The sequence below is a fragment of the Zunongwangia sp. genome (assembly GCF_048269745.1).
Classification (GTDB): Bacteria; Bacteroidota; Bacteroidia; order Flavobacteriales; family Flavobacteriaceae; genus Zunongwangia.
In genome coordinates this window covers 576,717-633,355 of record NZ_JBLXIB010000001.1, presented here as the reverse complement: position 1 = coordinate 633,355, position 56,639 = coordinate 576,717, and the positions used below count along the sequence as shown (strand labels likewise).

Annotated in this window: 48 protein-coding genes and 5 pseudogenes (1 of these 53 only partly in view); 19 read left to right on the top strand and 34 right to left on the bottom strand. The window is 34.2% G+C overall.

What is annotated here, in order from left to right; genetic code table 11:
• Positions 1–255: 255 nt before the first annotated feature.
• Entirely contained in the window at positions 256–924 is a 669-nt protein-coding gene (locus ACN0WI_RS02820; protein ID WP_417885086.1) for an ATP-binding cassette domain-containing protein, read from the bottom strand.
• A gap of 465 nt (positions 925–1,389) precedes the next feature.
• Entirely contained in the window at positions 1,390–1,752 is a 363-nt protein-coding gene (locus ACN0WI_RS02815) for a hypothetical protein (protein ID WP_417885085.1), read from the bottom strand.
• A 384-nt stretch (positions 1,753–2,136) separates the two neighbouring features.
• Here ACN0WI_RS02815 and ACN0WI_RS02810 point away from each other — a divergent pair.
• Positions 2,137–3,104: pseudogene (locus tag ACN0WI_RS02810) on the top strand (IS110 family transposase).
• A gap of 472 nt (positions 3,105–3,576) precedes the next feature.
• Here the strand turns inward: ACN0WI_RS02810 and ACN0WI_RS02805 are convergent.
• The 6 genes from ACN0WI_RS02805 to ACN0WI_RS02780 form a co-directional block, all read right to left on the bottom strand.
• Complete coding sequence (locus tag ACN0WI_RS02805; protein ID WP_417885084.1) at positions 3,577–3,990, bottom strand: sulfite exporter TauE/SafE family protein; 414 nt, start codon at positions 3,988–3,990, stop codon at positions 3,577–3,579.
• Complete coding sequence (locus tag ACN0WI_RS02800; RefSeq protein ID WP_417885083.1) at positions 3,991–4,311, bottom strand: nitrophenyl compound nitroreductase subunit ArsF family protein; 321 nt, start codon at positions 4,309–4,311, stop codon at positions 3,991–3,993. It lies immediately after the preceding gene.
• A 145-nt stretch (positions 4,312–4,456) separates the two neighbouring features.
• On the bottom strand, positions 4,457–5,434 hold the full coding sequence (locus ACN0WI_RS02795; protein ID WP_417885082.1) for a permease: 978 nt from the start codon (positions 5,432–5,434) through the stop codon (positions 4,457–4,459).
• Positions 5,427–5,834 (bottom strand): OsmC family protein, encoded by a 408-nt coding sequence (locus ACN0WI_RS02790; protein WP_417885081.1) that lies wholly within the window; start codon positions 5,832–5,834, stop codon positions 5,427–5,429. Before ACN0WI_RS02790 ends, ACN0WI_RS02795 begins: the two co-directional genes overlap by 8 nt.
• 12 nt (positions 5,835–5,846) lie before the next feature.
• A complete protein-coding gene (locus ACN0WI_RS02785; protein WP_417885080.1) occupies positions 5,847–6,083 on the bottom strand; it encodes a thioredoxin family protein in 237 nt (78 codons plus the stop codon).
• A gap of 51 nt (positions 6,084–6,134) precedes the next feature.
• Complete coding sequence (locus ACN0WI_RS02780; RefSeq protein WP_417885079.1) at positions 6,135–6,440, bottom strand: ArsR/SmtB family transcription factor; 306 nt, start codon at positions 6,438–6,440, stop codon at positions 6,135–6,137.
• A gap of 486 nt (positions 6,441–6,926) precedes the next feature.
• Here ACN0WI_RS02780 and ACN0WI_RS02775 point away from each other — a divergent pair, with 486 nt between their 5' ends.
• The gene (locus ACN0WI_RS02775; protein WP_417885078.1) at positions 6,927–7,898 is read left to right on the top strand and encodes an IS110 family transposase; all 972 of its coding nucleotides are present in this window, start codon (positions 6,927–6,929) and stop codon (positions 7,896–7,898) included.
• A 144-nt stretch (positions 7,899–8,042) separates the two neighbouring features.
• Here the strand turns inward: ACN0WI_RS02775 and ACN0WI_RS02770 are convergent, their stop codons facing one another.
• The 5 genes from ACN0WI_RS02770 to ACN0WI_RS02750 form a co-directional block, all read right to left on the bottom strand.
• Positions 8,043–8,513, bottom strand: a complete 471-nt coding sequence (locus ACN0WI_RS02770; RefSeq protein WP_417885077.1) for a nucleoside 2-deoxyribosyltransferase — start codon at positions 8,511–8,513, stop codon at positions 8,043–8,045.
• 148 nt (positions 8,514–8,661) lie between these two features.
• Positions 8,662–9,153 carry a hypothetical protein gene (locus ACN0WI_RS02765; protein ID WP_417885076.1) on the bottom strand — a complete coding sequence of 164 codons (492 nt, stop codon included), beginning with the start codon at positions 9,151–9,153 and terminating at the stop codon, positions 8,662–8,664.
• Positions 9,154–9,560: 407 nt separating this feature from the next.
• Positions 9,561–10,082, bottom strand: coding sequence for a hypothetical protein (locus tag ACN0WI_RS02760; protein ID WP_417885075.1), 522 nt, complete (start codon positions 10,080–10,082; stop codon positions 9,561–9,563).
• 143 nt (positions 10,083–10,225) lie between these two features.
• Positions 10,226–10,897, bottom strand: coding sequence for a hypothetical protein (locus tag ACN0WI_RS02755; RefSeq protein ID WP_417885074.1), 672 nt, complete (start codon positions 10,895–10,897; stop codon positions 10,226–10,228).
• Between the two features lie 163 nt (positions 10,898–11,060).
• A complete protein-coding gene (locus tag ACN0WI_RS02750; RefSeq protein WP_417885073.1) occupies positions 11,061–11,321 on the bottom strand; it encodes a hypothetical protein in 261 nt (86 codons plus the stop codon).
• A 66-nt stretch (positions 11,322–11,387) separates the two neighbouring features.
• On the opposite strand from ACN0WI_RS02750, the pseudogene ACN0WI_RS02745 reads away from it, so the two are divergent.
• Positions 11,388–12,029: pseudogene (locus ACN0WI_RS02745) on the top strand (DUF4138 domain-containing protein); the annotation flags it as partial.
• Between the two features lie 55 nt (positions 12,030–12,084).
• Here ACN0WI_RS02745 and ACN0WI_RS02740 read toward each other — a convergent pair.
• The 9 genes and pseudogenes from ACN0WI_RS02740 to ACN0WI_RS02700 form a co-directional block, all read right to left on the bottom strand.
• Positions 12,085–14,490 carry a phosphocholine-specific phospholipase C gene (locus ACN0WI_RS02740; RefSeq protein ID WP_417885072.1) on the bottom strand — a complete coding sequence of 802 codons (2,406 nt, stop codon included), beginning with the start codon at positions 14,488–14,490 and terminating at the stop codon, positions 12,085–12,087.
• 67 nt (positions 14,491–14,557) lie between these two features.
• Entirely contained in the window at positions 14,558–15,034 is a 477-nt protein-coding gene (locus tag ACN0WI_RS02735) for a carboxypeptidase-like regulatory domain-containing protein (protein ID WP_417885071.1), read from the bottom strand.
• A 262-nt stretch (positions 15,035–15,296) separates the two neighbouring features.
• Positions 15,297–16,863 (bottom strand): annotated as a pseudogene (locus ACN0WI_RS02730) (type IV secretory system conjugative DNA transfer family protein).
• A gap of 10 nt (positions 16,864–16,873) precedes the next feature.
• The gene (mobB, locus tag ACN0WI_RS02725) at positions 16,874–17,905 is read right to left on the bottom strand and encodes a MobB family relaxase (protein ID WP_417885070.1); all 1,032 of its coding nucleotides are present in this window, start codon (positions 17,903–17,905) and stop codon (positions 16,874–16,876) included.
• Between the two features lie 11 nt (positions 17,906–17,916).
• The gene (locus ACN0WI_RS02720) at positions 17,917–18,297 is read right to left on the bottom strand and encodes a BfmA/BtgA family mobilization protein (protein WP_417885069.1); all 381 of its coding nucleotides are present in this window, start codon (positions 18,295–18,297) and stop codon (positions 17,917–17,919) included.
• 429 nt (positions 18,298–18,726) lie between these two features.
• Positions 18,727–18,924 (bottom strand): hypothetical protein, encoded by a 198-nt coding sequence (locus ACN0WI_RS02715; RefSeq protein ID WP_417885068.1) that lies wholly within the window; start codon positions 18,922–18,924, stop codon positions 18,727–18,729.
• Between the two features lie 12 nt (positions 18,925–18,936).
• The gene (locus ACN0WI_RS02710; protein ID WP_417885067.1) at positions 18,937–19,317 is read right to left on the bottom strand and encodes a DUF6876 family protein; all 381 of its coding nucleotides are present in this window, start codon (positions 19,315–19,317) and stop codon (positions 18,937–18,939) included.
• Between the two features lie 79 nt (positions 19,318–19,396).
• Positions 19,397–19,741: a single-stranded DNA-binding protein gene (locus ACN0WI_RS02705; protein ID WP_417885066.1), complete on the bottom strand. Its 345-nt coding sequence runs from the start codon at positions 19,739–19,741 to the stop codon at positions 19,397–19,399.
• Between the two features lie 983 nt (positions 19,742–20,724).
• Positions 20,725–21,561, bottom strand: a complete 837-nt coding sequence (locus ACN0WI_RS02700; protein ID WP_417885064.1) for a DUF932 domain-containing protein — start codon at positions 21,559–21,561, stop codon at positions 20,725–20,727.
• A gap of 575 nt (positions 21,562–22,136) precedes the next feature.
• On the opposite strand from ACN0WI_RS02700, the gene ACN0WI_RS02695 reads away from it, so the two are divergent.
• Entirely contained in the window at positions 22,137–23,471 is a 1,335-nt protein-coding gene (locus ACN0WI_RS02695; RefSeq protein ID WP_417885063.1) for a tyrosine-type recombinase/integrase, read from the top strand.
• Between the two features lie 104 nt (positions 23,472–23,575).
• On the opposite strand, the gene ACN0WI_RS02690 is transcribed toward ACN0WI_RS02695, so the two are convergent.
• Together ACN0WI_RS02690 and ACN0WI_RS02685 are read right to left on the bottom strand one after the other, a co-directional pair.
• A complete protein-coding gene (locus ACN0WI_RS02690) occupies positions 23,576–23,815 on the bottom strand; it encodes a hypothetical protein (RefSeq protein WP_417885062.1) in 240 nt (79 codons plus the stop codon).
• 240 nt (positions 23,816–24,055) lie between these two features.
• Positions 24,056–24,201: pseudogene (locus tag ACN0WI_RS02685) on the bottom strand (IS3 family transposase); the annotation flags it as partial.
• A gap of 236 nt (positions 24,202–24,437) precedes the next feature.
• On the opposite strand from ACN0WI_RS02685, the gene ACN0WI_RS02680 reads away from it, so the two are divergent.
• From ACN0WI_RS02680 to ACN0WI_RS02670, 3 genes are all read left to right on the top strand, one after another.
• Entirely contained in the window at positions 24,438–24,998 is a 561-nt protein-coding gene (locus tag ACN0WI_RS02680) for a helix-turn-helix domain-containing protein (RefSeq protein ID WP_417885105.1), read from the top strand.
• A 240-nt stretch (positions 24,999–25,238) separates the two neighbouring features.
• Positions 25,239–26,381 carry a glycosyltransferase family 4 protein gene (locus tag ACN0WI_RS02675; RefSeq protein WP_417885061.1) on the top strand — a complete coding sequence of 381 codons (1,143 nt, stop codon included), beginning with the start codon at positions 25,239–25,241 and terminating at the stop codon, positions 26,379–26,381.
• Positions 26,382–26,386: 5 nt separating this feature from the next.
• Positions 26,387–27,541: a glycoside hydrolase 100 family protein gene (locus tag ACN0WI_RS02670; protein WP_417885060.1), complete on the top strand. Its 1,155-nt coding sequence runs from the start codon at positions 26,387–26,389 to the stop codon at positions 27,539–27,541.
• Positions 27,542–27,592: 51 nt separating this feature from the next.
• On the opposite strand, the gene ACN0WI_RS02665 is transcribed toward ACN0WI_RS02670, so the two are convergent.
• Positions 27,593–28,249 (bottom strand): PIG-L family deacetylase, encoded by a 657-nt coding sequence (locus ACN0WI_RS02665; RefSeq protein ID WP_417885059.1) that lies wholly within the window; start codon positions 28,247–28,249, stop codon positions 27,593–27,595.
• Between the two features lie 373 nt (positions 28,250–28,622).
• On the opposite strand from ACN0WI_RS02665, the gene ACN0WI_RS02660 reads away from it, so the two are divergent.
• Positions 28,623–29,051 (top strand): hypothetical protein, encoded by a 429-nt coding sequence (locus ACN0WI_RS02660; protein WP_417885058.1) that lies wholly within the window; start codon positions 28,623–28,625, stop codon positions 29,049–29,051.
• Positions 29,052–29,337: 286 nt separating this feature from the next.
• Positions 29,338–30,798, top strand: coding sequence for a glycoside hydrolase family 130 protein (locus ACN0WI_RS02655; RefSeq protein ID WP_270058290.1), 1,461 nt, complete (start codon positions 29,338–29,340; stop codon positions 30,796–30,798).
• Here the strand turns inward: ACN0WI_RS02655 and ACN0WI_RS02650 are convergent.
• The 3 genes from ACN0WI_RS02650 to ACN0WI_RS02640 are packed head-to-tail and all read right to left on the bottom strand — an operon-like array spanning position 30,795 to position 34,220.
• Positions 30,795–31,814, bottom strand: coding sequence for a glycosyltransferase family 4 protein (locus ACN0WI_RS02650; RefSeq protein ID WP_417885057.1), 1,020 nt, complete (start codon positions 31,812–31,814; stop codon positions 30,795–30,797). The two genes, ACN0WI_RS02655 and ACN0WI_RS02650, sit on opposite strands and share 4 nt — an antisense overlap.
• Positions 31,815–31,819: 5 nt before the next feature.
• Positions 31,820–34,087 carry a glycosyltransferase family 4 protein gene (locus ACN0WI_RS02645; protein ID WP_417885056.1) on the bottom strand — a complete coding sequence of 756 codons (2,268 nt, stop codon included), beginning with the start codon at positions 34,085–34,087 and terminating at the stop codon, positions 31,820–31,822.
• A 1-nt stretch (position 34,088) separates the two neighbouring features.
• Positions 34,089–34,220 carry a hypothetical protein gene (locus tag ACN0WI_RS02640; protein WP_270058293.1) on the bottom strand — a complete coding sequence of 44 codons (132 nt, stop codon included), beginning with the start codon at positions 34,218–34,220 and terminating at the stop codon, positions 34,089–34,091.
• Positions 34,221–34,478: 258 nt separating this feature from the next.
• Here ACN0WI_RS02640 and ACN0WI_RS02635 point away from each other — a divergent pair.
• Positions 34,479–35,671: pseudogene (locus ACN0WI_RS02635) on the top strand (IS3 family transposase).
• Between the two features lie 129 nt (positions 35,672–35,800).
• On the opposite strand, the gene ACN0WI_RS02630 reads toward ACN0WI_RS02635, so the two are convergent.
• Together ACN0WI_RS02630 and ACN0WI_RS02625 are read right to left on the bottom strand one after the other, a co-directional pair.
• Positions 35,801–37,627: an ATP-dependent helicase gene (locus tag ACN0WI_RS02630; RefSeq protein WP_417885055.1), complete on the bottom strand. Its 1,827-nt coding sequence runs from the start codon at positions 37,625–37,627 to the stop codon at positions 35,801–35,803.
• On the bottom strand, positions 37,620–39,365 hold the full coding sequence (locus ACN0WI_RS02625) for an AAA family ATPase (RefSeq protein ID WP_417885054.1): 1,746 nt from the start codon (positions 39,363–39,365) through the stop codon (positions 37,620–37,622). Before ACN0WI_RS02625 ends, ACN0WI_RS02630 begins: the two co-directional genes overlap by 8 nt.
• Positions 39,366–39,694: 329 nt before the next feature.
• Here ACN0WI_RS02625 and ACN0WI_RS02620 point away from each other — a divergent pair, with 329 nt between their 5' ends.
• A complete protein-coding gene (locus ACN0WI_RS02620) occupies positions 39,695–39,919 on the top strand; it encodes a hypothetical protein (RefSeq protein WP_417885053.1) in 225 nt (74 codons plus the stop codon).
• Positions 39,920–39,926: 7 nt separating this feature from the next.
• On the opposite strand, the gene ACN0WI_RS02615 is transcribed toward ACN0WI_RS02620, so the two are convergent.
• Entirely contained in the window at positions 39,927–40,364 is a 438-nt protein-coding gene (locus tag ACN0WI_RS02615) for a helix-turn-helix domain-containing protein (RefSeq protein ID WP_417885052.1), read from the bottom strand.
• 675 nt (positions 40,365–41,039) lie between these two features.
• Here ACN0WI_RS02615 and ACN0WI_RS02610 point away from each other — a divergent pair.
• The 3 genes from ACN0WI_RS02610 to ACN0WI_RS02600 are packed head-to-tail and all read left to right on the top strand — an operon-like array spanning position 41,040 to position 48,305.
• Complete coding sequence (locus tag ACN0WI_RS02610; protein WP_417885051.1) at positions 41,040–44,024, top strand: SusC/RagA family TonB-linked outer membrane protein; 2,985 nt, start codon at positions 41,040–41,042, stop codon at positions 44,022–44,024.
• A gap of 11 nt (positions 44,025–44,035) precedes the next feature.
• Complete coding sequence (locus ACN0WI_RS02605) at positions 44,036–45,442, top strand: RagB/SusD family nutrient uptake outer membrane protein (RefSeq protein ID WP_417885050.1); 1,407 nt, start codon at positions 44,036–44,038, stop codon at positions 45,440–45,442.
• Positions 45,429–48,305 carry an insulinase family protein gene (locus tag ACN0WI_RS02600; protein WP_417885049.1) on the top strand — a complete coding sequence of 959 codons (2,877 nt, stop codon included), beginning with the start codon at positions 45,429–45,431 and terminating at the stop codon, positions 48,303–48,305. Before ACN0WI_RS02605 ends, ACN0WI_RS02600 begins: the two co-directional genes overlap by 14 nt.
• A gap of 59 nt (positions 48,306–48,364) precedes the next feature.
• Here ACN0WI_RS02600 and ACN0WI_RS02595 read toward each other — a convergent pair whose 3' ends face one another.
• The 3 genes from ACN0WI_RS02595 to ACN0WI_RS02585 form a co-directional block, all read right to left on the bottom strand.
• A complete protein-coding gene (locus tag ACN0WI_RS02595; RefSeq protein ID WP_417885048.1) occupies positions 48,365–48,646 on the bottom strand; it encodes a DUF6520 family protein in 282 nt (93 codons plus the stop codon).
• Positions 48,647–48,903: 257 nt separating this feature from the next.
• Positions 48,904–49,815 (bottom strand): helix-turn-helix domain-containing protein, encoded by a 912-nt coding sequence (locus tag ACN0WI_RS02590; RefSeq protein WP_417885047.1) that lies wholly within the window; start codon positions 49,813–49,815, stop codon positions 48,904–48,906.
• A 23-nt stretch (positions 49,816–49,838) separates the two neighbouring features.
• Positions 49,839–50,207 (bottom strand): STAS/SEC14 domain-containing protein, encoded by a 369-nt coding sequence (locus tag ACN0WI_RS02585; protein WP_417885046.1) that lies wholly within the window; start codon positions 50,205–50,207, stop codon positions 49,839–49,841.
• Positions 50,208–50,495: 288 nt separating this feature from the next.
• Between ACN0WI_RS02585 and ACN0WI_RS02580 the strand changes: the two genes are divergently transcribed.
• The 5 genes from ACN0WI_RS02580 to ACN0WI_RS02560 all read left to right on the top strand — a co-directional run.
• A complete protein-coding gene (locus ACN0WI_RS02580) occupies positions 50,496–51,329 on the top strand; it encodes an RteC domain-containing protein (protein WP_417885104.1) in 834 nt (277 codons plus the stop codon).
• Between the two features lie 251 nt (positions 51,330–51,580).
• Positions 51,581–51,865 carry a helix-turn-helix domain-containing protein gene (locus tag ACN0WI_RS02575; RefSeq protein ID WP_417885045.1) on the top strand — a complete coding sequence of 95 codons (285 nt, stop codon included), beginning with the start codon at positions 51,581–51,583 and terminating at the stop codon, positions 51,863–51,865.
• 3 nt (positions 51,866–51,868) lie between these two features.
• Positions 51,869–52,588 carry a hypothetical protein gene (locus ACN0WI_RS02570; protein WP_417885044.1) on the top strand — a complete coding sequence of 240 codons (720 nt, stop codon included), beginning with the start codon at positions 51,869–51,871 and terminating at the stop codon, positions 52,586–52,588.
• Positions 52,572–53,234 (top strand): ATPase, encoded by a 663-nt coding sequence (locus ACN0WI_RS02565; protein WP_417885043.1) that lies wholly within the window; start codon positions 52,572–52,574, stop codon positions 53,232–53,234. Before ACN0WI_RS02570 ends, ACN0WI_RS02565 begins: the two co-directional genes overlap by 17 nt.
• Before the next feature lie 50 nt (positions 53,235–53,284).
• Positions 53,285–56,639, top strand: the 5' portion of a protein-coding gene (locus tag ACN0WI_RS02560; RefSeq protein ID WP_417885042.1) for a hypothetical protein. It continues 398 nt past the right edge of the window; 3,355 of the gene's 3,753 nt are visible here — the first part of the coding sequence; it begins with the start codon at positions 53,285–53,287; its stop codon lies beyond the right edge, outside the window.

Below are 56,639 nucleotides of genomic sequence, written 5' to 3'. Positions count from 1 at the left end.
TGCATCTCCAATTGGTGAGCTAAATGTCGGAAGTAAATATCTTGGTGAATTAATTTTTTTGGCCAGTTGCTTTACAACTTTTTCTATTTCAGTTATAGTTTTTGTCATATGTTGCACAACGGTTTGTATAAGAATAGTGCGGTTTTGTGTCCGAGGATTTTCCGTAGGAAAATCAGAGTGACCAAATACGCACTTACTTTTGGTTTTGTACTAAATTACGCATTATTTTTATACGGTGTTAGGCAAAGTATTTTATTATTCATTTGAGTTCAAATATTCATATTTAACTAAATCGCTTTTGTCCTTTATTTCAATTTTTTTAGAATCTTTTATAACAAAATTTTTATCTGTTATTTCAAGAACGTCATTATAATAATGGTCAGTCAAGATTATACCTTTTGATTTTTTAAGTTTGAGTAATAATCCTTTTATCACATCTTTATAAATAGGCTCAATCATTGAAAACGGTTCGTCCAACATTAAGAATGAATGATTTAGATTTCCAATAATCAATAGTTCAAGATAGCGTAATTGTCCTAATGATAGTTTTCCAACTTTTATTCTTTCAAAACTTGATACCTGTGGCGAGTAAAATATTTTGTCTTGGTCATCTCCATTTGGATAAAACAATGGAATTATATCTCGTACTTTCCGTTCTTTGGGCAAAAAAGTATCTTGGGGTAAATAACCTATTTTTTTAGATGAAATTATTGCTTTTTGACGAATAATTTCAGAATTTATATCTATTGAAATTGAATCAGCTTTGACTGTGCCAAATATTAGTTTTAATAAAGTCGATTTTCCAGTTCCATTTCGACCAAATATTCCAATTATTTCTCCTGTTTTACAATCAAGGTCAATATTCTTTAAAATTGTTTTATTTCCGTAAGATTTATTAAGGTCAGTTACTTTTAAAAAATCCATTTACCTAAATATTAAATAGATTAGAGATAATAAAATTGAAATAGAAGTATTAAGTAACCACACTCTTTTTAAAAGGTCAGTTTTTGTAAATCCGAGGTTATAAAATCCATAATATTCATTTTTTTTGAAAGTCTGATAGCCCAGATAGCCAATCAAAATCCCAAATGATGAAAAAATAACGACACTCCATAAAATGCCAGAAGTAAAGGCGAAAATCAATGAAAAAGGGACATTAAAAGTATTAATATCCAAAAAATATTTTGAGATAGCTTTACTGTGCATTTTTTGTAATAAATTTTATTTTAGAGACGGATTCTATATTTTTCCTAACGGTCTCGTATAACCGTCAGTTACGGGTTAAAGTACACAAATTTTTCGGTTTAGCACAGACGTTAGCAATTCCGAGTGGATTCGTACGTAGTCGAATCCGCCGTAATTGCGGTTATACATTGTTGTAACACGTTTTTATTCTATTTTAAATCTTGATAACACCTCAAATACTTCACTTGCTTTTTTCTGTGCGTGATAATTGAAGTGAATATGGTCAAACTCAACGAAACCTCTCATTCCGTGATAAGGATAATCAGGAAGGCAAATCAGCAACGGTTCTTTTGGGTTTTCTTGTGTCAAAACAGCTATTGGTTCATTAATGGCTACACTCCAAGTTGCTCTTCCTCCACTTATTTTCGGTAAATAATTAATATTGGAAATATATTTTAAAATTTCAGTTATTGTCCAGTTTGGTTCTATATTAATTTCCAAAAAATGTGGCGCATCAATATCATCTCCCATTGCAACGCTTTCACGTGTTAATTTAATTTTTTTCATATTTAGATTGCGAATTTGTTCAGATTTATGGTTGTTTTTCCGTTTCAAATGTGTAACAACGGCTTCGAGTATGGACAGTTGCGGGCTGGTTTGCCAGATTTTATCCGCTTAAAATAAATATAACTAAAAACATTGAATATCGGATAAATATTTAGCCGCAATTGGCTATACGCGTCTTAAGTTTAAATTCTCTTAATTTTGATAGTTAACCAGAAAGAACAAAAGAGAGGAGTAAGGTTATAATACGCGTGGGAACTTGAGATTCCGTCAACATTGATAATCCCCTCTCTTTTCTACTTTAATTTCGTTTAGTTCTATGAGACGTAGATCTCGTTTTTAAGTCGATGAAAACCAAAGTAGGTATCCTTTCTCAATAATTTTTCTATGAATAAAAATAATGAAATTTATGGAGTGGCCATCAGTAAAGGAGTATTTGATGTGGCCAACTCAAAAGGGAATCATTTTCAGTATAAAAATAATGGTTCTGGCTTTAAATGCTTTTTAAAGACTTTAAGTGAAGAAGACTTGGTGGTCATGGAAGCTACAGGGTATTATCACTATAGACTGTCACAGTTTCTTTATGAACAAGGAATAAAAGTTTCAGTAGTAAATCCCTTTATCAGTGAAGCGTTTTATCCAGATGAAGCTCTCCAAGGTGAAAACGGATAAGTCTGATGCCAAAGCTATCTGTGAGTATGCATGTATCAACGAGGTACCTTTGTATACCGCAAGAGACAAGAGCCAGGCGGAAGCCCTTCAGTTACTTCGTTTAATAGATATTTATACTAAGCAGAGTACAGCATTAAAGAATAAGCTTCACGGAGAAAAGGTACTAGGAAAACCATCAAAAGTCGTTTATCATTCCTTAAAAAGATCACTTAAAGTGCTACAAAAGGAGCTAATAACTCTTGAGAATCGATTAAGTGATATTGTTAAAGATGAGCAACAAAAGCAACTTACGCTTCTTAAAAGTATTCCAGGAATAGGTAACAAAACTGGTATTATGTTATTGATACTAACAAATGGTTTCGCCAATTTTGAAAGCGGTAATCAACTATGTAGTTATGCAGGAATTACCCCAATTATCCGTCAATCGGGATCTAGTGTTAGAGGGAAGAGTCGAATAAGTAAAATGGGAAATCCTAAACTCAGGAACCTGCTATTTATGTGTAGCTTTACAGCTTGTAAATATAACAAAGCTTGCAAGGGATATCTATGAACGAATAATAGCCAAAGGTAAAAGTAAGAAGCTTGCGTTAATTGCTGTTTGTAATAAACTACTAAGGCAGGCTTTTGCAGTAGCTACATCAGGTTTACCATACGATGAAAATTATGCATCAAAATTAGGATAAAATGCTTGGAATTTAGCTTAGTTATTTGTTGTGCATAGTGCTTTTTCCGTTCAGCTTGTTTTCCGATTATTGTTATTTAGTTCAAATGTGAGCGTTGGCAAGACATACTCTTTTGCAATTTTTGGCGTAGCGTTGGCTGATGCGAATTGCAAATGTGTATGGCTTTTAGCGTTGGCTAATACAATATTCCCGTGAAAATTGAAACATAATACAATCCAGTCAAAATAAAAACAACACCTGCAACTGTCCGCATTACTTTTTCGATTTTCGTAATTCTGTTGTAGAATATACCGACTTTTCCTGCTGTAAAAGCTAATAAATAAGTAAAAAGAATTACAGGTAATCCTGTTCCAAATGCGAATACAATGGGTAAATAAAGTCCGTCTACTGATGCAATTGAGATTGGAATCAACATCCCAAAAAACAATGCACCGCTATAAGGACAAAATGCTAAAGCAAAAACTGCACCTATCTAAAAAGAGCCTAAAATTCCTTTGTCCTTAAATTTTTCAGACAGTTTTTCTTGATAATTTAATTTTCCTAAAAAATTGAGCTTAATAATATTTAGCATAATCAATCCAATTATTATTAATAAAGATCCTAAATATTTCTCTCCATTCTGATTGAAAAATCGAGCAATATGGAATTTACTTGCTCCAAAATATAATATCAAGCCAATTGCAGTATAACTAAAACCTCTACCCAAAGAATAAAGCAATCCGCTTAAAAACACTTTTTGTTTACTTGAAATGTTTTTAGAAATAAAAGCTGTTGCGGTTATGTTGGTCGCCAAAGGACACGGACTAATGGCTCTCATTAGTCCGAGTATCAATGCCGATAAAATAGGAATATTATAATTCTCTAAAAGCGATTGCAGAAAATCCATTTAAAGCGTTTTTAATTCCGTATCTATTTTAGCTTTCAGCTCTTTAGAAAAAGCCTCTTGGTCATTTCCATTCATAAAAGCAAAATCCGTTAGATTTATTTGGGTTTCTTTTCCGTTTTTAATCACGTTTAAGATTAAAGAAGTTCCTGATGCCTCAAATTTTTCAGCAATCTTTTCATTTTCCTTTACATCTACATTGATAACATGAAACGTTATTTTATCTTCTTTAAGTTCCTTTGCAAAGTAAGTGTTCAAAGTGTATTTCGTATTTGCTTCAATTGCATTGCACGTCATACATCTGTGTGTATAATGAAAGTTCAAAACTTCAATTTTTGAAACGGATTTATCTAAAGAAGTTGTTTTGTTTTTACCTTGACCGTTGCAAGATGTAAGTAATAGTCCGATTGCTAAAACTGCAAAAAGAATTGATTGTCTTATTCATTTTTATTTTATTTGATTTTATGATTTATAATATGATGTTAAATAAATATCCTGAAATGATGATGCAAAGTGTAATGACTCCAAAAAAGATAGCAATTAGTTTTAAGGTCATTACTTTTTTTAATAGCATAGCTTCTGGCAATGAAAGTCCAACAACTCCCATCATAAAAGCAATTGCAGTTCCTAACGGAATTCCTTTAGCAACTAATACCTGAACTACAGGAAGTATGCCTGATGCGTTTGAATACATTGGTACAGCTAAAATCGTAGCAATAGGAACAGCAAAAAGATTGTCCTTGTCCATATATTTTTCAAAAAAACCTTCAGGAATATAGCCGTGCATTAGTCCGCCAATTGCAATTCCTATAATTACATAAGGAATGATACCTTTAAGAATTTTTATTACTTCTGCCCAAATAATTGGCAAGCGTTGTTTAAAGGTTTGTTTTTCTGCTTGAAAGATATCTTGTTCTCTTTGAGCGTTTTCTAAAACTTCTTTAACCCAAGGTGTTAAATAGGATTCCAATTTTAATTTTTGAAGTATTACACCAGAAATAGTTCCTAACAAAACACCGCTAACCACATAAATTATGGTTGTTTTAATTCCAAATAAGCCAACAAAAAGTCCGATTGCAACTTCATTAACCAACGGTGAAGTAATCAAAAATGAAAAGGTTACACCTAACGGAATTCCTTCTCTTACAAAACCAATAAATAACGGAACTGAAGAACAAGAGCAAAAAGGTGTTACCACACCAAAAAAACTTGCCATAAGGTATTCCAATCCGTATAATTTATTTCTTGACAGATAGTTTTTAACCTTGTCAATTGGAAAGTAGCTATTGACGATTCCCATAAAAAAGATGACTATAAAGAGAAGTATTAAAATCTTTGTGGTATCATAAATAAAGAAATTTAAGGCTTCTGCAAGATGTTGTCCTTGTTTCATATTTAAGACATCATAAACGAACCAATCTGCTATATTTTGTATCCAATCAAACATTTTCAATCGTGCTAATAGTGCCTGAAATTGAACAAGATAATTTTACAGTATTGTAGATAGTACCGAACTTTTCAATATTCTTTTTAAGTAAATCTAAATTCAATTTTTCATCGTTGCCGTATATAGTCAAACTGTATATGATGTTTTCCATTCGTGGCGGATTTTCAAGTCGTGTAGCATTAACTTCAATGCTAGCTTTTGAATAAGTGAATTTCATCATAGCCGAAAAACGTTCCACATTTTTCAATATGCAAGAAGCAAAAGAACTCAAGAATAATTCGGTAGGATTGGGCAACGTTTCGGCAGTTTTTGAAGTCGTTCCGAAATCTATATTCGATTGCTTTATATGAATAACTGCATCTTGATTTGAAATGGATGAAGCCTTGATATGATAATTCATAGTTGGGTTGAATTAGTTTAAAAGAGCCAAAACTTCATCTTTAGAAGGCACTCTACCTTTTATTGCAATCACGTCATCTATTACCAACGCAGGTGTTGTCATTACGTTGAATTTCATAATTTCCATAATGTCTTCAACTTTTTCAATGGTAGCGTCAATATTGTTTTCTGATACCACATCTTTAACTACACCAGTCATTGATTGGCATTTTGGACAACCTGTCCCTAAAATTTTAATTACTTTAGTCATAATATTTGTATTTGTTTATCGCCAATAGGCGATAGGTTTATTAAAAAAATATCAATCAAAAAATTGTTGGAATAAGTTTTTTGCTATCTTCCAATTTTCTTGATTGATACAGTATTTTATCTTTGGTGGTTTTAATTCGCCTTGAATTAAACCTGCATTTTTTAATTCCTTTAAATGTTGTGAAACCGTTGATTGGGAAACCGGTAATATATCGACCAAATCTCCAGTAAAACAGCAAGATTGACTTTCAAGATGCTTTAAAATAGCAATACGAGTAGGATGTCCTAAAGCTTTAGCAAATTTTGCCAATGCTTCGGTGTCTTCCTTATATTCTATATGCTCTAAACTTCTTTTCATATTGCTTATCGCAAATGTACGATAGATATTTAAAGTAAAATGTGATTATTATCATATTCTGTTTTTTTTGTGCGTTGGTAAAAAATAAATGTGCTGTTTGTGCGGTGGATTTTTTAGTTCAAATATTGATGTTCTGCTCGATTTTCTGCATTATGCACAACGAGTTTGTATATAAAAAGTAGCGGATTTTACTCACTAACTTTTCGGATTATAATTAATCTCTAATTTATTAATTTTCTTCTGTTTAAGCACTTAAACCGCTATTTTTTATATACGTCTTAAGTTTGATTCTCATTAATTTTATAGTATAAATCAGAAAGAACAAAGAGAGGATTAAGGTTAAGGTATACGTGGAAGCGTTAGACTTCGTCAACAATGATAATCCCCTCTCTTTAACTACTTCAAACACGTTCAGTTCTATGAGGCCAGACCTCGTTTTCAAGTTGTTGTGCAAAAGGTAGTATGCTCTTTCATAAATTATTTCTTATGAATAAATATAAAGAAACTTTTGGAGTTGACATCAGTAAGGATGTCTTTGATGTTTATGGTAGTGTGTGTGGTTATTCTCAATTTAAGAATGACACTTCCGGCTTTAATTTATTTCTAAAGTCATTATCTCAAGATAGCCTTGTAGTGATGGAAGCCACAGGTTATTACCACTATCGACTTGCACAGTTTCTTTACAAAAGCGGTATACCGGTATCGGTAGTAAACCCTTTGTCAGTCAAGCGTTTTCTCCAAATGAAACTGGCCAAAGTAAAGACAGATAAAAGCGATGCCAAAGCTATTTGTCATTATAGCCTGTCTAATGAAGTGCCGCTTTATAATGCACTTAATGAAGTACAGGCAGAATGCCTTCAGCTTTTTCGACTTCTGGATAGTTATCTAAAGAAGCGTACGGCCACTAAGAATAAACTTCACGGCGAGGAAGTTCTAGGTATTCCCTCTAAGTATGTTTATAGCTCTTTACAGCGTGATCTCAAGCATCTTGACAAAGAGGTCAAGGGAATTGAAGCCCGCTTACTGGAGCTTGTCAAACAAGAACAGCAACAGCAACTAACCTTGCTAACGAGTATCCCTGGTATTGGTATCAAAACGGCCTTGTTTTTAGTTGTCATTACAGATGGGTTTACCAAGTTTGAGAAGGCTTCGCAGCTGTGCAGTTATGTAGGAATTACCCCAACGATCCGTGAATCAGGGAGTAGTGTAAGAGGCAAAAGTAGGATTAGTAAAGTAGGTAACCAGAAGCTTCGGAACCTTCTATTTTTGTGTGCCTTCAATGCTTGCAAGTACAACAGAGCGTGTAAGGGCCTTTATGACCGTATTGTAGCCAAGGGCAAGAGCAAGAAACTTGCTTTGATCGCCGTGGCCAATAAGCTTTTAAAACAAGCCTTTGCTATCGCTAAATCTGGGTTGCCCTACGATGAAAACTATGTGTCTGTTTTAGCAAAAGGATAGCTTAAGAAAAAACAAAAAATGAAACAGTTAAGATCTGATTACAGGTTTTAGCATGGATCATTTATGTCTCAAATTTAATGTAAAAAAAAGTTGGTTTTTACCTCAGTTCTTTGTTGTAGTGCGTTTTACGTAAAATCTCTCGTATTAATATTGATTAGAACAATGTTCAGTTTCATTTTCTTGTAACTCGATAATATGATTTAATAATTCTTTTTCTGAAGTAAAGATTTTATAAAAAGCACCTTCTATCATTGCATTTAATTTTGAGTCTATAAAGGAGGCTCTCATATCTGTATGAAGACCAATTATTTTTTTATTTTGATTATAAGCAATTCCCAATTCAAAACAAGCACCTTCATCTGGAACTCTACCATCTAATATGAACAGGAAAATTTCACATTCTGATACTTCTTTTATATCGAGTTCAAAAATTTTATTATTTCTTTCATTCTGAGTCATGTTTATAAATGGAGGCTTATCTAACTCCGCACCATCTCTTTGAGGCAGAAATATTTCGAAATTAAATTTTTCAATTTTTTTAGTAAGTTCAATATTAAAATTTCTTTCTGCTTGACTAAAAAGTGGTCCGGCAAAATATATTTTCTTTTTCTTCATTATTATTCTTTCTTCAATTTTTTATAATGCACTACAACGGTCTGGTATAACCGTCAGTTACAGGATTAAAGTTAATGATTTTCGGTTAATAACTGACGTTAGCAATTCCGAGTGGATTCGGACGTAGTCGAATCCGCCGTAATTGCGGTTATACATTGTTGTAACACGTTTTTTTGTTTTCTTTTAAGGTGTTAGATTTTCTCTCTATTGATATTATTCGACCATTTTTAATTTCGGTTCTAATTCCAATATTTTTCTTGAATATCCCGAAATATTTATATTCCTTTTCACAAGTTATAATAGTGTCAAAGTCCTTATTATAATCTATAATCTCAACTACACTTAATCTCAATTTTATTTCATTCAGGTTATCGGCTTTTTTTAATTCAAAATTTGAGTAAGTCGTTTTAATGTATTCACTAATTTTAGTCAAGTGTCGATTCAAGTTTTCAATTAGTTCATTGTAAGCTTCTATTTGCTTTTCTGTAATGCCAATTCTATTTTTTGGAAAATACAAGTCAAAAAAACTACCTTCTTCGTCATAATTGATTTCTGAAAAGTAGAACGAATTAATTAATTGAAATTCTCTCTCAACTTTTCCACGATTCAGTTTTTCAGATATGTCAATTCTTTTTCTCAATTGTGCTTAAATGTGTTACAACGGTTTGGGTTATGATTATGTTGCGTTGAAAATCCGCTAGGATTTTCATTTGTGGAATTAAATTTAGCAAAAAAGCTTGAATTTTCGTTAGAAAATTACGCAAGCAATGAATTATAACCGTTGTTACTTGCTGTAATTTTTTCCTAATATCACCCTCATAGTTGTTCCATTTACAAAATATTCATAGTGGTAATCAGGAGAGTTGTTTTTGTAAGATTTGATTCTTCCTTTTTTATCTTTTTTCAAAGTATATGCTCGGTTAAAAACGCCAATAACTTTTCCGCTTTTATTTATTATTGGAGAGCCAATAAAATTCGAATCATTTAAATATTCCTTAGTTCTAATTCTTATTTCGGATTTAGCATATTTTGAATTATCATAAGTTTCTACAATACCTTCAATAAGTCGTAGATTATTTTCATTATCGTAACCAGAAATGTAGAAGATTTATTTTCTATTAGGCTTACATCAGGTATTAATGGTTGAATTGCATCAGTATTTTGTTCTATTGTAAAGGTTAAAAAAGGATATGAAAATGAGAGTATAAAAAATGTCTTTTCAATTCTTTTTTCGTTATAAATAGCTCTTACTGTGACATAATCGGATATAGAATTTAATATTGACATTTTCCAAGAAATTAATTCTTTAGGAAAATCTTTTAAACTCATTTCATCATTTGTATAATGTGTTCCAATAAAATCTCTTGCTGTACAAGCAATTATTGTTGTGTCTAATCTTATTAAAAATGAAGATCCATAATTTACATTTTCTCTATTCTTAAATTCGGCTTTATTTCGAAGAATAATTTTATCCCACTTAGTAGAATCAACTTCTTTAAAATCGCTGTTTTGAGCTTTAAGCATATTTATACTTAATACTATTAAAATAATTATAAAGTTTAATTTCATTTTATTATTGCAAGTAACGGTTTGTGTATGGCTCGTTGCGGTTTGGTTTGCCAGGTTTTGTCTCTTTAAATTAATATAGCTAAAAGCATTGAATATTGATTAAGTATTTAGCCGTAATTGGCTATACGCATTGTTGGCAATAGTTATTTTCTCTCATAAAAATAGCCTTCAAATAATGAGTTCAATTGTTTTTTAATTATTTCTGGATCAGTCGGACTTTTTTCTTGAGGTAAAACTCTTTTATAAAAAGCAACATTATGATTTTTGGAATCAAATATAAAACCGTGCAAAAATAGATTGGATTTTATTGGAGTTGGAACAGCCATTCCTAATGTTAATATTCCTATTGCAGCACCCTTAGCAACTTGCCCTCCATAATTTCCTTTTCTGCGTCTAAAACCAGCTGCTACTATAATTAAAGAAAATCGTTGATCATTATTCTGAATAATTGAGTCAATAGTCGGAGTTAGTTTTATATCATTAAGATTTTTTGTACGGTTAATTATTTGGGCTAAATAATTTATTTCACTTTCAATTTTAGCGTTTATAGTATCATTGTCGATCGTAATTTTATCGGATAATCTATATTGAGATTTGTTCTTAATTAATATAGAATCAATTTTATTTTGTGTGATATTCGATAAAGAATCATTGCGTTCTAATTTATTACCTTTTTTTATATATTGGATATATGATAAAGGCTTAAAATAATTCATATTTTCAACTTCTGTAGCCTGAACTGAAGACGTTAAATATTTATTTGTGCCACAGGAAAATAAAGTCAACAGCAAAAATATAATTAATAAATTTTTCATAGGTTTCATAATTATTGCTAACGGTTTTGTATAACAATCAGTTGCGGATTGGTTAAAAACTAAGATAGCTAAAATTACCGACTTTTATGCTTGCGCTATTGTGTCCGCAGGACGCAAAGCCGCAATTGTTGTTATACGGTGTTAACCACTGGCTTTTTTCGATTTATTCTGTTTCTTTTTCCTCTTGTTTTCTAATTATATTCTCCACATCAAAAATGAAAAAGTTGGTTTTATGACTTTCCATTTTAATTCCTAAATCATATTTAAGCAACTCATATTTTTCAATTATTCGTTCTGTTAAATATTGAATATCAGATTCAATTGATTCTCTGTCTTTTTTTCTTTTAGCTCTTTTCTTTTCAAAAGTTTTTACCTTGATAGACGAAAGATCATTTTTCAAATTTTCCAAAGTTTCTTTTTTCATAATATTTTATTTAGTTTTTAAAAATATAGCAGATTCACCATCTAGAAATTAAATTTTAAAATTTAATTTTTCGGCTTGCTTCAGGCAAAACCCGGAAAAGAAAGCAATCTTCTGGTAGTGGGCAAAAACGGGACTGTTTTTTCGTATATCGTAACCTATAGGAAAAAATTGGATCAGCTGAATTATTTTATACCAACGTCTCAAGGCATCGGTAATGAAAAGCCTACTGGTCTTGATTCAACTACTATTGTTAAACGTGAAGACACAATTGATAACAGGACCTATTATTACAATAAATTTTGTTCTTATCTAATTGACCGAAAGCAACACATTGGCCGGATAAAAAAACGAAACGATGGCATCATATTGAGTATTGAGAATATTGTTTTTGACAAGGAGGAACTTTATTTCGTGATTCAAATTAAAAATAAATCTTCGTTAGATTATGACCTCAACTTTCTGAAATTATCGATTGAGACCAGAAAAAAGGGTAAAAAGAAGTCTTTACAACGGCTTTATCAAGAACCGGTTTTTAAATATAATTTGCCGTCAAAGGTAAAAGAAAACGAAACAATGAGACTGATTTATATACTACCCAAGTTTTCATTATCGAATGATCGCAGAGCGATTGTCGATCTCAATGAGAAGAACAGGGAAAGGAATTTAAAATTAAAGGTCTCTCATCGGTTTATTAATCATCCAAATTAATATACAATCCCCAAGTTAGAAATATCAATCAATCCTAGCCATATCAATTTTCAAGTTATAAGGAGTTTCCCATAAAAGGATCTGTAAGGCTGGTTTTTCCATCCTCTATATGACCTGCAAATCGTTGTTCAAAATCCGGGTATCCCTCTAGAAGGATACTATAATCGTACCAGCCAAAAGAATCTTTAGCAGTTAATAACTGCTCATGAATTCCTTTTCTTAAGATAAGATTTACCGGCTCCCTGTTATAGGCATTATCCACAATTTTTACCTTAACTTTTTCTGTTCCCTTTTGCAAAATTGTATATTTTAACTCTTTAGATTCTTTTAAAAGTTCTAAAGCAATGATATATTTGGAAAAATTTTGTCCAGTCCCACGAAATTCCCTGTAAAAACCATTGGGTCCATAAGCTCTAATATGGAAACTACCCGAAGTAACGGGGAGCTTGTAGATGAGTTGTTTTCCTTCGTTGACCGCAAAATTATAACAGAATTTGTTAGAGTCCTGATAGAGCGACTTCATATCATAAATTTGAAAAGGGGCTGCGATTTGTTTTGTTTTAGATAGCCCAGTCCTACACGACATCCTTAATTCTAAACTATCCGTGGTACTATTACTAATATAGTTACAATCCATTGCCAGATCGTACGGCAAGGCACAGGCGGGTTTAGTACCTTGTTCTTGTTTAGGGATCAAATCACCAAGTCGACCTGTAGCCTTTAAATCTTTTAACTGTGAATTACTTAATAACTTATAGTCAGAAGGTAATTTTTTATCTTTAGCCGAATATATCTGTTTAATATAGGTATTTCTTTTGACGGATAGTTCTTCAGGTAAGGAACTATCTGCTTTACGAAATACAGAGGTAAGATTACCACATACTGCTCTTCTCCACGCTCCTATATTTTCTTCAATTACTTTTTCTCCTGTTTTTTTTTCTATAAAATGCTCCAAAAACTGTAAAGAAGAAGTATGATCAAAAACCTCACTATTTACAAAGCCTCCCCTACTCCATGGCGAAGCTACCACCATAGGTACCCGAAAGCCTAACCCTAAATTATGCTCACCCTCTACAAACTCTTCTGCTGTGGGAATACCGGTAGTGTCACCGCTACCAGCTTTGGGAGCCACAAATGGAGGAACATGATCGAAGTAACCGTCATTTTCATCATAAGTCACAATAAAAATAGTCTTTTTCCACTGTTCAGGATTTTTGGTAAGTATATCCAATACTTCTGAAACATACCAAGCTCCATACCACGGGGAGCCGGGATGGTCTGAAAATGCACAGGGAGCGACCAACCAGGACACCATAGGTAAATTTCCGTTATCAACATCTTGCCTGAATTGACCGAGTACGTCTCCCTTGGGGGCTTTAAGCGATTTACCTTCAAAATCGAGCGATTCCAATTCTCGATAATGCTGAAATTTTTTATTGGTAATAAAAGCCTTATGATGAATAGCTTTTTGATGATCACTTAACTTTTCGAAGTTAGCTGCACTATAAACCTCTAAATCTACTCTTAAACGATCTTTTCTTTTATTGAGTTCTTCCAGTTCTTTTTCCGAAAGATGATCATTTTTTGCTATTTCCTGCAATTTTATCAGTTCTTGCTGCATCCATTCTCTGTGCTCGGGATGAAAACGAACGTTGTACTGATCTATAAATTCTAAATCATTATCGGTAAAATTAGCCAGCCAAAATTCTTCATCACCAGCCATACCGGTTGGAATACTGAGCTCATTTTGATAGACACCCCAGGAAATCCCTGCTTTTTCAAGACGTTCTGGGTAGGTTTTCCAACCCACATTCTTAAAATCAATCATCCCATTATCTATATGTGCCTTTGATTTTGGATTGTGAGGATCTTCCCGGATCGTACCTGCCCAAAAATAGTTACGGTTTGGACTCGTTCCTGTAAGAGTCGAACAGAAACTCTGGTCGCAAATCGTAAAAGCATCAGCAAAAGAATAGTAAAATGGAAGATCATCCCGATTGTAATATCCCATTGTTAAAGGCATTTTAGCATAATCCGGGTTACCGGATTTTTTAGCTTCCAACCATTTATCCATTTTCCCGTAATTTCTCGCAGCGAGCATATCTTCCCAACCATGGGGAAGTGATCCCATCCAGGTAGATTTGGTATTCTTAATATCTAAGTGAAACGGTGTGGCTATGTTGCCACTGGCATCACGTTGATACCATACAGGTAAAGCAGAAGGTGTCTCCATCACACGTGGATCATTAAAACCGCGTACCCCACGCATACTACCAAAACAATGATCGAAGGACCTGTTTTCCTGCATTAGGAAAACAACATGCTCTGCATTTAAGTAAGTGGTTCCGGGATCAGGACTAATGGCCATTGCTCTGGCAATGGATTGTGGCATCGATCCAAAAAGTGCCGTCGATCCGGCCAACAACGAAGCTTTTTTTAAAAATGACCTTCTTGATTCCATATTTAATAGGATATTTTAAAGATTGAAAAACGGTAATCGATATTACCGTTCCCTATCTAGTTTGATTTTAAAGCATTGGGATAATCTTATTACTGTTTTGTTTTTGCGAGATTACCTTACCCGAGAATAGGTTCGCCACACTGGGTATTGGTACACTTTCAAGATTGTCAGTCTCAATTTCCTGAGTGGCATAACCGATTTTCTTTTCAGTCTTTGTTATTCCCAGTGCGGTGACCACCATCCGATCGGGTGATTCCGTGTTGACCTTTAAAGTGACTGTAAAAATTTTTTGATTATCGACAACTAACCGTTGGATTTTAAAACCAACATGGGAAAATATAAGGGTATCCTTTTGAGAAGCATTAATTTCGAAATTTCCATTAAAGTCTGTTACTGTCCCCACCCTGGATGAATTCAAACTTACGTTCACCCCTGCTAGGGGTAAACCATCCGGATCGGTGACAACATCAGAAATTTTCTGCTGACAAAAAGCATTCGCAGAAAATACAATCATTACAAAAAATAAAAGATAAAACTTTTTCATTGATGTCTTATTAATAATTTGACAGCAAACTTAGTTCAAGGTTTTAGCAAAGTCATTAATTATCTTTAAAGACATTATTAATCTAAGATTAAAAAAGATAATATCTAAAAACCAACAAAATACTGATTAAAAGCATATTATATAAAAAATTATCTGATCTTCTTTTTTATTATTTAACCATTTTGTAATTTATCCTTAACTATAAGTTGCTACAAATTCTAGGAAGTTAAATAGAGAGAGAAAGAAAATACGCCAGAATACATTATTTAAATATCGATCTTGCCTCCTCATAAATCCGCTCAAAATTAGTCTCCAGATCAGTTTGAGAAAACTGCTTTAAATTCTCTGGTAAACCCCTTTGAATTTTGGCTAATTTAAACTGTATTTTTTTATCCTTTCCATCTGCATAGGTAATAAACTCGCCCTGTTTCAAACGAAAGAAAACATCAGCCCTAATTTTAGGGATTTCTTTTTCCCCTGTGGTTATACGGGTATCAAAATCTAAATTATGTCCACGGCTCACACTTTTGGTCGGATCTTTGATGATTTCAAAAAAGCGTTCATAATATTTCGCGGTGTCTGGATCATTGACTTTTCCAAAGAACTGATAGGAAAGATTGCTCAATATCGCCTTGCTTGCCTTATCGCCATACATCATATCATTTTGGATCTTGTCCTGCATCACATAAACCGTTGAAATATTATAGCTCCGAAATGTTGCCGGTATACGGTGCATATTCAATAAGCGTATCGTTGGCGCTTCTTCCATAAGTAAAAAAGACGGTCTCTGACCGCGCAGTAATAGTATGGACAATAGTGGCAATCACCGGAGAATACGAGCTTTCAAATTTTGGATTGTTCACGATTGAAATTACCGCAGGATTTTCTTCATTATTAATATTGAGCGGTACTTCATCTGCGGACAACGCCATAAAAATCCGTTGCGTGCTGATACGCTTCAGAGCATTAGCCAGGGTACTTTTTACCCCAGCGGTCTGCCGTTCCGAATCTTTGCCGCTAATAAAGGCATCTGCCATTGCCCTTGAAGTGGTATTGGTTTCTGAAAACTGGATCAGGCTGTCGGTGTCCAGGTATTGGTAAATGGCAATTAAATGTGGCAGGGTACAGAATTGAGGATAGTTCCTTTTCAATTTCCAAATGAGCCCATCAATTAATCCTTCCGCAGCATCATTGAAAAATTTGGTGGTTCCCGTCGTTCCCGATTCCCGTTGTTCTAATAAGTTCTCGATAAGTACCCGTGAAACCTCATTCACGCTTTCCTCATTCTCTAAATAGCGTGGAGCAATGGGATTAACCCGATGGATGATTTTATCAAAGGAAATGACCTTAAATGGGATATCCCCATCTTTGAAAAGTGGATATGCCATTTCCGTCAGTTCAAAATCCTTATAATCGTGAATAATTCCACAAAAACCTTCTTTCCGGAAATGTTTCAGGAATCCATACACCACACTTTCGGTCTTTCCACTTCCCGCAGAACCGATGATGGATGCCCCACGTTTGATATTGTCCAGTTTGAAATTTCCTTTGGTAGTTTTAAAATCGACCCGATACCTATGGTCACTATTTTTTGAGTTTTCCCTTTTATGCAGAAATACATATAAAGCCGTATTAATCAACAATAGTGGACAGACCACATTCAACAATACCAAAACCAAATTATTGGTAGCTTGTAAAAAATAAGCCAATGCACACAATAACAGATTGTTTACCAGGAATGCATATCTGGAAAGTTGATACCCACCATAAAACAACGCACTGGTCAGCCCAATGATGAAAAGAACGGTAAAGAGATGATCTACATACATACTATTTGAATTAAATACCAATGGAACTTGATTTGATGGCTACTTCCACGCCACGGAGTAGACGGTTTAAAACTTTCATTGCCAATTGCGCTTGTGAAACCGGAATGCTGGGCAGCATTGGAACACCAATTTCTTTTATCATTCTAAAGGCAATCGCTTTTTCATTGGTTGGCAGTTTCATCAGCGATGCAAAATAGACTTTCGGGTTTTTGATAAAATCCTTTCGAGCTTTGTAGGTCTCAGCGAAGTTCCGTTGATAGCCAAAAGTTTTGTCAAAAGTCTTTTCCGCACGCTGGAAAAATTTATCACGGTCAAAGCCTCGTTTTACGTTCTTTCCGTGCATCTCCACTTCCGATGCCTTATGTTTGCTCCCCGGGGAAAGACTAAACGTATTAGAAGCATCTTTCCGGCTTACAATGATATGGATATGGCTTTGGTTTCCTGCTTTTGGCATTTCCTGAACGATCCGCTTCCCATCCTGTTGATGGGGCGCTTCCCTTTCCAATTTGGAGATCTTTCGTTGTAGGGATTTAATTTCCCCCTCCCTACCCTGTGTTTTCAAGTGCCGGATCTCATTTTTAAGCTTAAGGATTTGAGTAGCATAGGGCTGGTTTTCTTTAATCTGCCAATCGGTTCCTTTAAAACTACGTTGGTGTTCTATTTTTGCGTAATACTTAATATCTTCAATACGAATAGGTCGTCCGTTGATTTCACGGTTAAAGGAGGCTACATAATCCTTCATCAGCTCACGGGTGTATTTTTTTAAATCTTCACCACTGTTCTGTAACCGGTTTAGTTCATATTTAGAAGGGCTGACCGTAATGGAATAAAATTTAGGTTCGATTTTTTTGAGTTTAGCGGTGTTGTCATCAATTTCTTTGACCACTTCTTCAGCGGAAATTTCATCCTCATATTGATTGAAAAAGTTTTCCATTTCTGTAGGTTTCAAGCCTTCGTTTTCTTTCTCAAGATAACCGACAAAATCGCCTGAACTTTGTGAATAATTCCCTCCCAGTTTTTGAGGTGTAATGGTGATGTACATAGCTCAAAAATTTAGTGTTGGTTATGATGGTTTTGCTTTTCCTGAAATTTTACTTTAGATTGTTCTTCGGCATATTTCTTTTCCACAATCAAGCGTTTCTTTTTGGGTTCTTCGGTCTGAAAAAGCGATTGAATCATTGCCACAGTAGGTTTGGTTTGTGTCTTTTCCACGTCCCGCATTATGGCGATAACGGCATTGATCCTTTTTAAAAGTTTCGCTTCTATGGTTCTTCCGGTAGGCCCTAGTTTTTCTTTTGGGGAGATCTCGTTGTAGAAGAAAAAGTCGAGCATTGTTTCCAATGCTTCGGTGTGTGATTTGAAGTGGGTTCTTGAAAATTCCTGAAAACGCTTTGCTGTTTCCTTTTTGAACCTGATGCCAATAAATGAGTCCATAATTCGCCGATTTGTCGCAAATTATTCCCTAAAAATAGGCGCTTGCAGGGCATTTGTCGCAAATTGTAAGAGGTCGGGAATTTTATATTTTTACAAACCACTGAAAAACAGTTCTTTAAAAATATAAAGGAGTCCTTAACATCGCATCGCGTGTTACCCTCTTGCTACTCCTTTTCGTTCGCCCCAGGCGAACAAAATTCCGTACAATTTAGATCAAAATCCAATTGCCATTTTGAGGAAAATAATTTCCTGTTATGTAATTTTTCGATGGGCAGGGTTATCGGCGAAAGTCAAAAAATGGATAAGCCTACGTTAATATGAATGCTGAATTTCAGTGAAATAAAGATACGTTTTTTTATTGATTATTTACTAATCGCATACAAAAACACCTCTAAATTTTAGAGGTGCTTACTTTTAATTTTATAAAATTTATATGTTGAAAATGTATTTATACGAATACAAATTCCGAAGTGCTTCTTCATCAAGCATCTTATCCAAATTGGTATTGTGCTTTGTGGCATAATCCATTATATCCTTGCCGTACTTTTCCTTTACTTCTTCTTTGGAATTGACAATTAATCGCTCTTGTGTTTCGGCGTTCAAATCGGTAAAATTTAGATATATCATAACGTTCGATTTTTAATATTCGCTTGGTAACATCAGCGTATCATTTAAAAAAAATAACCGCAGTTCATCGAGAGGAAAATCGGTTGCCCTGTAACCGTGTTTTTCCAAAATATTGTCGTTGCCATCGCTGTAAATTATCTCGGCTTCATAACCTGAATAATCCTGTTTTTCTTTGGGCAATCTTTTAAAATCGATGGTTACAAATTCGCTTCGGTTCATCAGACTTTTTGCAATTACAGACGTGTCCATAATAAGCCAAAAGCATTCTGCTACTTCCGATAAATATTTCAATCCGTCGGTAAAATGGGTTCGTAATAATGGGATTCGATAGAACATTTCTGTTCCCGTAAAATATTGCAATCGCTCTTTTATTTCGTTAACTTGTACTTTCATTGTTTTACTTTTTTAAATTAGTGAATAATGAAAAAGAGAGCGAAACTTTCGAGAGGTGCGCCCTCTTTAATTTTGAAGATTACTTATCGCTTTTACTTCCAAGTAATAGGATTTCATCAGCTATAACTTCTGTTACATAGCGTTGTTCGTTATCATCAGTTGTATAGCTTCGGTTTTTAAGTTTTCCCGATATTCCAACTTCTTTACCTTTTTCGACAAATTTCTCAACGATTTCAGCAGTCTTGCCCCAAGCTACTACGGTATGCCAGTTGATGTCCGTTTGCTTTTCGCCTTTGCTGTCTTTGTAATACTCGTTTGTAGCAAGTGAGAAGCGGGCTACTTTCTTACCGCTTTCAAGGTTCGTAATGGTTGGCTCTTGTCCAACGTTTCCAATTAACTGTACGTGATTTCTAATAGTACTCATAATAAAAAGATTTGTGTCTGCTTTGTTACAGACTGGTTTATATTTCCCCTATTTGTTTTAAACTGAATTAAAATTTTAAGGGGTGTTTGTTCTTTTCTTCTGTGCACCGCACAATGGATAGAGTGGGTTTTGTCCAGACTTTTAGGGAATAAATCAGGTGTGTTTGCGACGTAGTAAATCCGCTTTTTTCGGCGGATTTCAAGGAAGTAGAAACCTTATTTTTCACTAAAACTTGTACAGTCTTGACAAGTTCCATAAGGGCATTAGCAATTCTTTTAAACGCAGTTGCGTTTGAGCGTACCGACAGTTAAGCGAAATAAGTAGCTGTGTTTACATTAGAATTGGTTATGTCGTGCCTGTTTTTCGACGCCCCGAAAAACAACAAAGGCTTTATATATTATAAACCCCTTAAAATATGTAAGACAGCGGTTTGGTTTTTAAGGATTTTCGATTGAGGGCTCAAGAAGACCGCGCCGAAAATCCTGTTAAGAAAACCGAAGTGATGACTTTCCGATGAAAAACGGACTTAATTCTCAATTTTGGCAAAGGAATGAAGTGTTCCTTCCCAGCATAGCGGGAAGGGTTAGCGGAATGGATAGCTAAAATTGGGGATTGTGTCCAAGACCTTTGTAATGAAGCTCTTTTCACGAAATGTAGCTTTTCGCGAAATGCAGGGGAATGTGCTGAACGGATTAAGAAAACTATTTATTCTCATTATGCAGGATTTAAAGTGGACTTGACTTTGAAGGTATAGGTTGGAATGCAGTTTGACCGCTTCCCGACTTTTCTCGGGAATGAACGGGCAAGTGGAATGGAAAACGGAAGCTTTGAAGTTGTGTCCAATATTATTATAGGAAAGCGCTTTTCCCGGAATGAAGCTTTTCGCGAAATGTAGGGGAATGTGCTGAACGGTATTGCTTTTAAACCTATAAATAGCAAGCACAAAAAAATCCAGTTTAAGGTAATGGATGAACCTTTTGGCTTTATGCCATTGCAAAGACTTCGTCGAACAGTTTTTTATCCAACTGTTCTTGTTGGCCAAAGCTTTTCTTCAAAACATTATGAAGTACTGAATTAAACGCATTGTAACCTAACCAAAGATTTGGTTCTTCATTGAGCAACAAGGCTTCATAGTTTAAGATTTCGATGACCTCACGAGATTTTTTCGACGGGTCGCTGTTCATGTCGCTACATTCATACCGAAACAGTTTCGTTCTGTCAAGAATCGATTTCACAAATTCTTGCGTATCGATGATTTTAAATTCTTTCATCTTGTCGAATTTCTTGGTAATGATATAGAATTCATTATCCAGAAACTTATCGAATAGATTGTTCAGCCTGAGCATAATCAAGTGCGTATTGTTCTTACTATGCTTTATGGAAAACTCGATTTCTGCTTGTGACACGTGCAGACCATTTGAGCACACTTCTCTATAAAAACCGAAGTGTCCAGATGTCTTTTCACTTCCGTCATACGAGTTTTTGAACCGAAGCATCGGCAATATCAAGTCCTTATGGTTCTTGACTGTAAACTGGCTTTTGTCGTCGATAATAAAGTCAGTAATGAACGACCTATCATTTTTGTTGATGGTGCGTTTGTGGAAATTCAGCTGTGCATCGGTCAGCATTTCTTCAGCTTTCTTGAAGAATAGTTGATTTGGAATGTGACCATAGCTGTTCGAGACCACATTGACGATTTTGCCATTAGAGATTATGGCATTTTCAAGCCCTCTTCGGGATTCCATCTGTGTCAGACTTTTTAAGGATTTCATTTCTGATGGAACAAAGATTTCATCCTGTTGCAAATTTTGTAAATACATAGCTTTTGAATTTAGATTAAACAATATTTGAGCAGTACCCAAACGGAAGCTAAAATCTCAGCTCAAAAGGAAACGGAATAAATGAGCAGTGGCGAAAGCTTTGGCTTTATGCCGTAGTCTTTTGATGGGTTGTATTTTACGAGTTTACCTTTGCGCTAACTATTGATTGATAATAACAACCTCTAAGGAAGAACTTAAGTTGAGATAACCGAAATTTATTAATTCTATAGGAATCAATAAAGTTTGTACCTAAAAAGAAGTAATTAGTAACAATTAGAATGTTAATATCTAAATGGATAAATGTTGTACCCAGTCCATAAAAAAAGGCCTCACATTTCTATGAAGCCTTGTCATTGCTAGTAGCGGGAACTGGACTCGAACCAGTGACCTTCGGGTTATGAGCTTGATACTTAGCATCACTAAAAAAACACAAAACCCTTTATAATCAATTGTTTTAAAGATATTTAATATTTTATAAATTAGAATAAAACCATCCAAAATTAAATTATTCTGTACCTATTCTGTACCCCTTTTTATTTTAATCGTATCTTTATATTATCTTTAAAGAAGGTATTATGGCAAGCATCAAAATTGTTCGACGAAGAAATAAACAAAGGAAAGACGGGACTGCTCCACTAGCACTAAGAATAAGCGAAAATTATAAAACAAATTATAAGTTTCTGGGACAGTATTTACTTGAAAAAGACTGGGACAAAGTTGCTGGAAAAGCCAAAAGATCCCACCCTAATCACAAAAAGCTAAATAACTTTTTGATGAAGAAGTTAACAGAAGCCAATGACCTATATTTTGATTCTAAAGATGATAGCATCACACCCAAACAAGCTAAACAAAAACTAAAAGGACCTGGAGGCTCTAAATCATTTTTTTTAATTGCTGCTGAACGCGTTAAAAGTAAATATGACCGTGGAACTTTCTCAGTAGCTAAATCTGAGCTTTCTATATTATATAACATTGAAGAGTTTTTAGCGCTTAAATCCTCATCACCCAAAAAGAAGGTGATTGCAGATATACAACAAAGAAGAAAGGATAGGGTTAGTAAGTCTCGTAAAGGTGAATATTCCTTTATGGACGGCATTAATCATTTTAAGAAAAGTAAAACCTTAAAATTCCGGGATATAGATCAAGCGTTTATAGAGAAATATAAAACTTTTTGTTCAGTTTATCTCAATCAGAAAACGCGCACTATTACAAATCAATTAATTTTTATAAGAACTCTTTTTAATATTGCCATTAAAGATGGAATTGTTGCTTCTAAATTTTATCCGTTTGCAGGAGAAAAAGAAAAAATACGGATTGGTTCTGGCAACAAAATCGGTCTTACGATTAAAGAAATTGAAAAAATAGAATCATTGGAATTTGAATCTCAATCATCAATCTGGCATACACACAATGTATGGTTAATTGCGTTTTACTTCGCTGGAATACGCATCTCTGATGTTGTAAAATTAAAATGGTCAGATTTTAATGATAATAGACTTTACTATATTATGAATAAAAATGAAAAGCCTTTAAGTCTTAAAATTCCGGATAAAGCCAATAACATTTTAAATTATTACAGAAAGAACCAAGCAGAAAATAACGGATATATTTTTCCTTTCTTAAAAGATGCAGATCCTAAAAATGAGGAAGATATTTTTCGAAAAACAAGAAATGCAACAAAGTTGTTTAATAAGTACTTGAAACGAATTGCCAGCCAATGTGGTATTAACAAGAATTTATCAAATCATATTGCCCGGCACAGTTTTGGAAATATTGCTGGAGATAAAATTCATCCATTAATGCTACAAAAATTGTATCGACACAGTGACCTAAAAACCACACTAAATTACCAAGCCAATTTTATTCATAAAGATGCTGATGATGCCTTGGATAGTGTAATAAATTTTTAGTTGATTTTTTTATTCTACATTAAGTCCATAAGTCGGCAGTATTCTGGAGAAGCACTAATTATCTCCACAATCTGGTCTGTTTTATTTTTATTTCTTTAAGTTCATTAGAACTTACAAGCTAAGATGTGTTTCTTATTTTTATCATAGTATTCAGCTTTCCAATAATGAGGGTCATTAATCTCTCTGTATTCAATAGATTCAATTTTGTGAGTCAGAATGAAGGGACCTTTTAGAAAAATAATTATTGAATTTTTATCTGGCCAACCATTCGAAGTCTCAACCACCTTATTTCCTTTTTCTAATTCCTTATCTAAAATAATCTTTAAGGAATCACTGAATTTCAATATGTCATTTTGGTCTATCATCGTAACAAATTACCGCCAACGCTTTGTGTAAGGTGCCTATCCCAAAGGGTATGCACTATACTCCGTGTGTGGTGTCGTATTTTTTATTTTTTAAATTAGTTCTTTTCCAAAATCGGAACTCAACTCATCTGTCCATCCAGAATAATGGCAGTAATATAATTTGCCTGTTTGCTCCCCTTCTTTAATCGCAATAATTCAAATTCTGCCAGATGGTAGTAGATTCCTTTGCTCTTTACGCCAGCGGTAAAGAACAGCAGGTAGAATATTCAGATCCTCACAAACCTGACCTACACTGCTTTTTGCTTAAACTCTAAGATGTAATGTTTTGCTTTACGTCTCATAATTGCTAAATTAATAACTAGCAATAATATTCATTCAACTTGGTGTCCAATCTAATGTAGTAATTCCAAGTCAACCGATTTTATTTGATGATTATTTGTTAAAGAGACTCTTTTACCCCTAAATCTTACTTAAAACAGTAATAATATATGTATTAAGATAGAGTATTGGGATTTTAAACATTACCTTCACTTACGCTTTTTGATGTTTTGGACTTTAAAACTGTAATATCCTTATAGTGAATAATTTTAATTCTTTAGTTATGGTTTTTTATATCAAATACATGGTAAGCTCAAGATGTAAGCTGATTGTTAAACAGACTCTTAAATCTTTAAATCTTCACTCTATTTTGGTAGAATTAGGTAAAATAGAAATTATTGAAAGCATAAATGCTTTTCAGCAGGAAGAATTAAAAAAAGCACTCAAAAAATTTGGATTAGAATTATTAGAGGATAAAAAAATAATCATAATTGAAAAGATTAAAAATCTAATCATAAATATGATTCATTACAAAGATGAATTACCAGAAGAAAATTATTCAGACTTTATAAGTAAGAATTTAAATTATGATTATACATATCTTTCCAACATGTTTTCAGAGGTAAAAGGCATTACTATCCAGCATTATATTATTCTTCATAAAATAGAAAGAGTTAAAGAATTACTTCTTTATAAGGAGCTTAATTTAACTGAAATAGCTTATAGACTTCATTACAGCAGTGTGGCTCATCTTTCCAATCAGTTTAAAAAAACAACTGGTATTTCACCTTCTTTTTACATGAAATTAAAGCTAAAAAGAACTCAGAATTTAGAAGATATTTAATCCTATACGCCATTCGATTATTTAGTTATAAGCATAAAACCTGTAAGTTTTGTAAGATTATTTTTAATATCTATAACAAACTGTTTTGTAATTGCAATACTTTCATTATCTCCGTAAGAGTAACTTCTATATGCATTTTCAGGTATAAGGCCTCTACACTGAAATAGCTGGTAATCTATAGAAAATAGTTTTTTTTATCGGAGGCTCATTTAATGAATTTAAATCTAATCTCAATATGCTATGAAAGTTTTAATACTTTACGATTATCCTCCTTCCCCCGGAGGTTTAGCCACTCAAGGAGATTTATTATATAGAGGACTGTTAGAATTGGGAATAGATGCACATGCTGTACATTTGGAATCTGAACAGGAAAAAGAGTGGTACTATCGATGGTTTAAACCAGATGTGGTCGTTGGGATAGGGTATTGGGGACACACACCGCAATTGATTTTACATCCTCAACGTTACGAATTTTTAGCGGTACCATGGTTAGTAGCTGATGGTTACATCGCTAATTATCAGGAAATATTAAATAAATTACCTCTTATTTTGGTTACTTCAAATTGGGTGAAAGAAATGTACGTGCGTGATGGAATAAACCCTGAAAATATAGAAGTACTCCCTGTGGGATGCGATACCGATATCTTTATTCCTTTTGAAAAAAATGATCCCAAAATTCTAGCGGTGAGAGCATCCTTAGGTATATCCCCAGAGCAGTTGATGATTCTTACTGTAGGAGGAGATGCCGCCTCTAAAGGTGCTCAGGAAGTAATGCAAGCCTTAGCTATTATCAATAAAGAAGCTCCTGATTGGAGATATATTTGTAAAGTATGGCCACAACCCAGAACAAAAGCTCAGAATTTGTTAGATATAGAAATGGCCATGCATTTAGGAATTGAAAAGCATATTACCTACGCCACCAATACTGTTTCAAGAAATTTTATGCCGTACTTAATTGGAGCTTGTGATATTTATGCTGCACCTTCTAGGTTAGAAGGTTTTGGCATGCCTCAAGTAGAAGCCGGCGCTTGTGAGAAACCTGTAATTGGAATTCGAGCCATGGGTATGTTGGACACATTAGTGCATAACGAGACAGCTTTTTTGGCTGAAGTCGCCCAGAAAATTGTTGTTAATGAAGTTATTTTAGGAGATGAATCCGGATTTGAACCTTTCCATAAAGTGCAATTCAAAACTCCTAGAACGGTAGACTATCGAGCCAATGTACAAGATATAGCTCAAGATTTATTAACCTTGATGAATGATGAAAATCTCCGTAAAGAAATGGGAGAAAAAGCGAGAAAAAGAGTTGTCGCTAAATTTGACTACCGAATTGTTGCAAAACGTTTTGTTCAACTTGTATCTGATAAATTAGGAATTATTTAGTTGTAATGAAAATAGAAGAAAACGCAATTCTTAACCACACTAAAAAGACTGCCCTGGAAATCCTACTGAATAATAGTAGAAAGTCAACAGAAGGATTGTCCCGTACTGCGGCTTGGGGATATCCAGAACCTTATACACGTGACTTGATGTTAGCTATACTTGGCGTAGCAGTTTCCAAAAACGAAGAGTTAATTGCAAATTATAAGCATATTTTAGAAGTCTTAGCAAGTAATCAAACCCGCAGAGGTCATATCCCTTCCTTAATCAATGATAAGGAAAATCGTGGAGCTAGTGATACTACACCTCTATTTCTTTTTGGAGTTTCTATTTTCAGAAAAATTAATAATCAACCTGCTTTTCAAAAGAAAGCAGTAAAGAAAGCACTAAAATGGATGAAATATCAAAGTCCAACAGATCGTTATCTAATCGCTCAACAACCTACCAGCGATTGGCGCGATGAACAATGGATCCTTGGCTATGGCCTTTTTGTTAATACCATTTTATATGCTGCATTGAAAGGCTTAGGTAAGAATAAAAGAGCCACTCATTTGGCTGGGGAAATTCAATATTTAGCCATTAATAATCAATTAACAGATGATATTTTAGATGAAGATGTGCTCATTACATTAAAGCCCTATTATAATAGTTGGTCTTACAAAATTTATCATAATGATAGATTTGATTTACTTGGTAATAGTATAGCTATTCTTACTGGACTTGCTTCCCCTAAACGAGCAAAAGCTATTATTAAATGGGTAGAGCAAGAATGCAATATAATGAAAGAAAAAAATATGCTTCGAGGAGATTTGCCTCCTAACTTTTTTCCTTTTATTCAACCCAATGATCGAGATTGGTTCGACAGATATGCACATTTTAATTTACCCGGAAATTATCATAACGGTGGTATTTGGCCTTTTATTACAGCTTTATACATAGCCGCTTTGGTAAATATTAAAGAATATGAATTGGCAGAAAATAAGTTAATAGCGTTAGCACATCTTTTGAAATTAGCAAAACAAAAAAATAGAGATTATGGTTTTAATGAGTGGTACAAAGCTCAAGATAATACGGCAATGGGGGAAGATTGGCAAACCTGGAGTGCAGCTTTATATTTGTATGCATCCCATTGTGTAGAACAAAGAGACACCCCTTTTTTCTAAAAATAATTTTATTTACATAATTAATATTCTTTCATACATAGGTTTAAAAAATTATTGTTTAAGCTTTTGTTTTTTTATCCAATTGTATCCCTCAATTGGTTTAGTGAACTTCCAGAAAGCTTCTTCTTTTGGCGTAGTCTTCGCCTCAAAACTGGTCTTCGCAAAACCATATACTTGGGTGATGATATCATATTTTGCATTCCACACTTTTATGGAAAGTGTCTCATGGTGTGTAGCAGATTTTATGGGTTTAGGAAAGTATTTTTTATTATTATCCTCATAAGCGAAAATCCATAATTCTTTAGTTGAAATTTTATGGTTTTCCCATAATTTTTGCACCGATATTCCAACTTCTTCATGCCGTCGGTGACGTGTATATTCTCCTAGAGGATTATGAGTTAGAATGATATCAAAATGAACGTTAGGTAAAATATTTAAAATTTCATTTTCAACAATTTTCTCTGGTAAAGGAATTTGATCCGGGTCATCATTTAAATTTCCCATTATTCCTTGTGCTTTGAGTTTAATAAGAACTTGCTGAAATTTTGGGGCTCTATCTATATCGTATCTTCTTGATAAGCAAGCAATAAACCAATGGTGCTGTGGATTTTTTAGAATGAGACCTCCACACCAAAGTGTTTCGTCATCAGGGTGTGCCACTACTACAGCTATATTTTTGGGTTTATTCTCTATTTTTTCTGGTGCCATTAGCATTGTATTATATTTTATTATTCAAAAATCGAATTTATCCTTTATAGCCTGTTGAGTAGGAAAACCAAATTGCTAACCGAAATTATATTTTTTTGATAGTAATTTTCAATTATTTTAAAATCTGAAACGCAATATAGGTTTGAGCTCATCTTAATTTGGGATTGGCGTAACGGTAAATATTATTAATTTGAATAGCTACTTTATTACATTAATCATAAGATTTTTTACATAGATAACAGATACGAATATGGATATGTAATATTTAATATTAAGGGCTTAATCGTACTGTAAAATATATAAGGTTTAGTAAAATAGATGTAATATTATATCTACTATAGTTATCCATCTTTGTAAGTCTAAAATATTACAAATGATAAGTAAAGGAAAATCTTGGATGTTAGTAAGTATGCTTGCTCTACTTCTATTAACTATAATATCCTGCACCAGGAAAATTGTTTTTCAACAATCTACTATTGTACCTGCGGCGGAAGGTTATGTGAAAATCCACACTGATGATAATAATAATTTTGTACTTGAAATAAAAATTGTGAATTTAGCCGAAGTTAGCAGATTACAACCTCCAAAAGAAAGTTACGTCTCCTGGATGATCACCGATAAAAATGAAACTGTTAAATTAGGACAGTTAAACAGCTCAACCGGTTTTATGTCAAAACAGATGAAAGCTTCCTTAGAAACTGTATCCTCCTATAATCCAACAAAAATATTTATTACAGCAGAGGATGACAGTAACGTCCTCTACCCCAACAAGCTTATTATATTAACAACTAATAAATTTTAGATCATTTATTATTTTCCTTTTAAATTATTTTTTAAGGAAACCAAAATCCATCTCTCCTGGTTGATTTTACTTAAAATCTAAAGACAACCTCTGCACTACTTTTCAGGAAATTTTTAAAATGTAGTATGGTAAGCAAATTACTCTTAGTCATTCTTGTTTTAAGATTCTGGCATAAGTCATTTTAAAATGATACCACTAAAGGTAATAATTTGCAGTTATTCTAGAGGTAACACAAAAATATATAAAACTAAAATACAGTTAATTACCTTATTCACACCTTATATACATGAGAGTTTCGATTGAGCGTAAACAGATTAATTTTTCACCAGACTCTAGTCGGGTGATCGCCCGTTATTTTATGAACGGCGAATCTCGCACCCAAAATTTAGTCAAGCGTATTCTTAAAATGAATACGATCGAAGTAAGCCAGGCATTAGAACAAACGTTAAGGGCATTCGCCAACAGACACCGTAATATTTCCCAGCTTTTTTTTAAGCATTGCGAAAACATTCGTGAGATTATTGAAAAAATGGATATTCCATTTAATACACTTTCTGAGGAGCAAAAAATGTTAATTGGATCGTACTGTACCATGGAATATTCCATCGAATCCGCAGCATTTTTTAATCCTTCGATAGTTGAAGATTTAGATCAATCCTATTTAGAAAAAGGTGAAAAACGAGTAATTATTTCCTTTAGAGCCACCGGAGAAGGCCATATTTCTTCCCTGGTTTTCAGAAGGGGAATCATTGACGCTAATAATGATCTATTCCTTACAAAACTTGGAGATTATATAGATATGGCTGCAATGTCACGTAAAACTTCCTTTTATAAAAGTCGGTTTATAAAAAGACTTAAAGAAATGCAGGTAGAAGAGCAATACTTTAAAATAATTATGGACAAGTTACCAGACCGATTTGAACATTCTGCCTTAAAAGAATTAGTTAATAGTTTCCTTCAAAAAGAAAATGTAAATAGCGAGGCACACCGGTCTTTTGAAGAAATTAAATGGTTATTGGAATCATTTTATGACTTGCATTTTCATAAAGATTCCGATATTACAGAACGTGTGATCTTTCCTATATCAGAATCTGAAAGTAAAGGCATTGAGGATGCACGCTTTGTGCGCTTTATAGAAGATGATCAATCTATTGTATTTTATGCTACTTATACAGCCTATAATGGGCATACTATTTTACCAAAATTAATAGCTACAAAAGATTTTTATACTTTTAGAATAATGCCATTAAGAGGTGATGGCGCAAAAGGAAAGAATCTTGCACTTTTTCCTAAAAAAATTAAAGGTCAATATGCTATGTTATCCAGGATTGATGGAGTTAATAATTATTTAATGTACTCTAAAAATACTAATTTTTGGAATAAACCAGAACGTATTCAAGAGCCTAAATTCGCATGGGAATTTACTCAAATAGGAAATTGTGGATCTCCTTTATGGACAGAAAAAGGTTGGCTAATTATTACTCATGGTGTAGGTCCAATGAGACGCTATTGTATAGGTGCATCACTTTTTGATCTTGAAGATCCTTCCATAGAAATTGGACGACTGGAAGAGCCTTTACTTATTCCTCTAGAAGAAGAGCGCAACGGATATGTCCCCAACGTGGTATATTCCTGTGGTTCTATAATTCATAATAATAGCTTAATTTTACCTTATGCAGTGTCTGATTACTCCTCTACTTATGCAGTGGTAGATATGACAGAATTGTTTACTGCATTAATCAACTAATTTTGAAAATTTAGAAGCACGTTTTTATAAGCTTCTTCATAAGAAGAAATCATATTTTCCATATTAAAATTGGTTTCTGCGTGCCATCTACACTGTATAGGAGATAGTAATTCTAGTTTTTTTACGGCGTCAACAGCTTCTTGTATGGTATGCACTAAAAATCCAGAAACACCATCAGCTATTAACTCGGGCATACTACCTCGACAAAATGCAATTACTGGTGTACCGCACATCATTGCTTCTAGAACACTAAGTCCAAAAGGCTCTTCAAAAGAAATAGGATGTAATAGGGCTTTGGCACTACCAAGAATAAGATCACGTTCATTTTTACCCAAATTCCCTAAATACTGAATGAAATTCCCATCGATATTAGGTTTTATTTTCGAATTAAAATAATCTTGATCCTGTATAAGGCCAGCGATTTTAAGAGGTAAATTTGCCTTTTTTGCAATGGCAATTGCTTTATCTAAGCCTTTTTCAGGATGGATTCTGCCAAAATAAAGCAAGTAGTTTTCTTTTATACTCTGAAAAGTAAAATGACTCGGATTTACCCCGTGATAAATGGTATCCAGGTAAGTTAGCTCTTCATGTCTGTTTGCATTCGAAATTGAAATGTAAGCTGCTGTAGCATTATATTTTTTATATACCGGAATAATTTTAGGCGAAGAGAAACCATGAATAGTGGTGATGATGGGAGTTGAGATAAGCCGGGAATAAGTAAGTGGAAGAAAATCGAAATGATTATGGATGATGTCAAAATTTCCTACTTTTTCCATCAGATTACTGATGTGTAAGCACTCCAAAACTTTAGGGTCGCTGGTTTTGTCGGTTTCGTATGGTAAAGCACAAACCGCATCTAATTTTGCTGAGGTTATAGAATTTCCACTGGCAAAAAGGCACACCTCATGACCTCGACTTACTAAAGCTTCTGTTAAAGTGGATGCAACCTGCTCCCATGGTCCGTAACTTTCGGGAGGTGTTCTCCATGCAATAGGTGCTAGTATGGCTATTTTCATGCTTTTTATAAAGCTTTGTCCTTTGTTATAGTTGTTAAATCATCATACTGGTAAAATTCTTCATAAGCTTTTAATACCGTTAAATGGGAAATAAGGTAGGCCAAAGAACTTTCTGCACCTTGATTCCGGTTAACTCCGTAATTTTCAAACCCATCGCAACAACCTTTCGTTTCAAAATCATATAGGCTCATCCGCAAATCGTTTTCTCCTAAGAACCACATAAATGAATCAAAAAGTTTAGTCAAGTATTCTTTATTCCCCGTAAGAATAAAGGCCTGATGAAACATTAAGACCATAGCCATTGCATCTATAGGTTGTTGTGCGAAAAAAGAACGTTCACCATCTTTGGTATACCACTTATCGTTACCTATAACAGATAGTGTACCGTCTTTTAAAGTATGTTCTTCTAAAAACTCCATAGTAATCATCGCTATATCAATAACTTTTTTATCTGGTATTATTTGTGCTGAATGCAATAAAGCCAATGGTAGTACTCCATTATCATAGGCAAGAAGCAACTCAAACCATTTCCAGTCTTCAGAATGACTTATCTCATATTGATGAACAAGCTTAGCACTAAGACTTTTGAGAATAGCGAGCATATTTTCGTCTGTACTATTCGTTTTTAAATAATAGCAGATACCAATAATAGTGTTGGCAATACTGCGTATCGATTGCAATTTTTCAAAATTCGGTACAGCATCAAAGAATACCAGTTTACCGGTTTGATAATATGCATCATTTGGGGCATTTCCTATAAGATAACCCAGCGCCCAAATTGTTCTACCAAAAGAATCTTCAGAACCGACTTCATCTAAAAAATTCCGATTAAAACTCAAGAAATTTCTAAAGGAACCATCCTTATTCTGCATGTAATGAATATAGCTTAGGTAAATAGGCATGAATTCTAAAGCCGTTTCATCTTTTTTCTGTTTATACGTCATCAAAACCATAAGTAATGCACGTGCATTATCATCTAAACAATAACCCTCTTTTAAATTAGGTATGCCAAATTTGGCATGTTGGATGATTCCAGTATCATCTGTTAGCCTTTTGATGTGGTTCAAGGAAAAAGGTGGTAATAAAAGTAAGTCGATGATAGTTTCCTTTTTATCTACTTTCTGTTTAGGAAACGAAAGTAAACTATTAGAAAGATGTAAGTACTTTTTACCAATTTTTGGCCAGGTAACATTTTTACCATAAGCATAAGCATTGGCCTGAATTTGTTTTAAAATTTTTGGTTGCCCCAGTAATTGATTTAATATTGCTGCTAGTTCTTCAGAATTGTTGAAATCGAACAGTTTGCCACGCTCTTCCGTTAGTAGTTCTGCAGCATGCCAGTAAGGTGTAGAAACAATTGCACATCCAGCGCCCATGGCATAAGAAAGCGTGCCACTGGTGATCTGAGCTTCATTAAGGTAAGGGGTTATATAAATATCGCAGGCACTTAGATATTTAAATAATTCTGTCTCATCAATAAATTCATTTAACATCAAAACATGACTCTGAAGGTTTAGGTTTTTAATCAGTAATTTTAAAAAATTTCTATACTCCTCGCCTTCATGACGGAAAACATTAGGATGCGTTTTTCCTAAAATAATATAAAGTGTTTCAGGGTGTTTTTCAATTATTTTTGGTAGTGCCCTAATTACGGTTTCAATACCCTTATTACGTCCTATAAAACCAAAAGTAAGTATTAGCTTTTTTTTAGTGAATTTAAATTCAGTTTTGGCGGCCAGGCGATTAAAATGAATATCGGGGACACCATGCTCTATTAATACAATTTTAGCTTGAGGAATATCATAAATAGTGGTTAGAAAAGAAATGGCTTTATGACTCATCACCACAATCTTATCCGCCATCTTGCAGATTTCTTTAAGAATAGCCTTCTCATTATAAGAAGGTGAATCAAGAATAGTGTGTAGCGTTACTATACACGGGATTTCCAAACGATGTAAAAGAGGAAGTATATAAATACCACCAAGTCCACCATAAATTCCAAATTCATGTTCAAGAATACAAATATCTGCCCCGCTTAGATTTATAAAATTTGCAGCTTCCAGATAATCGGTTTGTTGTTCTTGGCTAATTTGTAGCTTTACTTCTAGAGGATAGTCATATTTTTGATTACCATCATTCATCGCTACCACTAATATCTCATTACGATGCAAACCTTTGTCATCGATATCCAGCATCGATTTAGTTAAATTTTGAGTAAAAGTGCCAATGCCACATTCTCGTGGTGGATATGTTCCTATATAGGCTAATTTCATTTTATAAGGCTCTTCCGCGATTGTTTTTATTCTCTTCGCGCTTTGCTGCTTTTGCCTTGCGTTTTTCTTTTAAGCTTAATAGCGGTTTTGTCTTATCTGTTTTTCTAGTTGTATTTTTATTTTCTTTTGCCATAATAGGAATATTCATTATTAAAGCTAAAGGTATTGATAATAGCGATTTGTAGAATTACAAAAAGCTAGAAGAAACTTACATATTTCACGCTTTTTAATTTGTTTAAAGTACTACCCCTGTAATAATTATAGGAAATAAAAAGAGATTCTTTTAAATCGAACTCTGTTCCCAAAATCTGGATTTCCTGATTATTGGACTTACTATATTAGCCTGGACGGTAAGTTGAGTTAAAATTTGCTGGTTATTATCTTTACCAAGATGAAACGAAAACCAAAACATTACACCTTAGCATTTAAACAAAAAGCAGTAGAATTAAGCTACGCCAAAGGTAGTGTGGCACAGGTCTGTGAGGACTTGGATATATTACCCGCAGTACTTTACCGTTGGCGTAAAGAACAAAAGGACTATGGGAAGAACAGTTTTCCCGGTCGGGGGAATCCCAAGATGACCGATGAACAAAAGGAGATCGCCCTTTTGAAAAAACAGCTAAAGGATACTGAAATGGAACGGGATATCTTAAAAAAGGCGATTTGCATCCCAGCCTGCCGGCTGGCAGGTTCTCCAAGAGCGACAGCAAAAATACCGGTTCATAAAACAGCACCTTATGAAATTTCCTGTTGAGAAGATGTGCGCTATGTTAGCTGTGAGTAAAAGCGGTTATTACCACTGGTTGAAATCTGGCCCCAGCACCCTCTGGAAAGAAAATCAGAAGCTCTCTTCACTAATCAAAGATATATTTGAGGATAGTTACTAGAGCTATGGAGCTCCTAGAATAAAAGCGGAACTGGAAGCTTTAGGTTTTAAGGTGTCAAAGCCACGGATAGCTCGCATAATGAAGGCAAACTATTTATACGCAAAGAGGAAACGTAAGTTTAAGACGACCACTAATAGTAATCATAAATACCCCACAGCACCAAACTTGTTGAACCAATGCTTTAATGTAGCCAGAGCTAATCAAGTATGGGTAAGCGACATCACGTATGTTCAGACTAAAGAAGGCTGGAGCTACCTAACAGTGATCATTGATCTATTTAACAGAAAAGTTATAGGATGGGCTTTAAGTGATACCCTAAATACCGAAGATACTGTTATAAAAGCTTGGCAGATGGCTATTAAAAATACTACACTCACAACCTTTGATATTCCATTCAGACCAAGGTATTCAGTATGCCAGCCAAAGATTTACTAATCTACTTAAAAGCTATAATGGCCTGGTAAAACAATCTATGAGTCGGAAAGGAAACTGCAATGCCGTGGCGGAATCCTTTTTTAAATCTCTAAAAGTAGAGTGGGTATATTGGCATAAGTACAAGCTTAGATCACAGGCAGAGTTACCTATCTTTCAGTGGATAGAAACCTGGTACAATACCAGAAGAAGACATTCTTATTTAGGCAACAGAACCATTAAAGAATTTGAAATAGATATCTATAATCAAAAACTAGCAGCATAGTCACTCAACTTAAAGTCCTGTTTTTTATTGCAAGTCCACTTTACCGAAATTATGTGGTTTGGTCTTAGTAATTAGATAATGTTAAAGGAGCTATCGCCTCATGATATAAACAGCCCTTATTCGCTTTCTTTAAATCAATGGTTTTAGAAATCTAGAAATAGATCTTGATTTATAGTCACCCCATGGCATTAATCTATTTTTAGGATAGGTTACATATAAGAATCTCTTAGCTCTGGTGAAGGCAACGTAAGTATTATTTTTTTCTTGCTGTAATTCCTCCTTGCCTTTATTTATTGCTCTAAAATCAGGAAAGGTTCCATCATCCATACCAATTAAAAATACAATTTCACTTTCTTGACCTTTCATTGTGTGAACAGTACTAAGACAAACCCCGTTGTTATTATTATTGTTATTTTTGGTTAAACCTAATGCTATAGCTGATTTAAAACCTTCCAAAGTAGGCTTTAAATTTTGCTTTTTATATCGGATAAATTGGTTAGAAAATTCCTCTAATTCATCTAATGCAAGTTTTTTCTCATTATCCTCAATGTCTGAAACTCGGAATAGATTATTTAATTCATTAATCTTTAAATGAAGATTATCTATAGTGCTATCGTTAATTATTTGGGAGATTTGCCTTGATATAGGGAACTTTGAATTTTCAAGATTATCTATATCATAAATATTGCTAATACCTAATAACTTTTCTAATCTGTTTAAATGTAATTTATCTAAAGGATTAATTTTAATTCTAAAAAATAAATCGAAAATCTTCATTTCTCGTGAGCTAAACTTAATTCCAGCATTTCCAGATTTGAAATAATAAGGAATTCCCTCTTTTACAAGTTGCTCCTCTATATATTTAAATACGAATTTATTCCTAGCTAAAATTGAGATTTTCTCAAAAGTTATTTCTCCCTCAATATCTTCATGAGATTCTAAATTTATTAATTCTTTAATCTTATCTATTACATAATTAGCTTCTTCAAGCTCTGAATCTGTTGCTTTAATTTCAAAAATTCCATCTATTACATAGTTTATAGCTTCGACCTTTAAATCCATTAGAATATTTGAAGCTTCAATTATGGACTTAGAACTCCTATAATTTTCATAGAGTTTAATTTTTCGAGCGTGAAAATCATTTACGAAATCCTCTTGCATAAATGAGGATGCGGAGCCATTAAATCCATAAATAGATTGATTTGGATCTCCAACCATCATAACATTTTTAATTTTAGTACCACATAGGGCCTTAAGTAGAAAATATTGAAGCTTATTTAAATCCTGACATTCATCAATGCAAACATATGAATATGCTTTTCTGTAAAGGTTTGCAATCGGTTCGTTATTGGTAAAAAGTTCATATACAAGTCTAATAATGTCATCAAAATCAATAGCGTTATTTGATTTTAATATGTCTTGGTAAGTTTCAAACAGAAACTGATATTCCATATTGCCGGATTCTTCGGCTAATTCGTCAGCAGAATAAAGTTCTCTCTTTACAGTAGAAATAAATTGTAATGCATTGTAGGTATACTGATTCTTCTGTTTTGGTTCTAAATCATTGTAAATTTCTAAGAAAAATGGTACTGATTCTATCGCTTGTTTTATCAAATCAAGTCGGTCCGAATCATCTTCGAATATATGGGGCATTTTATTATAGCCTAAATGTTTAAATCGCAATTCGAGAATTGATTGGCAAAAACTATGAAAAGTTCCGACAAATACATTTTTCTTAATTTTTTCCGCTGCACCTAATCGTTCTTTTATTTCTGCACCAGCTTTATTTGTAAAAGTTATAGCCAAAATTTTTCCATCTTGAGATTCAGATAATCTCTTTATCCTCTCGGTTAGAACCCTTGTCTTACCACTACCGGCACTAGCCAAAATTAAATAGGAACCCTGATCTAATTTTACTACATCTTTTTGTATTGGCGATAATTTTATTCTATTCATCAGTAGATGGATTTAAAATATGGTCAACTTTATCAAATAACTCTATCATTTTTTCTGGTAAGCCCTTTTCGGACTTATTTAATTCGTACGCTATAATCGGTGCGAATTGCGTTTTTAAATTTACGATAAGGTCATAATAATCTTCATCTGGTATTTGAGCTAATTCAGCTCTTTTTGCATCCCTATGTTGATCATTATAACATTCCGACAATTTTAGAATGGAATATGCATTTTTCACTTCCTCGATATATCCGTTTTCACAAAGTTCTTTTTCAAAATCATTACCATCTTCTAAAAATACTACCTTGTTTAGATCTTGATGTTTTGATTTATCTATTTGTTTTTCGACTGAATCTCGCGCCTCAGCTTCATTGTCGCTCAAAATAAGATATGGAATATTAAAAGTTTCAAAAAACCTAATAAATGGCAGATAATTACCGGAACCACCAACTCCAATAAAATCAACTCCCAATTCTATTGAACTTTTTTGAAAATGCTTCTCAATAGTTATAGGTAATGCTTGTTCCTCAGTTTCTCCCTCAAATAGAATTACTAATTTCGAAAAGAATAATTCTCCCCTGGTATTAATTACCTGTCTGTTTATTTTTCGAATATCTTCAGCGGTATACGATGATTCTTCTAATTTTCCTATCGTCGTTTTCAGGTTGGTTTTATTTATACTTCTAATTTCCTTAAGCCGCGAACTACCTGCAATATAGCTTGAATGAGTGGCTACTATTTTCTGCCCAATAATATTATTAATTTGAGAATATAATTTTTTTTGAGCGTTTGGATGTAAATGTGATTCAGGTTCTTCAATTGCAATAATTGGATAATAGGCGACTTGACTCTCATTAGCTAATTTCATGTTTTGCAGAATGAACGCCTTTAAAATTAAAAGGGAGGACCAACTTCTTGTTCCCATCCCATGATATTCCATGGAAAATTGGGAATAATTAATTTTAACCCCCTTGTTTAAATCCCTAATTTTTTTCGTAAATGGCGTGATGTCAACTGAATTATTTGGATTGTCCATTGCTGTATCCAGTTCCTCCAAGACAGTATGAATATTCGTTAAAACGTCACTTCTTTCTATTGTTTCCTTATTTAAGTTTTTTATAAGATCCTCTATAAGTTTTTTATCTGCATCATTATAATTAATAGATGATAATATTTTACCAAGAAACGAATTTTTGGATTTTAAATCTTCTAGTATATCTCTGTTAGCATCTAAATAAAAAAATGGAATCTCATCGAAATAAAAATTCAATGAATTTTGATAATCTTGTTGGTACCAAAAACTATTTGGAGCGTCTTCAAAATCGGGCCACTCATCAATTAAATATTGTTTTTTAGTGTATGATTTTCTTATTAAATTTTCTTCAATTATAGTTCTGAAAGAAAGTATTTGATTACCACTTGAATCTATTGCAATTCTGTTTTCGGTAAACACTGATGACCATAGATCTTCAAATTCTGGAATTTGTTTTTTATCCTCATCTACGGGAATAAATAGAACATCAATAATTATTTTATCTCTATTAATTTCTTCTGAAAAGAAAAAATCGTCATCTGTTATTTGTAAAGAATTTGATAACGCAAGTTGGAGGGATTTTAAGAGAGTAGTTTTGCCGGCATTATTAGTTCCTACAAGAACGGTTGTGGGATCGAAATCAACCTCTAAATTATCTAATCCTCTAAAACCATGAACTCTTAATTGTTTTAATAATATACCCATCAATTTATTTTCAACTTTATTCAACCTAAAAGTAGTATATACCTGACAATTGTTAAAATAAAATGGCTTAAGTATTAAATTGAAAGGTCAAAATTCAAAAAAGGCTTGCTTGTAACTCGTTATATCCCGCCTAAAATATCCATTTGATAAAAAAGTATCCCGGCATAAACTCAATTTTATAAAGCTAACCATATTTATTCAAAGGAAATTACGGGAAACCGTAAATGCCAAAATAGTAAATATTATTTTATCCTCGTTTGAACTAGTTATAAAGGTAAATTGGGCAAAACAAATGGCTAAAAGATAATTCCCCCTATTTAAAAAACGTTATGACCCTCTACGAATTCAAATTATTACCAGAGCAAGAGCAATATCGCACCCTATTCAATCAGGGTGAATTTATAACTTATAGGCTCGAATCAAAAGCAAGATTTGCTTTATATGCTTTAGAAAAATTCTTTGTAGAAGTGGAATATGACCCTAAGAGCAATAAAATTGTAAATAAGGTAAGTTTTGTAAGTGGTAAAAAATTGGATTTATATTCTTATAAATAAGAATGAATTATAGTATCCTTAAGTAGTCTAATTTATTTTTCTTGTCTTTGGCATTCCATCTTTTTTGTTCATTCTCACTTAAAGGTTTAACAGAGAGAATATCAAATCTTTTCACAACATTTCCTGCATCATCTATTTCATGTTTTCTTTTTGTTTGTATTTTAAGCTTCAATCTAATTTTAACCAAATCGTTTGAAAGTAATTTTGGGGGAAACAACAAATCATAAGAATTTAAACCCAGAGCTTTGGAAACTCTATGAAGCATCCTGATATTATATTTTGACTGAATTTTTGGATTTTCGATTCGACCTATATAACCTTCTGAAACACCAATCCTTTGAGCTAGTGTTACCTGATCAAGGTAAGGTTTTGATTTTATTCGTAATTCCCTAACTTTTTCAATTAAGTAAAAATCCAATTCTGAAATAATAATTTCAATTTCCATAGATGTCCTAATAATATAGGAACTACGTTAAAATATAAATTTTATTCACATATCTATAAGTATGTATTAAATAATTATTATATTTGATTGATATTTATATATTTGCGAAACTTCTTTAAGTAAAAAATATTAGAAGCATTCGCTTTGAATCTCGAATAGAAAACTGGTAATTTTTTAAGGAACGAGATGATAGGTGAAATGCTCACGGCCCCGGGGGCGTGAGCTTATAACTTATTGTTCCAAGGTATACCAGTACCTCTATTCGGTAAGTTGAGCCACGCCCTTTTTTGTTTTCGCAAAATAGGTTATCTCTCTTCATAATCTTCAAAGTGATTTGCTACAATTTTTTAAGTTCCGCAAACCCAAAATAATTTGTTTTGGTGATCTAATCTTATGTCTAATGGTAAGCTTGTTGCGGGACAGGCTAAAATTTATATCATCCCGTGGGTGCTGTTACTCTATTTCTTACAGCGTGGGTTGGGAAAAGCCAAGGGCTTTGGGAACATTGTTACTCTTGCAATTTCGGCTATAGGGAGCCGTCATGCCCCCTGCTCCTTTATCAGGATAGGGATAATTTGAATTAAGCTCTAAGCTCTTCCCCGTGAGATTGGCGTCTGGCCGGGGAAGGCTTAAGCTTAAATAAAACATTGTTTCATTTAAATCACACGTAAAATTATGAAAAATAATTACTCGCGCCATATATTGGTGGCGCTAATAATTATAGGTGGGACACTCTTATGCCCGCCCAAAGCTGCACATGCGGCAGTCACTACTCCCCTGCTCTTGCAACAACAAGTAATTACCGGGACCGTAACAGATCAAAATGGCCTTCCCATCCAGGGCGTGAGCATTATTTTAGAAGATACCAAACGGGGTGTGGTCACGAACTTAGACGGGGAATATCGGATTACCGCTCCCGCCAACGCTACTTTGGTTTTTTCTTATATCGGCTATAAAACCCGGGAAGTACCCATAGACGGGCGAGAGGTAATCAACATCCAACTCGAAGAAAATATCGCCGCCCTGGGCGAAGTGCAAATCAATGCCGGCTATTATAATACCACCCGAAGGGAAAGCACAGGAAATATTGCAAGGGTTACGGCCGAGGAAATCGAAAACCAGCCGGTCATTAGTCCGCTACAAGCCTTGCAGGGCAGAATGGCCGGTGTAGAGATTACCCCCGGGGGTAGCCACCCGGGAATGGCTGCCACTATCCGAATTCGCGGAACAAACAGTTTACGGGAAGACGGGAATTACCCGTTATACATCATTGACGGTGTTCCGGTTAATCCTACTCCCATAGAAAGTAGTTCGTTAATGTCAAGCACCGGGATCGATCCCCTTAATAATCTTGACATTAACAATATTAAAAGTATAGAAATCTTAAAAGATGCCGATGCCACGGCCATTTACGGATCACGAGGGGCCAATGGGGTAATCCTTATCACCACAAAAATCGGGTATAACCAGGGCAGCGGTTTAGATGTGAGACTGTATCATGGTGTTACTACAGCACCCCAGCGGTATGATTTATTAAACACCCAGCAATACCTCGCCGTAAGAAAACAGGCTTTCGAAAATGATGGGGTTGAACCAACCGAACGTAATGCCTATGATTTGCTAGTCTGGGATCAGGACAGGTATACCGATTGGCAGGATTTTTTATTTGGTGGCACTGCTGAAACCACCAATGCCAACCTTAACTTTTCTGGCGGAAATAACACCACCTCTTTTAGGTTTGGTACCTCCTATTTCTCCCAGGGCACCATCTATCCGGGAGACTATAACTATCATAAGATCACAGGCAATCTAAACCTGAATCACCGATCAGAAAATCAAAAATTCAACCTGAATTTATCATTAAATTATGGGGTGGATACCAATAAAATGGTTGGGAATGTAGGTTTTAATTCCACAACGGCAATCTTGCCCCCTAATGCGCCAGAGATTTTTAATGAAGATGGCTCCTTAGCTTGGGAGCAATGGGAAAGGGCAAATTTAGATAATCCTCTTAAGGGGTATTTTAATGAAAGTAATACACAAACCAATAATTTGATTTCCAATATTAGCTTGTCCTACGAAGTGGTTCAGGGATTACAGTTAAAAGCCAATATGGGGTATACCTATTATGATGCCACTGAGTTACGAAAGCAGCCTAAACGTTCTTACAACCCTGCCGATGAAAACATTCATAGTTCATCACATTATAAAACCAATCGAACATCATGGATTATCGAACCGCAACTTATCTATAATACCAATATCAACCAATTAAATATCGAAGCTTTACTGGGAACTACTTTCCAGGAGAATAAAGATCATCTGGAGAACTTTCAGGGTAGAGGCTATGCATCTGAAGCCTTAATAGGAAATCTTGCCGCAGCAGAAAGTATTGTAAACGCAAGAACAGAAAATAACGATTATCGCTATAGTGCTATATTTTCAAGGCTTGGTGTTAATTGGGATAAAAAATACTTCCTTAATTTAACAGGAAGACGGGACGGATCTTCCAGATTTGGCCCGAGTAACCGGTTTGCCAATTTTGGAGCCATTGGTTTAGCCTGGATTTTTACTGAAGAACCGGTTATTAAAAACGGTCTTCCGCTTTTAAGCTTTGGAAAGTTAAGAGGGAGTTACGGAACTACTGGGAATGATCAAATAGGCGATTACGGATATTTAGATGCCTATGAAGCCACTACGGGACCGGGAGGACTTTATCCTACAGGGCTGGCCAATCCAAATTATTCCTGGGAAGTCAATAAAAAATTAGAAATAGGCTTAGAACTAGGCTTTATAGAAAACAAGCTACATACCAGCCTGAGCTATTATCAAAATCGATCATCTAACCAACTGGTAGGATACCCGCTACCGGCCATTACAGGATTTACCACCGTACAGGCAAATTTACCGGCGACCGTAGAAAACAGGGGCTGGGAAGTAGAACTTACAAGTCAAAATCTTGAAACTACCAATTTTAGATGGCAAACTTCCTTCAATATAAGCTTCCCTAAAAATGAACTGATAAGTTATCCAGATATTGAACAATCATCTTATGCCAATACGTATAGGATAGGCTATCCTTTGAATATTTCGCTTCTTTACGAATATACAGGCCTGGATCCAGAAACCGGATTTTATACCGTAAAAGATGTTAATGAGGATGGAAGTTTGGATTATCAAGACCGATTAATCATCAAGGATCAAAACCGGCAATTTTATGGAGGGATTAATAATAGCTTTTCATTTAAAAACTTTTCTCTCCAGTTCTTATGGCAATTTGTAAAACAAGAAGGAAGGCAAACCCTATTTTCCGCAGGAAGACCCAGTAATAGTTCTGTGGACGTATTATCTGCTTTGGAAGGAGATAGTAAATACCAGAAAATTTCTCAGTCTTCCCAGGCAAGCCAGGCCTATAATTATGTAATCAATACCGGTTTTCCTTTTGAGGATGCTTCTTTTCTTCGTTTAAAAACATTATCCCTTAGCTACAAGATCCCCAAAAATTTACTCAAACAAATTTCCATTAAAAATTGTCGCCTTTTTATGCATGGGCAAAACCTATGGACTTTAACTGATTTTACAGGTTTAGATCCTGAAATACCAAATTCGGGGATTGGAAATTTAAGATCGATCACTGGGGGGCTGGAAATTAACTTTTAAATAAAAATACAATGAAAATCAACACATATATCTTAAAGGGATTCCTAATAATAGGCCTGCTAAACCTTTGCGCCTGCGAAGAATTTGTAGAGGTAGCTCCTCCTAATAATAAACTTGTTAGCGAAGAGGTATTTAACAGTGATGCCACGGCAAGAAGCGCCATGACCGGTATATATAACCAATTATTCCTTGCGGAATTTTCTAGTGGATCCAGGAGCAGTATTACCGTTTTATCCGGATTATCGGCAGATAACATACAAAATATCAATCCGAATGTGCTTACGCGTATGCAGTTTGAAAATAATGAACTGTTAGCAGATAATGAAAGTAACCTTGCGATATGGTCCAGTGCCTATTCTATAATCTATATGACCAATGCCATGCTGGAGGGACTTGGAAACTCTTCCAATATTTCTGCTGAATTGAGTGATCAACTAGAGGGGGAAGCTCGATTTATAAGAGCTTTTACGTATTTCTATCTAGTAAATCTTTATGGAGACCTGCCATTAATACTTACTACAAATTATAAGGAGAACCAACTGGCTTCCCGTATGTCCAAAAATGATATCTACCTGCAAATCGTTAATGACCTTGAAGTCGCTATGGCTCTGCTACCATCTGAATATACCACTGGTGAGCGAACACAGGTTAACAAATATGCAGCAATAGCACTTTCCGCACGTGTTCATTTGTTCCTGCAAGATTGGGAAAAAGCCATAGACCTAAGCGCTATGGTTATTGATGCGTCATCAACTTACGAATTACTCAATAACATAAACGACGTTTTCCTAGCTAACAGTAGGGAAGCTATATGGCAAATATCACCTATTGGAGGCGGTGGAGGATTAACGCAGACCAACGAAGGAAGCTTATTTATTATTCATCCCGTATTTTCATTCCTGGCCAGTATAAAATTAAGACCATCTTTTGCAACAACTTTTGAAGGAGAGGATTTAAGGTTTCAAAACTGGATAGGTTATCATGAAGGTGAAGATGCTTTTTTTGCCTATAAATACAAAATATGGAACAGTAGTGAATTTCCGATTGAAGAATATTCAATGGTCTTACGTTTTGCAGAACAATACCTGATAAGAGCAGAAGCATATGCGCAAACAGGCAATTTAACTGAAGCCATTAAAGACATTGCTATGATCCAGCAAAGAGCAGGGCTTTCCCCTGTATCTGAAACCAAACCAAATATATCCCAGGAGGAGCTCTTGGACCTGATCATGGAAGAACGCAGGAAAGAACTTTTTGCAGAGTGGGGACACCGATGGTTTGACCTACAAAGAACCGATAACGCCGGTGTTACGTTGTCTGATATAAAACCGCTTTGGGAGACTACAGATTTCCTATATCCCATTCCTTCAGAAGAAAGAAGAAAAAATCCTAACCTAAGTCAAAATGAAGGGTATTAAATCAAACATTATGGATTTTACATTTAAAATGTCATACTCGACAATACTCCTATTTTTAATTTCATACGGATTGACAGGGCAAACAAAAACAACGTATCAAGATAACCAACTATCCCTGGATAGCCTTGTTCATTATGGTAAACTTGACAATGGCTTTACCTATTACATCAGGAAAAATGATACCGAAAAAAATCAGGTTGAAATGTACCTGGTCACCAAAGCAGGCATGTTTCATGAAGAGAATGATCAATTAGGCTATGCACATCTTATGGAGCACCTCGTATTTAAGGAGACTACACATTTCCCTAAGGTTAAGGAGTATTTTAGAAAAGTGGGGCGAAAAGCCCATGCGGGGACACGATATACGTATACCTATTACAATGTTGGATTAGCCTCTGATGATACCATAGCGCTTGCCAATGGATTGCAACTCTTACGGGATTGGGCTCAAGACCTGAAATTTGATCAAAACTCCCTAAAAACCGAGCAGGGAGCCGTATTAGGAGAAATGAGAGTAAACAATCCCTATCGAGAATGGAAGTCTGATAAAATTAAAAGTCTTATCACAGAAGGGACAGGCTATAAGGAACAGGATTTAGATAAAATAAAACAAAGTACTAAAAATCTCAATAAACAGGCTTTTATCCGCTTTCACAATGATTGGTACCAACCGGAATTAGAAGCTGCTATTATTGTGGGTGATATTGATCCGGAAAAAATAGAATCGAGGATAAAAGACCTGTTTTCCAACTTAAAACCTTCCAAAAAGACGAAAAACCCACAAGATTGGGTTAGAAGGCAAAAGGCTAGGCTTTCCGGTAAAAATCGCTTTGCTGCTACGATAGATACCATCTCCCCTGGCCTACAATTGGCAATCCTCTTTAACCAACCTAATTTTATTGATCAAATAACGAGCAAAGAGGATTATCAACTCATGATCCAACAGGAATTTTATTGGCGGCTCGTGCAGGCGAAGCAGGAAGCACTGAAAAATCAGTATGCGCTCCCGTATGCCGATCTTTCAGTAAATTATTTACGTAACCGTATTGCTGCAGGGCAGATCGCATCCTCAAAAATGATGATTGATTTTGAACAAGGTGACCAAAATACAATAGAGGAAAAAATCAAATCTTCATTACTATTTTGGAAACGGTTTAATACTGGTTTTTCAGAAAATGAATTCCAAAAGATCAAAGCGCAATTGCTGAAGAAATACACCAATAGGAGCGATAGATCCTCACAGGAATTGATCATGAAATATCTTAATCATTTTGTGAATGGCACACTCGCACCGAATTCTGTCATAGAATCTCAACTACTATCGCAGATGATAAAAAAAACAAGTCTTGAAGACATTCAAAAATTTGTAAGCACATATGCAAAGTTTACTGAAAATACCGATTTTCTATTTTTCAGGCATCCCAAGGCTCAAAAACCTAATTTTAATGTCCTGAAGCATCTGATCTCAACAATTGATACCATGAGTATCCCTATACTCCCCCCTGCTCCCGCAACAATAAATTCATTATCCAAATTTTATCCCTTAGATAGTGTTTCCAGCGATAGAAAGGTTCAGGTTAAAAAGGACATTCTGGGGGTTGCCAGAATGACGTTAAATAAGGGATTACATCTTATCTTAAAACCGACCAACCCCGCCTCAGCAGCATTTAAAGATCAAATTAATATCACAGCGTTTAAGATCAATGATGCTTCTTCCCTTCAGCGCAAAAATTATCTTTCTAATATGGCTTTTATTGATATGTTGAACTTTAGTGGTGCAGGTCCTTATTCCAGGTTTCAATTAGAAAAATTCAAGGATTCCAAAGGAATCAGTCTTCACTATAGGGCAGATAAAGACTGGCAAATTATTTCTGCCACAAGTAATTCTAAAAATTTTAGTGAATTATTAAGTTTGATAGTTCTTCAAAATACTCAGCCCAATTTTGTAGACTCAGATATAAAATCATGGAAGTCCTCAACGGCAAAAAACCTTAAAGGATTTGGGATAAGGGGATCAACATATTTTATAGACCAGGCTATTGAAACTAAATGGTTTCCCAACATCCCAAAAATGCAATTAAAAGATCTTACAGTAATTGATAAAAGCACCCTTATGGAAGCCGCTAATACCTGGACAAAAAACCTTACAGATTTTACTTTTATCATTACCGGGGATTTTAAGGTGGATACGATCACCCCCATACTTAATCAAAAATTATCCGTTATCCCGGCTAGCACTATAAATCAAAATAAAAAAAGAAAAGGTGCCGCTTTCCCATTCAAAAAAATGAAGGAAACCTTATACGAGAAGAATATAAATCAGGCTTATGTAAAATTATATTTCCCAGTGAAGATCAAAAATACTACAAAGAATAAAGCCTTGATCAACATAATATCTCAGGCATTATATGAGCGTATTTACGATCGACTTCGTGAAGGATGCTATGCACCCCTTGGCGGTGGGCAATGGTTAGATAAAGAGAATAATTTATATGCTTTTAAAATTCAATTTGACAGCGAACTGGGAAATGAAACTAAAATGATTAAGTATGCCCTAGAAGAATTTCAAAAATTAAAACAACAAGGTATTAATAAACAATGGTTAGAATTAGAAATGAAAACTGAGCTTAATCGCTATGAAAAATATTTTGACAGATTCGGATATGTTGATTTTTGGTCGGAATACCTTATGTTAAGCACTAAAGATAAAAAACAATATTTCAATAATATACTACGATATGGAACTTTAATGGAGCATTTTATTAATGTGGAAGATGTGAACACAGCTGCTAAAGAATATTTAACTCAGGAAAATTATCAGCAATTCATTATTCTTCCTGAAGCATATCATCAAATGAATTAAAATAAAAAAAGGCATACCTTAATTCAGGTATGCCCTATTCTTCTTTAATTAAAGACCTTTTACAGTTCTATAGGATTGGGGTCTGGCGATGCACTACTTTTTGGCTCGTCATCATTCATCTCGTCATAAACCTCGTAAGGCCCATTATCCCCATCCTGTACACGACAGGTAAACTCACCTTCTTCACAGGTCTGTTCGGGAATAGCAACCCAGGAGCCCCCTACCTGAATGTAATCATTTGCCTGAACATTTAGATCAGTCTTTGGACTAACAGTTGCAAAGGTCAATCCTATGGCAAAAATGATTGCCAAAATCGGTAAAATTACTTTTAACTTTTTCATGATTTTATAATTTATTAGGTTAATAAATAGTGCCGTTTAACCAGGTAATCGGCTTCAAACCTGGATTATCGCGCAATAATATTTTGGGAGTGTTACTGGGAATGAAGAAAAGCATATACCTTTTTGTTTCTCAACTTCATCCTTCAAAACTCCATATTTTTTTTTAATTCATTGACCATCAACAGTGTAAATATCATAAAAAATACATAGTCAAAAAGGAGGCAAACATGTCAAATCAGTATAAATTCATCCAAATTTTATGAATTGCGTGTGATTTTTTTATAAAACCTGGGAGTTACATGAGTTTCCTTTTTAAAACTCTTCGAAAAATGGGGATAAGAACTAAAGCCCATCTTAATGGAAATTTCCTTTAGGGAGAGACTTGTATTTTCAATGAGTATTTTGCATTGCCGGATACGCTGCCGATTATAATATTGCATTGGTGTGCATCCAAAAATCTCTTTAAAACCGGTTTTAATTTTATATTCATTGGTATTAAAAAGCATAGCTAATTGATCTAAAGTTTTAGGGGGTTCATCCAAATGCTGTACAATATAAATATGGATTTCGTGAAATAATTTTTGATCCCATTTTGAAAATGTTTTGATTTCGGAATCTCTTGGTAATTCTGAGAAAAAATCCTTCGAGGTATCCATAAGATAAGATGTTACGATATATTTTCCCTCCTTTACTCCGGTTAATCTCGAGACAACCGTATATAAATTTATTTGTAATAGTTCATCAAAATGATACTCCAGAAGCATGTGAAAAGATTGTTTTTTGGACACTATGAACTTCTTCATATTTTTCTGCCAGGTTGGCTGAAATTTCCTAACAAGTAGCTTAGAAAATGTGTTACCTAAAATAGTATTTGGATCTACTTTAACATGATCAAGATGTTTATAGCTAAAATCAATCACCTTTAAATTTTTATCCAGTAGAAAGTTCGCTGTACGAATAAGCATAGCTTCCGTATTTCTATTTAGCCATAAAAATTGATGCCGCTTTCTATAAAGTTCTTCTGAAGTTTGATTGGCATAAGCATGAAGACCTTCAAGCTCATCTTTGTGATCAGTGCGTTTAATTTGAAAGGCAAAATTACCTTTAGCGATTTCGGTAAGTATACGGTATATTCCACGTAAATTTACCCTATTAAATTCACGTTCCATAATAGTAGGTTTTAATTAATATTTTACTGGGTGTAGGGTTCTAAAAAGCGTAAAGCATTGTTTTTATATTGAAATAGCTGAGTTGGTATTTTGTGATTAAGAGTTTTGAGATAGAACTCGGTAAGACGAATAGCAATGGGAGATGTAGAATAAAGTGCGAGGGCTTTTATGAGCAGTGAACCTTCATGAACAAGGTAGTGCCGGGCTTCTGAATGCGACCCAATAATACCATCTAAATTACTAAAAATCGGATATTCCTTGTCCTGCTGAAATTCCATCCGGTCCCGCGTAATTCTTTTGGCTACTTTTAGGGTGACTATAAGATCAGGCTTATAATCTACGAATAGAATACCATCACTAATCCAATATGTGCCGTACTTACCTTCAAACATAATTTGGGGATATTTTTGTTAAGTAGGTATTTTTTTAAGGAATATCTGGCAGAACCAGTTTATCATATCTCAAATATAAAAGATAAAATTCACTAAACACTTATACATTCAGGAAGTAAACTTGTGAATTTTATTAATTTTTGGCATTTTTTACACTTATAACATCTAAAATCATAGAATTTAAGCTAATTTATTTCCAAATAAGAGTCCCTGGTATAATTTTCTTAAACAAAACCAAACTTGAAAAGAGCCCAACAACGGTTTTATATATTTTCATTTACTACCAGCATGTTCCAAAAGGCGATGTCTACATTCAGCGAAAGAGTCGATAGCTTAATTCAATCAGGAAAAACCGATTTGAATAAGGCGGAGAATGGCATTAGCTTATGCATTAAAACTTTATCAAAACTGCAAAAGCAAGTCGATCAGAAGGATTTCGACAACATACAATCGGAGATCGAATTTTTCAGAAATATTAAGCCGCTCCCAATGAGCTACCTTATTTATTTCACCGAGGTAAGATCTTGTGAATTGATGCTGCCAAAAGCGGGGAAATCTCATAAAATCCGATTCTTAGAAAAAGAGATCAAGAAAATAAATAAGTTCTTTTCGGCTAATAATAGTTTTGTGAATTATATGGAACAAAACCATAACTACCTGGACTACGAATTCTTTAGTCGGAAAGGCAGAAGGGATTTTTCCTTTAGCCCCACCATTAACTATTATCAAAATCCCGAATTTGCGACCAGTCACGATATGCTTTGGTCGAAAGTACAGGCACTTTACCGTTACATCCATTATATCCGGGAGAAGTTAGAGTTGATACAACCCGGAAGCAGTGGAGACTTCAGGGAACGACAACCCAATCTATTAGTTTGGTCCGGCTCAAAGATTTCTTTAGTAGAAATGATATACGCGCTTTATCATGCAGGAGACATTAATCATGGAACTACTGATCTTAAAACACTATGTTCTGCTTTTGAAGATATCTTTAACATTAAACTCGATAATTTTTACAAGACTTACGGTGAAATAAAAGCCAGAAAAGATCCTAGGGCCAAATACCTATATCAAATTGCAAGCAAACTAGAAGCCAAGATGCGAAAAGATGATGAAAAGTAACCTTCGAAGTAAACCGTTACTACGAAAAACCATTCCTGCATTAAATTTACCGAATATTTGTTCTCTCTATCTTCTATCCTACACACAAATTTCAACACTTCCTACCAATAATTATTAAATGTTAAATTTTCTCGTACTACGAAGAATATGGGGAACTATTTCCATAAAACAATTTCAACTTTATAGAACAATTATAAACCAGGTCAGGAACAGACAAATACAATGTTCCAAGCCATAAAATTTGTTCTATTATGCCAACAAGTATTATTACCACCGACGATCTTCGAGAATTCAAAATGGAATTGCTCGATGACATTAAAAATCTCCTAACCAAACAATCTTCCGGAAAAATCAAGAAGTATCTTAAATCTTCAGAGGTGATGGATTTACTTCAAATAAGCCCGGGAACACTTCAAAATTTACGGATTAATGGTACCCTTCCCTATACCAAGGTAGGTGGCATTATTTATTATGATGTGGAAGAGATCCAAAAGGTGATGGAAGAAAATCGTGTACAGCATGATTTAAGTTCTTAAGTGATGAACTACATTAAACTATTGAATTCGGCTTTTTCAGCGTTCTATTTTGATGACCGTCTAAATCCTACTCACATCAGTCTCTATATGGCACTGTTTCAGGAATGGAACAGTAGCCGTTTTGCTGATGAGTTTTTTGTGAACCGTAGAGATTTGATGCGCGCGGCCAAGATTGGTTCGAAATCTACTTATCATCGTTGCATAACTGACCTTGACTCGTGGAATTACCTCACCTATTTTCCATCGAATAATCCTTACAAAGGCAGTAAAATTAAAATGTCCATTATCGGTAAAAGTGATGAACCAGTTATGGGACACTACGATCCCAAATTAGAACAACTTGCGGAACAGTACCATCCCATACGTGAACCGGTAATGAACCAGTACCATCCCACCAGTGGACAAGCACTGGTATCTACTATAAACAATAACAAACAAGTAAACAATACTAAACAGCCAAAGGGCAGGCAGGCCGTTTTAGATTTTTTTATTGAAAAAGGTTTTAATGCTGATGAAGGAAAAAAATTCTTTGCACACTATGAAGCCAGCGATTGGAAAACAAGCGATGGGAAAGCAATTAGAGATTGGCAGGCTTTAGCCAAAAATTGGATGGATAGAACCGAATTGTTTGGCATAGAAAACAAGCCAAACAAAAAAGAAGCGTCTCAAAATCGGGACAACTTGCGAACCACTAAAAACAAAGACTATGGACAACCCCTCTAAAATAACCGAAGGTGGCGTGGAATATTCGCTTGGTGAATTTGACGGTAAAAACATAATATACGATTTTCCGAAAATCTTGATTTACCTGAATGCAAAGGGGAAACTACTTTTCGGAAAAAGATTCAAGATTTATGAAGAGGATAAAAAGATACTTTTGAAATTATGCTCTTATTTTATCAAAGACCGTGAGTATTGCGACAAATTTAATATCGATTTAGAAAAAGGAATTCTTCTCTCTGGACCAGTGGGTTGTGGCAAAACCAGTTTAATGAAGCTGCTTCGCCATTTAGTTCCTTTCCAACGCCCCTATGAGATGATCCCCTGCCGGAATGTAAGCTTTAGCTTTAATCATTTGGGTTTTAAAACTATTGAAGATTATGGGAATACTAAATTCTTTTGTTTTGACGATTTAGGCGTAGAACCCGCCGGTAGGTTTTACGGAAAAGATTTAAATGTTATGGGAGAAGTGCTTCTATCACGTTATGAGCTGTATTTACAAACCAAACATAAAATTAAGACTCACGCCACGACAAACCTAAACGCTGATGAACTTGAAGAACGATATGGAAACCGAGTTCGAAGTCGAATGCGTGAACTTTTTAATTTGATTGCTTTTGATGAAAGAGCTGAAGATAAGAGGAAGTAGAAGAGTTTTTATTACCTTGGATCTATCTTTAATTTCAAATATTGAATATTATGTCTGGTAGACTTCAAGAGATTGAAAATAGACTTCACCAAATAAATAGTTCAAGATTTCAAAATCTTTGCGATACATACTTAGTCCTAAGAGAGCGAGAATTTTCAAGTATTGAACGGACTGGCAGCCAATTTGGGAAAGAGAAAACTGTAAAAGGTACGCCCGATTCATTTATCCGTTTGTCTAATAATAAATTAGGGTATGTTGAACACACAACACAATCTTCATCGCTACCAGAAAAAATGAAAGAGGATATTGATAAGTGTTTGGACGAATCAATTACCAAAGTTACCCCTAAAAAAATAGACAGAATTATAATTTGTTTTAACGGAAGATTAAATACTGCTCAAGAGGTTAAAACACAGGAATATGCTCAATCCAAACATATAAAACTGGAATTGATTGGAATCGATACCCTAGCTCTTGAAATACTCTCCAAATACCTCCTACTCGCTAGAGAATTTTTAGACATAAAATTAGAAACAGGACAAATACAAACACTTTCAGGATTTATAGCAGAATACAATAACAAAGCGAATAATTTATCTACACCACTGGATAACATATTTCTGCATCGTGAAAATGAATTAAAACAGATAAATGATGCGATTAATGAATCAGACCTCGTAATTATTTCTGGAGCCCCAGGAGTTGGAAAAACAAAGATTGCTCTTAAATCAATTGATCAGTTTTTAGAGCAGAATACCTCATACACTCCCTATGTTATTGTTAAAAAGGATGTGGACATCTACGAAGATTTAAAAATCCAATTACAACAGGATAAAGACTACATTTTACTTGTAGATGATGCTAACAGACAACTTATAAACCTAAAACAACTTTTTGGTGTCTTTAAAGAAGTTAGAAAAGGGAAAATTAAATTGGTTTTAACTGTCAGAAATTATGCCCTAACAGACATTCTTAAAGAATCGTTTGTTTTTGATAATGAAACAGTTGACATTCCAAAATTTTCAGATGAAGAGATTGTTCAATTACTTGAAAGTGATTCGTTTGGTATACAGAATTCTAAATATCAGAAGAAAATTGTCGAATTATCCGATGGCAATGCAAGACTAGCAATAATGGGTGCTAAAATCGCACTCGATAAACAATATGAATTTTTAGCGGGAGATGTTACCGAGCTATATGATACATATTTTAAAAATGTAACTTCAGACTTAGATATATTTCAGAATAAGATTCAGATGCAAGTGTTGGCTTTGATTTCATTCTTTTTCACAATAAATAGAGAAGATAAAAAGGTAATTGAAACGATTTTAAAGAATTTTGAGATTGACTACTATAAATTTAATGAAGCTGTAGAGGAATTACATAAAAAAGAATTAATAGAAGTGCAATACAACCACATTAGGATATCTGAACAGGTAATGGCCACATACTTTTTCTACTTGGTTTTTATTAAAGATGGTCTCCTATCTTTTGAAAAATTACTTTTTAACTATTTTGATGATAACAAACATAGGTTTACTGATACAATAATTCCAGCCAATAATTCCTTTGGATATGATAAGGTTTTTTTAAAAATAAATCCTTCACTTGATAAATATTTGGCAAGCGTTCAAGATGATAAAAACAAAACTTTGAACTTCTTGGATCAATTTTGGTTTTATAAACCTGAAGATGTATTGAGTTATTTCAGTCAGAAAATAAATAGCCTACCGGAGCCAGATAATCCAAATTATCTTACAGAATATGAAACTAACGATTTTGTACATAGTAAAGACCAAACTCTTGATTTTCTAACCAGATTTTTCCGTCATCAAACTGAATCTTTTGAACCAGCAGTAATACTAGCATTTGAATATGTCAGAAAGAACCCTGAACATCTGCCCGAATTCATTCGAAGGATTCGGGAAACTCTTTTATTTGATGAACGTGATGAACGATATGGCTTTGCCCGCCAAAGTAAATTCATAGAACTTATGTGTTCAAGAATTGCCGAAGGAAAAGAGCATTTCTGTATAGCTTTTTTTGCTGTTTCCGAAACATTTCTTCAACATTCATTTCATATAGTACACGGTGGAAGAAAACACACAATTACCTTTTACGATTATCCTATACCTCAAACTAAAGAAATAGAATTACTAAGGGCTACAATTTGGAAAACGCTCTTCTCTTTATTTGACAACTACCGAAGCAAGGTTATAAAATCAATAAATAATTTTCGCCCTGGATATAGAAAAAGAACTCCCGGGCTATTGGAATATGACCTGTCGTTTCTTATACCTTTTGTTCTAGAAAATTTTTCCCCAAAATCATTTATTGAATCTCATTCGGCAAATGACTTATCAATATCATTAAAAAATGAAAATAGAATTGATGGAGAGATTTTTAATGAATTAGAATCTGCATTTAATACAAAAGCCTACAAAGATTTTAGAAAATTGGATTGGAATAGGTTCAGGGACAGAGAGGAATATGAATTTGAAGATTGGCGTGAATATGAGAGAGTAAAATCAGATGATTTAAAACAGAACTTCACTTTTCAATCAGATAATGATTTCCCTTCTTTTTTTGATTGTATAAATAATTCTCAGGCAGTAATTGATAAACATCATTCACAAATTGAAAGATCACTAGAGGTGATTTTTGAAGAAAATTTTTTGCAAAATGAGGATTTGGGATTGCAACTTTTAGAGGAATATTTAAACAATGATTATAAAATTAGATGCCTTTACCGAACTATTAATGTTATTGTAAAAAGCTCAAAACTAAATGCCAAGAAACTCTGGAACGTATTAAAAGATTGGAGTAGTGAGAATTCTATTTATTGGAAACTGACCTTCTTTGAACGACTTCCTTCTGATTTCGTCAATAATAATTATTACGATAATTTAAAATCTACTCTTAAGAGCATCGACTCCAACGCATATCTCTACATTCAAGAATATAAAAAGTTTAACTTAGTTAAAAAGGATGCTATTAAAGAAATTCTATATATTATATCGCAGAGAATTGAAAAAGGAATTAATATTCGAACCTCAGAATATCCATATACGGACGGCTTTGATCTGCTTAATGATGATTATGCTCTAATTAGTAAACTATATTTTCAACAATATGCATTAGGTAAGACAAGTTTTACTTTTGACTATGAAAGGAAAGGATTTAAAAACCTCTATGTATCCTATCCTGAATTCTTGTTTGATTTCTTTAACCTGTTCTATTTAAAATATGATTTTGGACGTAGGAATGATAATTTGAGAATTGGATTTATATGGGATAATTTAGATAGAGTTATAGAAATATCTGCTGTAATCGAACTTCTAATAGATTCAGAACCTTATTTTGGTTTGGGTGGTCATTCCGCATCTGTATTATTTAACGAATTGG

Excerpts from the sequence above, each read along its gene's own strand:
- ACN0WI_RS02780 (WP_417885079.1), bottom strand. The coding sequence starts at position 6,440 with ATGAAAAGAAGTTTAGAGCATATAGAATATAAGGAAGACACCGAAGCA.
- ACN0WI_RS02760 (WP_417885075.1), bottom strand. The coding sequence starts at position 10,082 with ATGAAATTAAACTTTATAATTATTTTAATAGTATTAAGTATAAATATG.
- ACN0WI_RS02645 (WP_417885056.1), bottom strand. The coding sequence starts at position 34,087 with ATGAAATTAGCCTATATAGGAACATATCCACCACGAGAATGTGGCATT.
- ACN0WI_RS02770 (WP_417885077.1), bottom strand. The coding sequence starts at position 8,513 with ATGAAGAAAAAGAAAATATATTTTGCCGGACCACTTTTTAGTCAAGCA.
- ACN0WI_RS02565 (WP_417885043.1), top strand. The coding sequence starts at position 52,572 with ATGGACAACCCCTCTAAAATAACCGAAGGTGGCGTGGAATATTCGCTT.
- ACN0WI_RS02790 (WP_417885081.1), bottom strand. The coding sequence starts at position 5,834 with ATGAATTATCATATCAAGGCTTCATCCATTTCAAATCAAGATGCAGTT.
- ACN0WI_RS02590 (WP_417885047.1), bottom strand. The coding sequence starts at position 49,815 with ATGGAACGTGAATTTAATAGGGTAAATTTACGTGGAATATACCGTATA.
- ACN0WI_RS02705 (WP_417885066.1), bottom strand. The coding sequence starts at position 19,741 with ATGAGTACTATTAGAAATCACGTACAGTTAATTGGAAACGTTGGACAA.
- ACN0WI_RS02670 (WP_417885060.1), top strand. The coding sequence starts at position 26,387 with ATGAAAATAGAAGAAAACGCAATTCTTAACCACACTAAAAAGACTGCC.
- ACN0WI_RS02820 (WP_417885086.1), bottom strand. The coding sequence starts at position 924 with ATGGATTTTTTAAAAGTAACTGACCTTAATAAATCTTACGGAAATAAA.
- ACN0WI_RS02615 (WP_417885052.1), bottom strand. The coding sequence starts at position 40,364 with ATGGAAATTGAAATTATTATTTCAGAATTGGATTTTTACTTAATTGAA.
- ACN0WI_RS02750 (WP_417885073.1), bottom strand. The coding sequence starts at position 11,321 with ATGAAAAAAGAAACTTTGGAAAATTTGAAAAATGATCTTTCGTCTATC.
- ACN0WI_RS02625 (WP_417885054.1), bottom strand. The coding sequence starts at position 39,365 with ATGGGTATATTATTAAAACAATTAAGAGTTCATGGTTTTAGAGGATTA.
- ACN0WI_RS02700 (WP_417885064.1), bottom strand. The coding sequence starts at position 21,561 with ATGTATTTACAAAATTTGCAACAGGATGAAATCTTTGTTCCATCAGAA.
- ACN0WI_RS02575 (WP_417885045.1), top strand. The coding sequence starts at position 51,581 with ATGCCAACAAGTATTATTACCACCGACGATCTTCGAGAATTCAAAATG.
- ACN0WI_RS02795 (WP_417885082.1), bottom strand. The coding sequence starts at position 5,434 with ATGTTTGATTGGATACAAAATATAGCAGATTGGTTCGTTTATGATGTC.
- ACN0WI_RS02620 (WP_417885053.1), top strand. The coding sequence starts at position 39,695 with ATGACCCTCTACGAATTCAAATTATTACCAGAGCAAGAGCAATATCGC.
- ACN0WI_RS02605 (WP_417885050.1), top strand. The coding sequence starts at position 44,036 with ATGAAAATCAACACATATATCTTAAAGGGATTCCTAATAATAGGCCTG.
- ACN0WI_RS02775 (WP_417885078.1), top strand. The coding sequence starts at position 6,927 with ATGAATAAATATAAAGAAACTTTTGGAGTTGACATCAGTAAGGATGTC.
- ACN0WI_RS02675 (WP_417885061.1), top strand. The coding sequence starts at position 25,239 with ATGAAAGTTTTAATACTTTACGATTATCCTCCTTCCCCCGGAGGTTTA.
- ACN0WI_RS02600 (WP_417885049.1), top strand. The coding sequence starts at position 45,429 with ATGAAGGGTATTAAATCAAACATTATGGATTTTACATTTAAAATGTCA.
- ACN0WI_RS02660 (WP_417885058.1), top strand. The coding sequence starts at position 28,623 with ATGATAAGTAAAGGAAAATCTTGGATGTTAGTAAGTATGCTTGCTCTA.
- ACN0WI_RS02740 (WP_417885072.1), bottom strand. The coding sequence starts at position 14,490 with ATGGAATCAAGAAGGTCATTTTTAAAAAAAGCTTCGTTGTTGGCCGGA.
- ACN0WI_RS02695 (WP_417885063.1), top strand. The coding sequence starts at position 22,137 with ATGGCAAGCATCAAAATTGTTCGACGAAGAAATAAACAAAGGAAAGAC.
- ACN0WI_RS02715 (WP_417885068.1), bottom strand. The coding sequence starts at position 18,924 with ATGATATATCTAAATTTTACCGATTTGAACGCCGAAACACAAGAGCGA.
- mobB (WP_417885070.1), bottom strand. The coding sequence starts at position 17,905 with ATGTACATCACCATTACACCTCAAAAACTGGGAGGGAATTATTCACAA.
- ACN0WI_RS02665 (WP_417885059.1), bottom strand. The coding sequence starts at position 28,249 with ATGGCACCAGAAAAAATAGAGAATAAACCCAAAAATATAGCTGTAGTA.
- ACN0WI_RS02735 (WP_417885071.1), bottom strand. The coding sequence starts at position 15,034 with ATGAAAAAGTTTTATCTTTTATTTTTTGTAATGATTGTATTTTCTGCG.
- ACN0WI_RS02710 (WP_417885067.1), bottom strand. The coding sequence starts at position 19,317 with ATGAAAGTACAAGTTAACGAAATAAAAGAGCGATTGCAATATTTTACG.
- ACN0WI_RS02815 (WP_417885085.1), bottom strand. The coding sequence starts at position 1,752 with ATGAAAAAAATTAAATTAACACGTGAAAGCGTTGCAATGGGAGATGAT.
- ACN0WI_RS02680 (WP_417885105.1), top strand. The coding sequence starts at position 24,438 with ATGGTTTTTTATATCAAATACATGGTAAGCTCAAGATGTAAGCTGATT.
- ACN0WI_RS02755 (WP_417885074.1), bottom strand. The coding sequence starts at position 10,897 with ATGAAAAATTTATTAATTATATTTTTGCTGTTGACTTTATTTTCCTGT.
- ACN0WI_RS02630 (WP_417885055.1), bottom strand. The coding sequence starts at position 37,627 with ATGAATAGAATAAAATTATCGCCAATACAAAAAGATGTAGTAAAATTA.
- ACN0WI_RS02640 (WP_270058293.1), bottom strand. The coding sequence starts at position 34,220 with ATGGCAAAAGAAAATAAAAATACAACTAGAAAAACAGATAAGACAAAA.
- ACN0WI_RS02655 (WP_270058290.1), top strand. The coding sequence starts at position 29,338 with ATGAGAGTTTCGATTGAGCGTAAACAGATTAATTTTTCACCAGACTCT.
- ACN0WI_RS02650 (WP_417885057.1), bottom strand. The coding sequence starts at position 31,814 with ATGAAAATAGCCATACTAGCACCTATTGCATGGAGAACACCTCCCGAA.
- ACN0WI_RS02610 (WP_417885051.1), top strand. The coding sequence starts at position 41,040 with ATGAAAAATAATTACTCGCGCCATATATTGGTGGCGCTAATAATTATA.
- ACN0WI_RS02595 (WP_417885048.1), bottom strand. The coding sequence starts at position 48,646 with ATGAAAAAGTTAAAAGTAATTTTACCGATTTTGGCAATCATTTTTGCC.
- ACN0WI_RS02580 (WP_417885104.1), top strand. The coding sequence starts at position 50,496 with ATGTTCCAAAAGGCGATGTCTACATTCAGCGAAAGAGTCGATAGCTTA.
- ACN0WI_RS02785 (WP_417885080.1), bottom strand. The coding sequence starts at position 6,083 with ATGACTAAAGTAATTAAAATTTTAGGGACAGGTTGTCCAAAATGCCAA.
- ACN0WI_RS02570 (WP_417885044.1), top strand. The coding sequence starts at position 51,869 with ATGAACTACATTAAACTATTGAATTCGGCTTTTTCAGCGTTCTATTTT.
- ACN0WI_RS02585 (WP_417885046.1), bottom strand. The coding sequence starts at position 50,207 with ATGTTTGAAGGTAAGTACGGCACATATTGGATTAGTGATGGTATTCTA.
- ACN0WI_RS02720 (WP_417885069.1), bottom strand. The coding sequence starts at position 18,297 with ATGGACTCATTTATTGGCATCAGGTTCAAAAAGGAAACAGCAAAGCGT.
- ACN0WI_RS02805 (WP_417885084.1), bottom strand. The coding sequence starts at position 3,990 with ATGGATTTTCTGCAATCGCTTTTAGAGAATTATAATATTCCTATTTTA.